Raw genomic sequence first — 57,274 nt, forward strand, 5'->3', positions numbered from 1 at the left:
CCGGTTCCACAACGGAAATGAGGGCATCTCCCGTGTCAACCGAAGTGCCTGAGTTATTGAGTATAAGCTCGGCTTTTGAGCTGTTGATGATTTTCAGAATCCGGTCTGCCGGAATCGATACGTCAACTGGAATGTACGGATGGCCGGCTTTCACGCAAGCCAGGAAAGAAACCGCCATGACCGGTTTCATATGTCCGTAGACAATGATCGGAGAAGCCTCTGTTAATGCTTCGCTTTGAATCCGCGCGGCAAGGCGCTCAGATTGTGACCAAAGCTCTCCGTATGTCAGCTTTTCTTCTTCATTCACAAAAGCAAGGGTATCGGGTTGTGTTTGCGCGTATTTTTTAATAGTTTCTATCAGTTTCATTGTTTTTTTCTCCATTAAAAGTCATTATAAATATATGAACCTGTATTTGCTGTGTGGAATCCGTAAATTAAAAACAGCAGTACGAGAATAAGAAAGTAATAGGAAGTGTTGAGCAGCCACTTCATTGTTGTTTTTTCATACAACATTTTTAGCTTATTTAACATTGATCTTTTCCTTTCCGTTATTGAATTGCCTTAACAACAGTATAAGACGAAAATGTTGTATAAAAGTTTCATTTGTGGGAGAGTTTTATTTCTGAGCGTTGTCAGCTCAGAGCCTATCCTATTATAAACATTTTTTGTTATTGTGGAAATAACTTCTTTTTAAATCACAAAAAAACAGGCTCATATGAAAAGCGGAGCGCTTTTCGATATGAACCTGCAGTTTGTCGGAAGTGCGTGAAGGAATTAATACTTTACAAAAGCGGAACCCACAATGATCAGCAAAATAAATAATACAACGATCAAAGCGAAGCTATTAGAGTATGACATATTCTCACCTCCGAAAAGTGGTAATACAGAATATGAATGTTTTATGACTTTTGAAAGGGAAATAAATTTATAAAAGTGGAAAATGATCAACCAGACCACTTTTTGATCTTGCGATTTAAGTCGAAACTTTACCGTGGATGTGCCCGTCTACTAACTGAAAAAACGATATGATGTCATAAGGAGAAAAATATAATGGATATGGCGATAGATAAGATGATAGGACTGCCTGAAGCCCAGATAGAAGATTTAAGAAACCTGATGGAGGACTGGAAGAACGAACTCCTTGTCTATAAATTTGCCTTGGATCAAATGGATACGAAATTTTCGATTATCAGCCAGGAATATAATTTAATCCATGGCCATAACCCGATTGAGCATACGAAATCAAGGGTAAAAAGCTTTGAAAGCCTGATCAACAAGCTTGTGCGGAAGGGCTGCGATATTACCACAAAGGCCGCTAAGGAGCACATCAATGATATCGCAGGTCTCAGAATCGTCTGCTCGTTTTTATCCGATATTTACAATATGGTTGAAGTGCTGAAGGAACACGAAGACATCAAGATTTTAAACATGAAAGACTACATTAAAAATCCGAAGCCGAACGGATACAGGAGCCTCCATCTGATTGTAGAAGTGCCTGTTTACTTGACCAACCGCGTCGAGCACGCCAAGGTGGAGATTCAAATCAGGACGATCGCGATGGATTTCTGGGCGAGCCTCGAACATAAAATCTACTACAAATTGAACAATGAAGTGCCGAACCAGCTCACGGATGAGCTGAAAGAAGCGGCTGACATCGCGAACTATCTGGATGAAAAGATGCTTCATATTCGAACAAAAGCGGATCAATAAAAAGCAGCCGGGCATTTTTTAGCCCGGCTGCTATTTTTTTCTGCCGCTTGACCCGAAGTTGTCAATCCTTGAATATCAACCTCATATGTAATATCGGATTCGGTGAAAATCTCATCCCATTTCCCTTCCGCTTTTCGATTCCAGAATTTCAAGACGTCCGTCCGGTATTCACCCTGCAGTTTGCCGAGCGCGCTCTTCATCCACACTTTCACCTGATCTCCGGCAAGACGCTCGACTTCTTTCCGCTTTTTGTTTTGGAAATCATGGCCCGGCGATGCCTTCGCGCTCTTCTTTTGTGAACTTTTCACTATGCCAGCTTCGTCAAATATGTTTTTCAACTAAAAGAAAAGAGGAAGAACGCTCCTTTGTATCAAAGGTTATGACTGTCATGAATCGAAAAAAGAAAACAAGAAAATGATAAGAGCACGAGGAGGTCTAAAAATGAAATCGGATATTGAAAAACTTGCGGAATGCGGTTTGCAAAACGGAGCGGCAGCGATGATGAACCGGGAGTCGCAACGGCTTGATGCTGCTTTATACGGGACCGTCGGCAATGCTTTCGACCGTGATGCGGGTGCGGAAGGTAAAGCGGACGGAGCTGGCGAAAGGCTGCTTTACCCTAAGTAAATGGCCGGATTGAAAAAGAACCGCGCCCTGTTTTTAACAGCCGTTGCATCAGGGACGATGCTGAATCCGCTCAATTCTTCAATGATTTCTTTGGCGCTGCACAGCATCCAGCATGAGTTTCATCTTTCATTTGCAACCGTATCGTGGCTGATTTCATCTTTTTATTTAGCCAGTGCGGTCGCGCAGCCTGTCACGGGAAAAATCGGCGATTTAATCGGTCGGAAAAAGATGTTTTTGTCAGGGCTTGTTCTCGTTGCCGTATCGGCAATCGGCGCTCCTCTCGCACCGGCTTTTTCCGTCTTGCTGATCATGCGTTTGTTTCAATCGATTGGGAGCGGCGCCATTTATCCTTCGGGAGTGGGCCTGATCAGAAGCCACATTCATGAAAAGCGGGCGTCAGCACTAAGTGTGCTGTCCATTTTTTCTTCGGCTATGACCGCTTTTGGACCGACTGTGGGGGGATTTTTAATCGTTCTCGGGGGATGGCCCGCCATTTTCCTTGTGAACTTTCCATTTATTTTGTTCAGCTTTTTGCTGGGGATGTACATGTTTCCGAAAGATGAGAAAAAAGCCGGCTTAAATGTCCGCGCCGTCATCAAGCGGCTTGATCTGACCGGGATTCTTCTGTTTGCGGGCGGAATCGTTCTCCTGCTGGCATTCCTGCTCTCATTGAGCACGGGCGAGCCCCGTTTTGCCGAGGGGATGTTCGGGCTTGTCTTGCTTTTGATGTTTGTTTGGTGGGAGCTGAGAGTGAGCAGCCCGTTTATTGATATCAGACTGTTGATCGCGCGCAGGACGCTAACTTCGGTCTATGCTCAATTTATTATGCTGAACATCTTTAACTACTGTTTGTTTTTTGGACTTCCGAGTTATTTTCAGGATGAAATGCACCTTTCCGTTCAAGCGAGCGGTCTTTTGATGCTGTTCATGTCCGGGACGAGCGTATTGATTTCACCTTTCGTCGGGAGATGGATTGACCGTTCAGGTGAAACGCAGCCTGTTTTCATTGGTTCTTGCATAATGGCGGCCGGCGCCATCCTGCTTACATTGTTTTTTGTCGATGCACCGATGTTGTGGAAAGGCATTATCCTCTCTTTGCTGGGGGTCAGCTACGGACTCGGCAATGTCGCCCTGCAGGCTGCCATGTTTACGGCAAGTCCGCCGGACATCGTCGGGACCACTTCGGGGCTCTTCCAAACATGCCGCTATCTTGGCTCGATCTTTTCGTCCGTCATTCTGGGTCTGTTGTTTGGAGAAGAAATAACCGCGGGTCATTTTCAGGATCTGGGGGTGGTCATGATTGTGGTTGCCATCGGCAGCGTTTTGATGAGCTTCCGGTTTATTAAGCTGATGAAGGATTGAAAAGAAGCGGTATAAAAAAAGGAGCAGATCGAATTGATCTGCTCCTTTTTAATATTATTGGGCGACTGAGCTGTAAGACGGTTTTCTGTTTTCTTTTTTGCTCAGGTTATACACGGCTGTTCCCGAGATTTGACCGGCTGTTTTCAGCCTGTCTTTGCTGATGTGTTCAATCGTGTCGTAAGGAGTGTGGTACCAAGGCTCCAATGCACCTGTTCCCGGCTCTCTCCAAATGAAGTTGGCCGAGTCGATGCCGGCTTCATGGAATGGGACATGGTCGGATGAACCGCCTTGATGTAAAAATAATACGTCTTTCCCAAGGCTTAAAGAAGCGGCTTTACTTAGCTCCCAGACGAGGTTTGCCGAACCGTCGGGTGTATTGATGTACAGCTGTGAAGCATTTTCCCAGCTTGTCGCCACCATATCTAAGTTAAAGTTGGCAACGCTCTGTTTGACTTCCCGCTCTGACAAGGTGCTGACATAATGGCGCGATCCGAGGAGACCGATTTCTTCGGCACCGAATGTAATAAAGCGAATTTCTTTGTCGGCTGGAACCGTCTTCATGATCCGGGCCAGTTCAAGGACGACTGAAGTGCCGGAGGCATTGTCATTGGCTCCGGGAGCATAAGGGACGCTGTCATAATGCGAAGTCACATACACGATGTCCGGATTTTTGACACCTTTTGCTTTGCGGACGCCGATCACGTTTTGCGATGTTTGATTTTTATGAGCCTTCAGCTTCAAGATCGCTTCTTGTTCAGAAAGCAGCTTTTCTCCGTCTTCCTTTTTGACGCCGACTACCGGAACATCGACTTTATTACCGCTGAGATTCGGAGTCAGAGGGACGAGACCGTCGACGTTATTATAAATGATCACTCCGCTTGCGCCTGCGTCAGCAGCGTTTTTTGCTTTTTCATAGAATGTCAGCTCGCCTCTTAAAATGACGGCGATTTTGCCTCTCGCTTCCTCGGTGAAGTCGCCGGGCAGGCCGAGGCCGGCATCATAGAGAGGAGCTGCCAGGCCTTCTGCTGCTGTCGGGGCGGAACCGGCGGCAGGCCGCGAAGGCACGTTATTTCCCTGAACGGTAAGCGTTCCTTCCAGCCGATCAGGTATGCTGAAGGTTTGTGTGGTCACTTTCAGATTTGATTTTTTCATCTGTGAGGCGATGAAAGCGGCGCTCTTTTTTTCTTCCGCCGTGCCTGTCACACGCGGTCCGATTGTTTCGCTTAAATGGTAAATCGTTTGATAGGCGCGATTTTCGTTGAATTTTTTGCTGAATTTTTCGACATCTTTTGCGATGGCTGTTTCCTGAGGCGCCGCTTGAACAGCATTTCCCGTTCCATCGGCGAACACGCCGCCTGCTATTACGGATAGCGCCAATCCGATCATCATCATTTTTCTCTTCATACATAAACCTCCTTGATGGTCTTGTTTTCCTGAGAAGAGATATTCGCAGCTGAGCGGGTGAATCCTGCATGCATCTGATAAATGATTCGATAGACCAGTAATTTGAAGTTTGATAAAAAAGTTTTTTTGTTTAATAGGATGGTTGACGTGAGCATTCTTTCTGTTTAGAATACGTCCGAATTATCAGGATCCTGATTTTGAATCACATATGTGAATGTTGGAGGGTGTCATGTCAGTAAAATCCGCGGTACGTGTTGTACGTATATTTGAATTGCTGTCAAATCATCCGGATGGATTAACCGTAAAGGAGATCAGCAAAGAATTGTCGCTGCCGCAGAGCAGTACATTCAATTTGGCCGCTACACTTTTGGATGAAGGATACCTTCAGCAGGATGCTATCAAGCGTTACAGGCTGGGGGCAAAACTGATCCAAGTTGGAACCGCTGCCATGGAGTCGATCGACATTTCGTCGCAAGGTGTTCCGTTTTTAAAACAGCTGATGGACGGCGTTCAGGAGACGGTGTTTATGGCCGTTCTATCCGATGATCAGCTCGTCTACATCGCAAAAATCGATAACAACAGGTCAATCAGAACAACCGCACAGCCCGGTTCGCGCAAGCCGCTATATTGCACCGGGCTTGGCAAGGTATTTTTGGCATTCATGCCGGAGGACAAAAGGGAAGGGCTGCTCGACCGCATGGAATTTATCCGGTTTACCGGGCATACCATCACCGCCAGAGATGAGCTGGAAAAGCAGCTGCAGACATTTTTGGAACAGGGATATGCCGTTGACAATGAAGAAAATGAAGAAGGTTTGTTTTGTCTGGCGGCTCCTGTCTATGGTCCGGATGGCGTAATGAATGCGGCGATCAGCACCGCCGGGCCAAAGGAGCGCATGCTCGCAAGAAAGGCGCTTATCGTTGAGCAGCTGCTTCACACAGCCGGAAAAATTACAGAAAGCATTGGCGGATTTAAAAAGCCGCTTTAGCAAAGGGGGAAAGTTCTGATGGATGTTATTAGCATAGGAGAGACAATGGCGCTGTTCACTCCGAATGAAGACGGCCCTCTCAGATACGCAAGAAACTATCAGGTGAGAATAGCGGGCGCAGAAACCAACACGCTGATCGGACTTTCGAAGCTCGGGAAAAAAGCCGGCTGGATTACCCGGCTTGGAAAAGACGAGTTCGGGGCGATGATTCTTTCTGCTGTCAGAGGAGAAGGAGTCGATGTCAGCCAAGTGAAGCTCGATGACACGGCGCCGACCGGTTTGTTTTTTAAAGAAAGGAAAAGCGCGGCCAAAGTCAATGTCTTCTATTACAGGACGCTTTCAGCGGCGAGTTTTTTGAAAAAAAGCGATATTGATGAGCCATACATTGAGAAAGCGGGGTTTTTATACATTACGGGAATTACCCCGGCTTTAAGTGAAAGCGCTTCAGATGCAGTGTTTTATGCAGTGGAGCTCGCCAAAAAGCACAATAAATGCGTTGTATTTGATCCGAATTTTCGAAAAAAGCTCTGGGACGGAGAGCGGGCGCGGCAGACGATGTTTGATTTGATCAAACAGTCTGATATCGTGCTTCCCGGCTTGAGCGAAGGGCGTTTTTTGTTCGGCACCGCTGATGAGAAAAAAATAGCGGAAGCCATCCGCGGGCACGGGGCTGAAACCGCCATCGTCAAGCTTGGTGCAAAAGGCGCCTATTATTCCAGCGGGAATGAAAACGGCTATGCGGAAGGCTATCAGATTCAGACTGCAGCGGACCCCGTGGGTGCCGGAGACGGCTTTGCAGCCGGTGTATTATCGGGTTTGATTGATCATATTCCGCTTTCTGAAGCTGTCAAACGCGGCTGTGCCGTCGGCGCCATGGTAGCTGCGGTAAACGGTGATATTGAAGGGCTGCCTGACAGCGATTCACTGTTTGCGTTTATGGAACAATCTGATGAAGAAGATGTCAGCCGATAAAAAACCGTAAAGAAAGGGTGGCAGAAATGCATGTATTGTCACAAATCAAAGAACAAAAAGTGATTGCGATCATCCGCGGATACAATCCGGAGGAGGCAGTGAGCATTGCCGGCGCCTTAAAAGCGGGCGGCATCAGGCTTGTGGAAATTACGCTTAATTCCCCTCAAGCGATCAAAGCGATTGAAGCGGTTTCAGAAGATGTTGGAGACGAAATGCTTATCGGAGCGGGAACCGTTCTTGATCCCGAATCTGCGAGAGCGGCGCTTTTAGCCGGCGCGCGGTTTATCCTGTCGCCAACTGTTCATGAAGAGACGATCAAGCTGACAAAGCGATATGGAGCGATCAGCATTCCGGGCGCCTTTACCCCGACGGAAATATTGACGGCGTATGAAAGCGGTGGAGACATCATCAAAGTATTTCCCGGAACGATGGGGCCTGGCTATATCAAAGATATCCACGGACCGCTTCCGCATATTCCGCTGCTTCCGACGGGAGGGGTAGGGTTGGAAAACCTTCACGAGTTTTTACAGGCCGGTGCGGTCGGTGCTGGAATCGGCGGTTCACTTGTGAGGGCTCATCAAGATGTGAATGACGCGTTTTTAGAAGAGCTGTCCAAAAAAGCAAAGCAATTTGTTGAAGCAGCAAAACAGTAAAAGGGGAGATCAGAGATGAAAATAACGGGATTCGAGTGTTTCCAAATTCCACCGCGCTGGCTTTTCTTAAAAATCGAAACGGATGAAGGCATTACAGGGTGGGGAGAGCCGGTAATCGAGGGAAAGGCGGCGACAGTTAAGGCGGCTGTCGGCGAGTTAATGGAATATTTAATCGGCAAAGACCCGATGAACATTGAAGACCACTGGAATGTCATGTACAGAGGCGGATTTTATCGGGGCGGACCCATTCTGATGAGCGCGATTGCAGGAATCGATCAAGCGCTTTGGGACATTAAGGGCAAGTTTTACAATGCGCCCGTGCATCAGCTGCTCGGAGGGAAGAGCAGGGAATCGATCAAGGTCTATTCCTGGATTGGCGGAGACAGGCCTCAAGACGTCGGCCTCGCTGCCAAGGAGGTGGTTGACCAAGGCTTTACAGCCGTCAAAATGAACGGCACGGAAGAGCTGCAATACATTGATTCACATGAAAAAATCGATCAGGTGATTGAAAGAATATCAGCCGTCAGAGAAGCTGTCGGCCCGTACATTGGAATCGGCATCGACTTTCACGGCAGGGTGCACAAGCCGATGGCGAAGATTTTGGCAAAAGAGCTTGAACCGTTTCGCCCGATGTTTATAGAAGAGCCTGTTCTGCCGGAAAACAACGAGGCGCTACGCGATATCGCCAGCCTCGTCTCAATTCCGATTGCGACCGGAGAACGAATGTTTTCAAAGTGGCAGTTTAAAGATCTGCTGACTGACGGCTATGTCGATATTATTCAGCCTGACTTGTCACACGCCGGCGGAATTACCGAATGCAAAAAGATCCTGTCGATGGCGGAAGCATTTGATGTCGCCGCCGCTCCTCACTGTCCGCTGGGCCCGATCGCTCTGGCGGCCTGCCTTCAGGTTGATGCAACGTGCCACAATGCATTTATACAGGAACAAAGCTTAGGAATCCATTACAACAAAGGCACGGATTTGCTTGATTATATAGTGGATCAAAAGGTGTTTTTCTATGAAGACGGCTATGTCCGGATTCCGGATGGCCCGGGCCTTGGGGTGGACATCAATGAAGATCATGTCCGGAAAATGGCTGATATCGGGCATAACTGGCGCAATCCGGTATGGCGGCACAAGGACGGAAGCATAGCTGAATGGTAAAAATGATACCGTTTTCAAAAGATGTCCGTCATTACAAACAAATAAAAGGAGAGGGCCTGTCATGAAACAAGCTGCTGTAAAAGAGAAGCCGACAAAGGTTAGAGTGCGGGTACTGCTGTTTATTTTTGTATGTGTCGTGATCAATTATATGGATCGAAGCAATATCTCAGTCGCAGCTTCTGCAATTGGAGACGATTTAAACTTGTCTGCCGTTCAACTAGGTTTGATTTTTTCCGCTTTCGGCTGGGCATACTGCGCCCTGCAAATACCGGGAGGCGGGCTTGTCGACCGGTTTGGCCCGAGGCTTGTCTACGGTTTTACCTTGGTTACTTGGTCGCTCGCAACATTGCTTCAGGGGTTTGTCCGCGGCTTCGGTTCTCTATTCGGGTTGCGTCTTGCGACGGGGGCGTTTGAAGCGCCGGCTTTTCCGACCAATAACCGGGTGGTGACTTCATGGTTCCCTGAACAGGAAAGGGCTTCAGCCATTGCATTTTATACGTCGGGGCAATTTGCCGGCCTTGCGTTTTTGACGCCGGCGCTCAGCGCCATCCAGCATGTCGTCGGCTGGCGCGGCCTGTTCATCGTAACTGGGGTGATCGGCATCATCTGGGGCCTTATCTGGTATACTTTTTACCGAGATCCCGACCGTCATCCAAAGGTAAACAAGGCTGAACTTGATCATATAGAAAAAGGCGGGGGGATCGTCCGCCGCGGCCGGACTTCCGAAAAGGAAAAATCGGCATTTAATTGGAAGCATTTTAAACAAGTGACCGCTCATCGCAAGCTGTGGGGTATATATATTGGACAGTTCGCCGTTAATTCGACTTTATGGTTTTTTCTGACATGGTTTCCGACATACCTTGTAAAATATAGAGGCCTTGATTTTCTCCAATCCGGTTTTCTCGCCTCGCTTCCGTTTCTTGCGGCGTTCATCGGTGTTCTGTTGTCCGGCTTCCTGTCCGACTTTCTGATCAAAAGGGGCGTATCGGCCGGGGTTGCCCGCAAAACACCGATTATTACCGGATTGATCCTGTCTATTTCCATTATCGGTGCCAATTATGTCGATCAGACATCACTGATCATTTTATTTATGACGCTTGCCTTTTTTGGAAACGGTCTGGCCTCCATTACATGGGTGCTTGTATCGTCTTTAGCGCCTAAGCATTTGATCGGACTGACCGGCGGAGTATTTAATTTTGTCGGCAGCCTCGCCTCCGTTATCGTTCCGATTGTCATCGGCTTTCTCGCAAACGGGGGAAGCTTTGCGCCCGCCCTCGTCTTTATCGGCACCCTTGCCCTTCTGGGAGCCCTTTCCTACATCTTTCTTGTCGGAAAGGTTGAACGGATTCAGGTCAATGATAATGTAAAAGAAAACGATTCTATTTCTATGTGACACCCGGCTGCCGGACATTCGGCGGCCTTTTTGAATAATAGATCATGGTTTGTCACAAAATAACGCTAAAATATTTTTGACGACAGGGTGTTCAGGATGAAGACATATTTTCAAAAAGATTATCAACTCGGCTCGTTTCAATTTTTTTCAACATCTCATATACTGACTTTGCTGGTGCTTGCAGCGCTCGGTGTTTGTTTGTTCGTCTTTCGCAAGACGCTGCAAAAACCGCGGTGGAACCGGATGCTTCGCTATGCGTTTGTGGCGGTTTTATTGATTTCTGAAATCAGCTACCACTCCTGGTTTATCTATGTAAATTCCTGGACGCCGCGTTATTGTTTGCCGCTTCACCTCAGCGACCTTTCGGTTTATCTTGTCATCATTCTGTTATTGACGAAAAATCTCACCTTGTTTAAATTTCTTTATTTTGCCGGTTTGGGGAGCGCTTTGCAAGCGATTCTGACGCCTGACTTGGGAAGGTACGGCTTTCCTCATTTCCGCTTTTTTGAATTTTTCATTTCCCACGGAATCGTCGTACTGGCCTGCCTTCTGATGATTGCAGCCGAGAAGTATAAGCCGACCGTGCGCTCTCTCTGGGTCACGTTTCTTCTCGTCAATATTTATGGGGCATTCATCTTTTTAATCAACCGTTTGCTGAAGTCGAACTATATGTACATGATGAAAAAGCCGGGCGGCGGAGCTTCGCTGTTAGACGTGCTCGGGCCGTGGCCATGGTATCTTTTATCAGCGGAAGCGGTCACGATCGTCTTCTTCTATCTTCTCTATCTGCCGTTTTGGATCGCCAGGAAGGTGAAAGAAAAAAAGGATCTTGCATGATTCCTGTATTTCTGAATAGGTTCGGCCGTATTCCATTGGCCAAGAGACTTTAAAAAATCAAAATGAGTGATTACGCCATGAGTGTCTCCTTTTTAACTAATCATTCACACCGTGATCAGGAATATGAAGAAAAAAGCAGATCTCGTAAAAGATCTGCTTTCTATTACATACTGATTTGTTTCTTTTGTTCATAATCTATTTCTGGCTGTATTTCCTTCGTGAGTTGATGCCCTTCTATGTCCACATTCGGAATAATCTTGTCCAGCCATTTTGGCAAGTACCAGGCTGCATTCCCCATCAGTTTCATGACACTTGGAATCAGTGTCATTCGTACAATAAAGGCATCAAAGAGCACACCAAAGGAAAGAGCCAACCCGTTGGCTTTAATAGAAGCTTCTCCAGCAAAGATAAATCCTGCAAAAACGAAGATCATGATCAGGCCGGCTGCGGTGACAACAGGACCGCTGTGTTTTAATCCGGCTTGAATCGCTTGTACTGGATTCTTTGTTTTCACATATTCTTCACGCATTCTGCTGACAAGGAATACTTGATAATCCATGGCTAATCCAAACAGAATTCCAATAGATAAAATCGGCAAGAACGCGAGTATCGGCCCTTTTTCTGGTATTTTGAAAAAGTCGACGAGATTCCCGTCTTGTAAAACAAATACACAGATCCCAAGAGTGGCAGTCATTGTCAATACGAAACCAGCAACAGCAACAAGAGGCACAAGCAGCGAACGGAATACGATTGTCAGCAATACAAACGCAAAACCTACAATGAGCACAGCAAACACCGGTATCGCATCATTCAGGCGATCTGAAATGTCAATATTCACGGCAGTCGATCCAGTAACGAGCAAATCTACCCCGTTTTTATCTGATAAGCTGCGTACTTCCTTTACCAAATCCTTCGTTGCCACATCATTTGGACCTGTTTCAGGAACGACCGTAATGATAGCAAAGTTCCCTTCTTTATTAGGCATTGCAGGAGTGACACTCGCTACATGGTCTAGTTCCTTTATTTCTTTCACTGCATCTGTGAAGGCTTCCGCCTTATTTTCTGTCACACTTGTAGCATCCGCTACGATTGTTAATTGACCATTAAATCCTTCTCCAAAACCGTCGGCAAGCAAGTCATATGCCCGGCGTTCCGGATTATCCTTCGCTTTCATCCCTGCATCAGGCAAGCCCAGTTCCAAATGCATAGATGGAATACTAATGACGAGCAAAATGAGAATGCTGCATACACTTAGCATGATAGGGTTTTTTGTGACAAAGCGTCCCCAGACATTTGTTTCAGCGCTTTGTTTATCTTTTTTCTTGTTTGATTTCGGAACCATCCGTTTCCCCGCTATCGATAAGACGGCAGGAACAAGCGTGATTGAGGCGAGAACAGCTAACAATACACTAAGCCCTGCTGTCAGCCCCATTGCAGACATAAAAGGAATGTTAACAACCGTCAATCCGCAAAGTGCGACAATAACAGTAAGTCCGGCAAAAACGACTGCACTCCCAGCTGTTCCGGTAGCTCTGGCAATTGATTCATTCTTTTGTATGCCTTCGCCTAGAAACTGGCGGTGCTTCGTAAAAATAAATAAAGCATAATCAATCCCAACAGCAAGGCCAATCATTCCGGCTAATGAAAGACTGACGGAAGCAATATCGAAAACTTGTGTTCCAATCAAAACAAGTCCAATACTAACACCTAATCCAATCAGTGCAGTTAAAATCGGTAAGCCTGCTATTAATAAAGAGCCGAATGTAATGGCCAAAACGACAAAGGCCAAGACAATGCCGACAATTTCAGAGATACCGCCTATCTCCATCTCGGCTCCCGGTACATCACCGCTCAGCTCAGCTTGCAGTCCCTCATAATCAGCCATTTTCAAACTGTCTTTTAAGTGTTTGATAGAGTAATCCTTTATATCATCTGCTGATGATTTATACTTGATATCAGCATAGGCAACTGTGCCGTCTTTCGCGATTGTTCCTGTCACAAAAGGACTTGCAATCGAGTCAACAGAACCATCTTTATCGATTTCCTTTAACGTATTTTCTATTGCTTTTTTGGCTGACTCTGCAGTAAGTTTCTCTCCATCTTCAGCACCGAAAATCACCCGTATGCTCCCTTTATCAGGGCCGTGAGGAAATTCTTTTTGAATGACATCCATCGCTTTTTCCGAAGGTGTGTCAGGTATGGACATATCCTCAGAAAAACTTGGTTTTAACGTAATGGCAAGCCCTATCGAAGCAACTAACACAACGATCCACGCGCATATAACTTTTATGCGATGGCGAGCAACCCATCCTCCTAATTTATATAACATTTTTGACATGATAATCTCCTTTCAACACATTGCTTGATCATATTCCTCCTCATTGTAGTGGACAATGAAATAAAAAAAACGTACATTCGGGTATGTACGTTTGGGCAAATTTCAAATTTGATGTTATTTGTCTAATGTCAGAATGCCTCTTTGCATGGCAATCGTTACGGCTTCAGTTCTTGAATTCGCGCCTAATTTATTGTAAATGGACGTTAACCTGGACTTTACTGTTCTCTCAGAGACGCCCAAATCAAAGGCGATCGCTTTGCTTTTAAGACCTTTAGCAATTGCTTTTAGAACAATGACTTCCTTTTCTGTCAGCTGCGTATCACTGCTCTGTTTTTTCATCCGCTCCAATTGGATTTCTTGCAGACGTTTTAAGATTTCAGGCTGCAACAGCACGTTTCCTCTTATTGCTGCATCCATTGTATGAAAAAGGGTTTCTGAACTCGTATCCTTCAATAGATATCCTTTCGCCCCTAATTCAATTCCTTCGATCATTAAGTGATCTTCATTATAAGTAGTCAAAATAATGATAGGGATGTCATGTTTTTCTTTTATTTGTTTAATGGCTTCTAACCCGCTCATCTCCGGCATATACAAATCCATGAGAATGATATCCGGTTTTAATTCATCTGCAAGACGGACTGCCGCTTTGCCATTTTCGGCCTCTCCTATGATGGTGTAATGATCATTCGTTTCAATTAAAAGCTTCAGACCTTCCCTCACGACAAGATGGTCATCAACGATTAAAACCTTATTCATCTTGCATCTCTCCCTGAATTGGTACTGTGATCTCAATTTGTGTTCCTTTTGATTTTGTACTCTTTATATTAAATTGGCCTTTCATGGCTCTGACGCGTTCTTCTATGCCGAGAAGCCCGTAATGTCCTCTCTTTTTCTTGCTCTTTTCAACATCAAATCCTTTGCCATTGTCCTTGACAGTTAAATGGAGCCTCCCCTTATCATCATCCCAAATGGATACCGATATCGTTTCTGCTTCAGCGTGCTTTGCTGCATTCGTTATGCATTCTCCAATGATGTAATAACAGTTTTCAGCTGTACGAACGTCTAATATCTGATGTAATCGGTAGTCTAAAAAACCACCCATGCCTGTCGACTCTTGAAAATGATCCATTAGTGAGGTAATTCTTTCTTTTAGAAAACCGATTTCCTCTGATTTGCTGCGCAGATCGTCAATCGCTGAACGCGCGTCGGCCAATGTACCTCTCACTCTTTTCATTGATTGTTGAATGATTTCTATTGCTCTCTCTGTGTTGCCTTTGGCGAGATGAACATGAATAGCATCGAGCTGCATATTTAAACTGACCAGCCCTTGAGCAAGCGTATCGTGTAAGTCCCGGGCCATACGCTGCCTTTCGTTTTGCAGCGTCAGCTGTTCGACCTGCTGATGAGCCAGCTCCAGCCGTTCAAGAGTCAGCTGAGCTTTTATCTTTTCATCGACTTGGGCAAATAATGTAGCGGCATAAGTAATAATCACGATCATAATAGGTACGGCAATGACAAGAAAATGCAAATAATCACCTTTGTGAATCTGATGTGTTGCATTGATTGACAGCAGAAGCAGTAAATACAGTATGAGGAAAGTCCTTCTTCTGTCTGCTATTCCTGCAATCTGTCCAATCAAAAATGCATAAAGGCCGATGATGACCAGCACTAAGAAGCCAGTCATGATATTAGCCAGTGTAAAAGTGATCAAACCTTGCAGCACAAAATATAGAATGACCCTTTTCTTAACCCAGCGATATGAATGCCAATGCAGCAAAGCAAAAATGGCGGTCAATACTGTAAACACGTTAAGCAATAAAATGGACCAGCTCCCAATAATAAATTGCAGCACGACAGAGGCTACATAGATCATGAGAATAAAAGCCAGGCCCGGCACTCTGAGCGCAAGCATATTTAATGCCCGTCTATCATGTGAGTAATGCTTTTCTTTAAAAGGATTCAAACCTCATCCACTTCCTTTAACAGTTTAACCGAACAGAGATTCATGAAATTTATTGAAAGTGAACATACATTTATCCAATCATTTTATAGGAAGAGAAAGAACACAACAATACCGAGGTGCAGTGAACCATTAGATGTTCCCAAACATATGATCATTGCCCAAACGTACATAAGCGTTCTGCCTTTATGTACGTTTTATCTTTTCAAATTTACATTTAAAATCATGAGGAACTCACTATTTATTAAAGGAATGATCAACATTGAAATCGATTGATCTCACAATTTTATCATTAAAAAGAAAAGGAATCAGAACTGAGAAAGTGTCAAAAAATCAGTGCCCTGATCGATTAAGCAATACGAACGAAAAAACAGACAAACATAGAAACAAAAATAGTCAATCCAAGAACATGTGTAAAGAAAAAGGGGAATGAATATGTATTGGTTTTTAGGTGCTTTATTATATTTTCTCATCGGTACTTGTATATTCATTGGAGTCATTAGAGACATTCACTCAGGCTCATGGATGCTCCTTACATTAGCAGCTCCAATCATCATTATTGGCTACCCTTACTTTTATTCAAAGAAGCTTTTTGCCAAAAGATAGTGAAATAGACGCCATACAATCAGAGGATCTTGCATGATCCTTTTTTTTCAGCCTATCGACGGTGTTTATCTTTTAAAAAAAGGGAATAGAACAAAAAAAGAAAAGGAGATGGAAGACATATGAAAAGCGACCGAACCATGCATATTATTTCATGTACAGACAATAACTACGCACAGCATTTAAGCGTGATGTTCGCATCATTGCTGACGAATATGGATCAGACGCGCGATGTGAAACTGTATGTCATCGACGGAGGGATTGAACCGGAAAATAAAAAGCGTCTGGAAGAGACGACCCTTCAATTCGGAGCCCCCATTACATTTCTGAATGTAGAAAAAAGCCAGTATGACCGTGCGGTCGAAAGCAGCCATATTACAAAAGCGGCATACTATCGGATTTCCATCCCCGATCTGATTGATGACGAATCCGTCAAACGAATGATCTATGTCGATTGCGACGCCTTAGTGTTAGAGGATATATCGAAGTTGTGGGACAAGGACATTTCACCTTATTTCGCAGCGGCAGTAGAAGATGCAGGCCAGCATGAACGGCTAAAAAAGATGAACATCAGCGACGAAGCAAAATATTTTAACTCAGGTATTATGATCATCGATATGGAAGCCTGGAGAAAAAACAACATTTCGAAAAAAGTCATCGACTTCATCAATAACAACGATGAAGACATGTTTGTGTTTCATGACCAAGACGCGTTGAATGCGATTCTTTATGATCAGTGGCTCGAACTTCATCCGAGGTGGAACGCCCAAACACACATTATTTTAAAAGAAAAAACGCCGGCTTCCCTCATCGATCAAAAGCGCTATATGGAAACAAGGGCAAACCCGGCAATCGTTCATTTCTGCGGCGGAAACAAGCCTTGGAATTCAAACACCTCACACCCGTACGCCCGTCAATATTTTAAGTATTTGCAGTCCACAGCCTTTAACCAGCCGGCCAAATTGTCTAAAAACCATGTCAGCTAACATGCCAATCTCATTTTAAATCGCAGGATGAATCGATATAATGACAACAAACCCTGACGTATCCCCATATTCGCTTGTTTCCTTTTGGAAACAAGCATTTTTCTTGGCTGCAAAAATTTTTGACGAATGGAGGAGCGCTTTTGGTTAAAGTGCTGTTGACACTTAACGGACTGTTTTACCGCGCAGCGCCGCTGTTGAAGGAAAGGGTCGAACGGCTCGGCGCCGAATTTGCATTTTTGGATTCCAATCGGTTGACGAGACAGGATTTACTGACTCATATCAAGGATGTTCATATTTATATCGCCGGCGTTGAAAAAGTGGACCGGGAGCTGATCGACGCCGCCCCGGAACTAAGATATATCATGAAATTCGGTGCGGGAATCAACAATATTGATGTAGAATATGCAAGCGAAAAAGGAATCCTCGTCACGAATGCACCCGGCCAAAACGCCTCGGCAGTCGCCGATTTGGCATTCGGCCTTCTGCTGTCTGGCGCCCGTTCGATCCCGCAGTCAAACGCCGCAGTCAAAGCCGGTTTGTGGCAATCCGAGATGGGCTATGAGCTCGATGGAAAAACGCTGGGGCTTATCGGTTTTGGGGAAATTGGCAAAAAGGTTGCAAGACGGGCTTCCGGGTTTCATATGAACGTTTTGGCGTACGGCACATACAAAGACTACAATGCAGCCAAACGGCTGAATGTACGGTTTGCAGAGCTTGACGATATCCTGGCAAAATCTGACTTTGTATGTATCAGCACGTCATTAAGACCTGCCACCTATCATTTGATCAATCAAGAAAAGCTGGCAAAAATGAAGAAAACCGCGTACCTGGTCAACATTGCCCGCGGAGAAGTGGTAGACGAAAGCGCGCTCATTCAAGCGCTTGAACAAAAACAGATCAGAGGTGCAGCATTGGACGTCTTTGAAATCGAACCGCCGGCCGCCCGGATCACTAGTCTCGGCAATGTCATATGCACGGCGCATATCGGCGGCGCTACGTATGAGAGCATCAGGCGCATCGAAGAGGTGACATATCAAAACATCAAAAGGTTTATCGAAAACCAGCCGCCGGCTTTCCGCGTTTCTTAAAGACTGGAAACGGCGAAAAGCCGCATCCGGTTATATTCTTTGAAAAAACTCGATTATTTCTCCTTCGGGCCCAAAAAGAAAAAAATAGTGGAAGCCGTTTGGCAATACGGTGATCTCGTCTTCCATCAGCTTGATGCCGGCGCTTTTTACGCGGGCGAATTCAGCCTCGATATCATCGGTTGAGACGGCAAAATGATGTACTTTTCCTTCCTGAGGAAGACTGTCGTTATATCCCTCGATCAATTCAAGCTCTGTCTCGTCTCTGTTCTCAAAGCCTAAAAAAGCCAGCTTCATGATGCCGTTTGTATGGGTCATTCTGCCTTTCAGCGTCATTCCGATCACATTCTGGTAGAATGCGATCGAAGCATCAATGTCTTTCACCATCAGTCCTACGTGGTCAATTCGCGCCATTACGCCATTCCTCCTTTTGTTTCTCCATCATTTTAGAAAGGTCGGAATCATCTGTCAATTATATCGATTACATGATGAATAAGAATATTGATCAGGCGTTATGGTAGGATAGAGAAGACTTTAAAATAAGGACTGAAATCAAATGCATACATTAAAAATAAAACATCCATTCGCTGCAAAAATGAAAAAGGGCTATCCCTTAATTGAAAAAGAAGCTGTTTCTTCGCAAGAAAACGGCATAAAAGAAGGTTCGCTGATCAGGGTTGCCGATGAAAACGGCACGTTTTTGGGAAAGGGCTACTATGGCGAGCAAAACAAAGGGATCGGCTGGATTCTGACCCGAAACGAAGAGGAATCAATTGATCAATCATTCTTTTTAAGCAGGCTGGCGAACGCCTTTCAGGCCAGAAAATCGCTTTTTCAAGACCCGGATACGACCGCTTTTCGTTTGTTTAACGGGGAAGGCGACGGAATCGGCGGCTTTACGATTGATTATTATGACGGCTACTATTTGTTCCAATGGTACAGCAAAGGGATTTATACGTTTAAGGAAGCGATTATGGAAGCCCTCGATGAATTGACAGACTATAAAGCCGTATATGAGAAAAAACGGTTTAATACGGCCGGGCAGTATGTAGAAGATGACGACTTTGTCAGAGGAGAGAGAGGGGAATTTCCGATCATTGTGAAAGAGAACGGCATACATTTTGCCGTTTACCTCAATGACGGTGCGATGACAGGCGTTTTTCTCGATCAGCGCCATGTCCGCAAGGCGGTTAGGGACCGGTATGCGGAAGGAAAAACCGTGCTCAACACCTTCTCATATACAGGTGCATTTTCTGTGGCGGCGGCGCTTGGAGGCGCTGAAAAAACGACGAGCGTTGATGTTGCAAACCGCAGTTTAAGCAGGACGATCGAACAATTCAGCGTGAACGGGCTGGATTATGAAGCTCATGATATTAAAGTCATGGACGTTTTTAAATATTTTCAATACGCGGCCAAAAAAGAACTCGCCTTTGACCTCGTCATCCTTGATCCGCCTTCATTTGCGAGAACAAAAAAGCATACATTCAGCGCGGCAAAGGATTATAAAAATCTGTTGAAAGACGCGATTCGAATCACTAAAGATCAAGGTGTGATCGTCGCTTCGACGAACAGCAGCGCTTTTGGGATGAAAAAATTCAAAGGTTTTATCGAAGCGGCATGCAAAGAAACGGGGACGCGCTTTACAGTGCTTGAGGAGCATTCGCTGCCCGAAGATTTTAAAACGGTGAAAAGCTATCCTGAAGGCGATTATTTAAAAGTTGTCTTTTTGCGGATCCGCCGCCGTTAATGTTAAGGGCGGGGAAAAATTTTGCGATAAAAACAATACCTGTCGATCAATTATTCATGTATATTGATATTACGCGAAAAACTCAGGCAGGGGGAAGTTATGGATTACGGAATTTTAATATCGATAGGTATTTATATGGCAGGAATGCTTTTTATCGGATATTTTGCATATCGAAGAACTTCAAATTTGACCGACTACATGCTTGGCGGAAGAAATCTGGGCCCCGCCGTCACCGCGTTAAGCGCAGGTGCTTCCGATATGAGCGGCTGGCTATTAATGGGGCTGCCTGGTGCGATGTTTCTGAACGGATTGAGCAGCGGCTGGATCGTTGTCGGTCTGACAATCGGCGCGTATTTGAACTGGGTGTATGTTGCGCCGAGGCTGAGAACGTATACGGAAACGGCCGGCAACAGCATTACCATACCCGATTATTTCGAAAACCGTTTTAAAGACGGTTCAAGGCTGTTACGGGTGACGTCGGCTTTCGTTATTTTAGTATTTTTCACTTTTTATACATCATCCGGAATGGTGGCGGGCGGAGAGCTGTTCAGAACAGCATTCCACCTTGATTATCGGATCGGCATCTGGCTGACGGCCGGGGTTGTCATTCTTTATACGCTCTTCGGGGGCTTTCTGGCTGTCAGCTGGACCGATTTTGTTCAAGGGACGATCATGTTTATTGCGCTCATCTTAATGCCGATCGTCGTATTTGTCCAATTGGGGGGAATTGCGCCGGCGTTTTCGGAAGTGAACGCGGTCAACCCGGACCTCCTCCGTCCGTTTCAAGGAACAACCGCAATCGGTATTGTTTCTTTACTGGCGTGGGGGCTCGGCTACTTTGGACAGCCTCATATTATTGTCAGGTTTATGGCGATTTCAAGCGTGAAAGAGTTGAAGAGTGCCAGAAGAATCGGCATGGGCTGGATGATCTTTTCGATTTGCGGCGCGATGCTGACAGGACTCGTCGGCATCGCCTATTTCAGCGCAATTCATCTTTCGTTAAAGAATGCCGAGACGATATTCATTAAGTTGGCAGACCTTTTGTTCCCATCGATGATTACGGGATTTTTGCTGGCTTCCATTTTAGCAGCTGTCATGAGCACGATTTCTTCACAGCTTCTTGTAACCTCAAGCGCGCTGACAGAGGATTTTTATAAAGCGTTTGTCCGGAAAGGGGCTTCTGACAAAGAACTTGTTCTTGTCGGAAGGCTGTCTGTCCTCGCGATTTCACTGATCGCCCTCATGATGGCGCTTCACCCGAATGAAACGATATTGAATCTTGTCGGCTATGCGTGGGCAGGTTTCGGAGCAGCATTTGGTCCTGTCGTTCTGCTGAGTCTGTATTGGAAACGAATGACGAAGTGGGGCGCGCTTTCAGGGATGCTGTCCGGGGCGCTGACTGTTATTGTGTGGGAGCAAGTAAAAGCTTTTGACCCGGTTTATGAAATCATTCCCGGATTTATTGTTTGTACAGTCGTGATCATCGTTGTCAGCCTGATGACAAAGAAACCGTCCGTAGAGATTGAAAAGGAATTTGAGACGGCGGTTGAACAGCTGAAAGGTTGAGAATAGGGTGATGGTCTTTGTCAAAGTATTATGGACAATCACTTTTCTTACAGGGGCTTTCGCAGGATTTCTGTGGACATTTTCCAAAGAAAAAAGCGATGAATTTTTCTCGGAAATGACGGCGGATGGATCGGGAATCTTCACACTTTTCGGTTTGATTGGTTTGCTGTTCGCCAAGCTGTTAAAAGCAATTTCTCCAAAACTGCCGCATGACTGGGCTCTCAGGTGTATTTCTTTTATTCTGGCCCTTATATTATTGATAATGTCCATATTCATATGGCTGCTCGATGTCTAAATGAAAAAAACCAAATTGGCGGAAAAAAACTTCCCCAATTTGGTTTTTTTATTTTTCGGCTATGACACTGCAATAAGGGAAATGAGAAACGGCGCTGCGCAAAGCGTGATGATCGCAGCCAGGATCATCGATACGCTTGAAATCGTTCCGGACACGGAGCTGAGCTCAAATGCTTTTGATGTACCTGCGCCGTGGGCGCTTGTGCCAAGCAGCACGCCCCTTGCGATTTCATTATCAATCCGGAAGTAGCGAATGACCATCGGTCCGATCACTGACCCGGACAGGGCGGTCAATATAACAAAAACAGCGGTCACCGCGGGCATTCCGCCGATCATTTCAGAAACGCTCATTGCAATTGGCGTTGTGACCGATCTGGGAACGAGGCTCTCAATCAGGTCTTCATTCAGCTTGAAAAGTTTTGCGATAAACGCTGTTGACAGGATCGCGATACAGCAGCCTACAGTCACGTTGATAACGATCTCAACCGCGTATTTTTTCAAGACTGGAAAGTATTTGTACAACGGAATCGCAAAAGCCACGGTTGCCGGCTGGAGCATGTCTGTCAACAAGCGACCGCCCGCATTGTACGCTTCAAAGGGCACATTGATGAAAAGCAGCAGGCCGACAAGTATCACCGGCGTGACCAATAAAGGTGACGCATACACCTTTGGATGGCGTGAATACACCGCTTTTGCGCCCAGATAAATTAACACTGTTGCGATCAGGCTTAAGCATCCGATGAGCATGTTTTTTTCCTTTCCTTTCTTTTGGCAATCAATTGAGTCAGCATTCCGGTCGACACCATGACGACGAATGTACTGATGAGGACAACGAGTATAATGCTAGTGCCGAATTCAGCCAGAATATCTCCGTAGTTCATAATCCCGACGGCTGAAGGGACAAAGAACAAAAGCAGCTCCGCGAGAAGCCACAAGGCGCCGATTTCAATCCATTCCAGCTTAATGATTTTGAAATGAAGAAGCGCAAAAATGACGATAATCCCGAGAATGCTGCCGGGAATGTTTATATGAAGAACCTCGGCAATCAGATTCATGAAACGCGCGAATAAAAACAAAAGAGCGACCTGACCTAATCCTTTAATGAATGTTTTCATGTCATTATCCCCCTTTCTAAACATGAGTGTACATGAGTTTTAAGTATAGGTAAAATACATATACAGAATAGATATTATTCATTTTGTCTATAGTTAAAAGCGCAAATCAGGTCAAAAGAAACAGTTTCCTGACTAAAATTAGAAATTGTCGTCCGGAATCATTTGGCGATTTTTTGTGACCATTAAACTGCCGTATTCCCGTGTCTTTAGACTTGTCCGCGATGAAAGCGGTGTACAGATGATTCAAAAAGACGGGTTATATGTCCTTAAAATGCGCTGTGAGGAAGATGATGAACTGTGTATATATCCCTAAAAACAGTATTTACAGCCTATTCAACATCCGTGATTTTCGACTTAAACTATAAATATTGGAAATGAGAGCAAGTCCAGTCAAAGATGTGAATCTATGAAAAACCAATCAAATCATAATTTGACAAGGAAACAATCCATGCGAATCATACTGCAATTTCAGAGGTGACAATAATGGACTACTCAGACACGCTGCAAAAAATACACGGTGTCCTCTCCCATAAGGCGGCAGAGCTGGAAGAACAAATTGCAAGGCTGGAGCGGGCAAAGCGCGATGTAGAGCGGGAACAAAACCTCGGAATCGAAGAAATCAGGCAGATTTTGCGTCCGAACCTTGATGAGTCGTGGACCGGAAGCAGGGCAGCCGATTTTGACGAAGCACGTGATGAAGCGCACACGGCAATGTACAGAATTTTCACCGATGAATATGATCGGTATATTCATAAAATTGATTTAAAGATATTTGCTTTAGATTCTGAAAAAGGGGCTGTTCAAGCTGCAAGCTGGTCAGCCGACCGGGCGGACTTTCTGATGGAAAAAGGAGAGGAGGCCGTCGACGCTCTGCACAGCACAATCAACGGTTTAAAAGGGTGGTTGAAATGAGCAAAACGATTAAACTTAACCATGCAGCGGTTATGAAGCAGCTGGAGCAAGTAAGCAGCACGCTTCAAGCCGTGTCTTTAAAAAGCCCGTCAGCCGGAGCGCTCGGGCGGAACAACCTTGATTTTACGAAAAAGTGGCTTGAACGCGAAGCCGAAATTTGCAATATGGTCGAACAGTATAAAGAGGCTGTTCGTAAAAACATTGAGGACACCCGCTCCAATGTGGACACGCTGAAGGAACAGGATGAAGCGATTGCCCGAAGATAGGCGCTGCCGGCTGTATGCCGGCGGCGTTTTTTTATGTTGATGTAGAAGGGTGCTCCACGGGGGTGCAGAAAACAATGAAATTGGTTTAGAATATGAATACAAGCAGGAACTCTGAAAGGGTGTCAAACAAATGGACATACGCCACTTAACCTATTTCTTGGAGGTAGCCCGTCTGAAAAGCTTCACAAAAGCCGCTCAGTCATTATACATATCTCAGCCGACAATTTCCAAAATGATTAAAAATCTTGAAGAAGAGCTCGGGATTGAGCTGTTTTACCGGCGGGGGCGTCAGATCGAGCTGACTGATGCGGGGCAAAGCATGTATGTGCAGGCCCAGGAAATCACCAAGTCGTTTCAAAATTTAACTTCAGAGCTGAATGACTTGATGGACGTCAAAAAAGGGCACGTGCGGATCGGTTTGCCGCCGATGATCGGCTCCGGCTTTTTTCCGAAAGTGATAGGGGATTTCAGAGACAAATATCCGAACGTCACCTTTCAGCTTGTTGAGCACGGCTCTGTGAAAGTGCAGGAAGGAGTGGAAGACGGATCGCTTGATATCGGCGTTGTCGTCTTGCCTGCAAAAGAGGAGATTTTTCACTCCTTTACAATCGTAAAAGAAGACTTGATGCTGATCGTCCACCCGTCTCATCGTTTTGCCGATGCGGATGAGATCGAGCTTCGGCAGTTAAGCGAAGAACCGTTTATCTTTTTCCGGGAAGACTTTGTTCTTCACGAACGGATCATTACGGCTTGCTTGAAGGCTGGATTTCAGCCGAATGTCATTTATGAAACCTCGCAATGGGATTTCATCAGCGAAATGGTTTCCGCTAACCTTGGAATCGGGCTTTTGCCCGAAAGAATCTGCCGCGATCTTGACCCGGAAAGAGTGAGAATCATTCCGCTGGTGAGGCCGGCCATTCCTTGGCATGTCGCCGTCATTTGGAGAAAAGACCGCTATCTGTCGTTCGCGGCGAGGGCGTGGATTGATCATACAAAATCGTATATATGGAGCGAAAATTCAAAAACAGAAGGGAATGCAGCCGAATGAATCTAGAAGATGCCGCAAGAGGAATTCAGAAAGTCAGAAAGCAAAAACCGCTCGTACACAATATGACAAACAATGTCGTCACCAATTTTACGGCGAACGGTTTACTGGCTCTCGGCGCATCGCCGGTGATGGCGTATGCGAGGGAAGAAGCCGCCGACATGGCAAAGATCGCCGGAGCCCTTGTGCTGAACATCGGCACGCTCAGCCGGGAATCTGTTGAATCGATGATCATTGCAGGAAAGTCCGCCAATGAACACGGTGTGCCGGTTATTTTTGACCCAGTCGGTGCTGGGGCGACGCCGTTTCGAACAGAATCGGCTCAAGCGATTATGCGCGAAGTGAAGGTTTCCGCCGTCAGAGGCAATGCCGCGGAAATTGCCAACACGCTTGGAGAGGACTGGCTGATCAAAGGCGTGGATGCAGGCGAAGGGAGCGGCGACAGAACAGAGCTCGCCAAAAAAGCCGCGAAATTATGGGATACAGCCGTCATCATAACCGGAGCTGAAGATGTCATAACGGATGGAACAAAAACGTATACCGTAGGCAACGGACATCAACTGTTAACGAAAGTGACGGGGACAGGCTGTCTGTTTACCTCTGTCATCGGTGCGTTTTGCGCCGTTGAAAAAGACGTTTGCCATGCCGCTGTATCTGCAGCCGCTTTTTATGGAACGGCGGCCGAGTTGGCCGCGGAGAAAACGGAAAACCTGGGGCCCGGAAGCTTTCAAATCGAGTTTTTGAATCAGCTTGCCGCTGTTGAAGCGATGGATATAAAAGAACGCGGCAGGATCAGAGAGGTGGAATAAGATGACGCGAGTCTCAAAAGAAACGATAAAAGATCTGTTGTCAGTCTATTTTATTATGGGTTCAAACAATACTGCAGGCGATCCTTTAACTGTCATTGAACAAGCCTTAAAAGGCGGTGCGACACTTTTTCAATTCCGCGAAAAAGGCGAGGGCGCGTTAAAAGCAGGAGATCAAAAGGCGTTTGCTCGACAGGTGCAGGCTCTTTGCAAACAGTTCAATGTTCCGTTTATCATCAACGATGATGTAGAACTCGCGCTTGCGCTTGACGCCGATGGGGTGCATATCGGGCAGGATGATGATAAGGCCGCCGACGTCAGAGCGAGAATCGGGGACAAAATCCTCGGTGTTTCCGCGCATACACTTGAAGAAGTCGTAAAGGCGGAAAAGGATGGAGCGGATTATATCGGTGCAGGACCGGTTTACCCGACTGAAACAAAGCGGGATACAAAAGCTGTGCAGGGTGTCTCGCTCATTCAAGAGCTCCGCAGGCAGGGGATTGGCATACCTGTGGTCGGAATCGGCGGGATCACGGCCGAAAACTGCGCCCCCGTCATCGAGGCCGGCGCTGACGGCATCAGTGTCATCAGCGCCATCAGCAAAGCTGCCGATCCAAAGGCGGCCGCCGAGGCGTTCAGCAAGAAAGTGCAAGCTGCTAAACAAAGCGCGCATTCCTAAATGGAATATGCGCTTTTTGATATAAAAATTAAAATCTCTCGTTCATAAACCGTTCCAGAAAATGCCCGATCACCAGGGAGGACATGCCGAGCGATGAGGCAGTGCGGCCAAGCGAGGAGATTTTCAAATGATAATTAGACAAGGCTTCTGCAGCACTTCTTGAGGCAATCGTTTTTTTAATTGCATCGACGATGATCGGATAGGATTCTACAATGGTATTCCGCAAGATAATCGTATCGGGATTCAACGTCTTCAAGATGTTGAGAAGTCCGATGCCGATATGAAAACCGAATCTTTCAAACGTCTCCATCATCCCCGGATCACTGCGGTCTGCAAGTTCTTTAACGGTTTCGTAAAGCGGGGCTTCGGAATTCGCTCCATAGTGAGAGAAGACGGCTTTTTCCGAAGCGTAAAGCTCCCAGCAGCCTCTATTCCCGCACCGGCACAATGGGCCGTCAAAGTGAATGGACATGTGCCCGGCTTCTCCGGAAAAACCTTGCACACCTCTAAACAGTTTTCCATTCATTAAAATCCCTAAACCAATCCCGGTATTAATGCTGACAAACACGGCATGCTCCAGCTGTCCGGCTTCTCCGTATTTCTTCTCGCCAACGGCGCCGGCGTTTGCTTCGTTTTCAATTAAAATGGGAACGCCGAACCTTTCTTCCAGTTTTTCCTTTAACGGAATCAAATGGATTGGCTTATTTGGCGTAAACACCACCTGCCGTTCGTTGTCTACCAAGCCGGGTACGCAAACGCCGATTCCGGTCAATCCGTATGGGGAAGGCGGTATTTTGTCAACGGCTAGCCCTGTCAATTCGATTAATGCCTCTTCTGTCGCCTGAATGTCTTCTTCATCCAGCGTCCGTTCGAATTGTTCAATCAAATGCCCTTCAAGATCGGTTAACACAACAATCAGATAATTGGTTCCGATATCTATACCGACCGCATAGCCGGCTTTTCGATTGAATTTCAGCATCACGGGCCTCCTGCCGCCGCTTGACTCGCCGGGGCCGGTTTCATAAATGATGTCCTTTTGAAGCAAGGAAGATACTTGGGAGGAAACGGTCGCTTTATTTAATCCCGTTATTTCCGAAAGTTTTGCTCTTGAAATGGGTGCGTTCTCAATAATCTGATCAAGAATCAGAGCTTTGTTCATTTTTTTTACAAGGGCTTGATCCGCTGTATTCAATGTCAATCACTCCATTGTTTTGAAGCTGTGAATTTATTATAGTATAACAAATTTAGAAAACTCAATTTTTTCCTTCATTTCCATTGAAAGCGGTTGATTCATCTTGTAAAATAAATACAAGGAAGTTAGTTTAATGGTTAAACAAACTTATTTTTTAACGTTTGCTTTGCAAGGAAAAGTGAAGGGGGAGATCGGAATGTTTTTTAGAAATGTCGGAGTGATTGAGTATGAAGGAGCCGATTCGGAAAATCCTTACGCATTTAAATATTACAACCCTGATGAATACGTCGGCGGCAAAACGATGAAGGAACATCTTCGCTTCGCTGTTGCGTATTGGCATACCTTTGATGCGGACGGGAAAGACCCTTTCGGTGACGGGACGATGTTCCGGCCGTGGAACCGGATGACACATCCTTTGGATAAAGCAAAAGCCCGGGCGGAAGCGGCTTTTGAATTCTTTGAAAAGCTCGGCGTGCCCTATTTCTGCTTTCATGACGTTGATATCGTTGATGAAGGAGCAACGTTGCGTGAGACATTTACGTATTTGGATCAAATGTCGTCTTTTCTTAAAGAAATGATGGAGACTAGCCGTGTTCAGCTGCTTTGGAATACAGCCAATATGTTTACCCATCCGAGGTATGTCCACGGGGCCGCAACTTCCTGCAATGCGGATGTCTATGCCTATGCGGCCGCAAAAGTGAAAAAAGGACTGGATATCGCCAAGGAGCTTGGAGCGGAAAACTATGTGTTCTGGGGCGGAAGAGAAGGTTATGAAACATTGCTGAATACAAATATGAAGCTTGAACTCGAAAACTTGGCTTCATTTTATAGAATGGCGGTTGAGTATGCGCGCGAAATCGGTTTTGACGGCCAATTTTTGATCGAGCCGAAGCCGAAGGAGCCGACGAAGCACCAATACGATTTTGATGCGGCCACAACGATCGCTTTTTTAGAAACTTACGGTTTAAAAGACCATTTTAAACTCAATCTTGAGGCGAACCATGCGACCTTGGCCGGGCATACATTTGAGCATGAACTACGGGTGGCTGCCTTGCACGACGTGCTGGGTTCCATTGACGCCAATCAGGGCGATTTGCTCCTGGGCTGGGATACTGATGAGTTCCCGACCGATCTGTATTCTGCAGTACTTGCGATGTATGAAATTTTGAAAGCAGGCGGGTTTAAAACCGGTGGTATTAACTTCGATGCTAAAGTAAGGCGCCCGTCTTTTGCGGATGAAGACTTATTTCACGCTCATATCGCAGGAATGGATACGTATGCAGTCGGCTTGAAAGTCGCCTCCCGTCTGCTTGAAGACAAAGCCCTCGACCAGATCATTGAAGAGCGTTATGAAAGCTATACGAAAGGGATCGGGCTTGAGATCAAAGAAGGCCGCACCGATCTGAATAAGCTTGCCGCATACGCTCTTGAACACGACCAAATTGAAAATCAGTCAGGCCGCCAGGAACGACTGAAAGCGACCGTTAACCGTTACTTATTGAACGCTTTGCGCGAAGCGCCGGCAGAAAAGGAGACACGCTAGTGGAATACGTGATCGGGGTCGACCTCGGCACCAGCGCGGTTAAAATCATCCTTGTCAATCAGCGGGGAGAGCTGTGCGGCGAGGTCTCCAAACCATTTTCCATCATTCAGCCCCATTCCGGTTATTCTGAACAGGATCCCGCAGAATGGGCGGTAAAAACGAAGGAAGCCATTAAGGAATTAGTTATGCATTTCCCGGGAAAAGCATCTCAGATTAAAGGGATCAGCTTTTCCGGACAGATGCATGGATTGGTACTTTTAAACGGCAAAGGAGAGGTTTTGCGAAACGCGATCCTGTGGAACGATACACGGACAACCGAACAATGCCGTCTGATTAACGAGAAAGTCGGAAAGGAGCGCCTGCTCGAGATCGCGAAAAACCCGGCGCTCGAAGGCTTTACCCTTCCGAAGCTTTTATGGGTGAAAGAACATGAAAAAAAGTTGTTTGAAAAGGCGGCCGTTTTTTTGCTGCCGAAAGACTACGTCAGGTACACGATGACGGGGCGTCTGCACAGCGAATATTCAGATGCGGCCGGAACGCTCCTGCTCGATGTGAAACATCAGACATGGAGCGGGGAAATCTGCAGCAAGCTCGGCATCCCGGAGTCCTTATGTCCGGATCTGATTGAGCCGGGCGCCTGTGTCGGCGGCGTCAGTCCGGAATTCGCGGCCGAAACCGGTCTGGCTCCTGAAGTCAAGGTGTTTGCCGGCGGCGCTGATAATGCATGCGGCGCGGTCGGCGCCGGTATTTTAAGAGAAGGAACGGCCCTTTGCAGCATAGGCACCTCAGGGGTTGTTCTCACATATGAATCAAACCGAGATCAAGCGTTTGATGGCAATATTCATTTTCTGAACCACGCCGCCCCCAATGCGTTTTATTCAATGGGAGTGACGCTTTCCGCAGGACGCAGCTTCAGCTGGTTTAAAGATGTATTTGCCGGGCAAACGTCATTTGACGAATTAATTAGCGATATTGACCATTCCCGTCCCGGTGCCCGGGGGCTGCTGTTTACCCCTTACTTGTCAGGGGAGAGAACCCCTCATGCCGACGCAGATATTCGCGCCAGCTTCATCGGGATGGACAGCGCACATACACGGGCGGACTTCGTCAGAGCCGTCATTGAAGGCATCACATTCTCCCTACACGAGAGCATTGAACAATTCCGTGCCGCGGGAAAGGATATCAGCCGCGTGATTTCAATCGGCGGAGGCGCCAAAAGCGATCAATGGCTGCAAATCCAGGCGGATATCTTCAACGCCGACATCATCAGACTCACAAGCGAACAGGGGCCGGCATATGGAGCAGCCATGATCGCGGCCGTCGGGTGCGGCTGGTTTCCGTCGCTTGAAGCTTGTGCAGACCGATTCGTTCTCATCAAAGAAACCTTTTCACCCCGCCGTGAATACAGCAGACAATACAAAGCTCTGTTTCAAATTTACAGAGATGTCTACCGGCACACGAAAGCGCTGAACGAGCGGCTGGCGAGCTTTCGGGAATAAAAAAACTTATGAGCCGGCCGGCTCATAAGTTTTTTTCGGGTGTGCATCCAGTTTAAGATTGATCCATGTGAATGCCTGTATGTGCTTTGACCTGAATTTCTGCAAATGCTTCTTGATCAGGGGTTTTTGAAGACAGAATCGTCCCGAGATAAGCGCCTAGAAAGCCGAGCGGAATGGAGATGATACCCGGGTTGGAAAGCGGGATCAGCGGTTCTCCAACAAAGATAGCGTTTCCGGCCGGGTCCCAGACACTCGGGCTGATGGAGACGAGAATCAGCGCGCTTAAAAGACCGGTCAGACTGCCGGCCAAAGCGCCGGCCGCATTAAATCTTTTCCAGAAGACGGTGAAGATAATGAGCGGCAGATTGGCGCTTGCCGCCACGGCAAATGCAAGCGAGACAAGAAACGCGACATTCAGCGATTGGGCGAAGACAGCAAGCAGAATCGAAAGGACGGATACGCCGATGGAAGCCCATCTTGCAGCGATCATTTGCTCTTTTTCCGTAGCCGCGCCTTTTCTGATAATCTGGCTGTATATATCATGCGCAAAAGCGGATGCCGCCGACAGCACAAGGCCTGTGACCACCGCCAAAATCGTTGCGAACGCGATGGCTGAGACGAAGGCGAACAGAAAATCTCCGCCGAGCGCCTGAGCAAGCAGCGGTGCAGCCATGTTCCCCGCTTTATCGGCAGCTAAAATGTTTTCAAAACCGACAAACGCGGCAGCACCAAAACCGAGAAAGACCGTCATAATATAAAATATACCGATAATCCATGTAGCCGAGATTACCGATTTCCTTGCCGTTTTGGCATCTTTTACTGTATAAAACCGGATGAGAATGTGAGGCAGGCCGGCTGTCCCGAGGACGAGTGCCAAATTGAGTGAAAGTGTTTCAAGAGGAACTTTATACTTATTGCCGGGGTTCAAAAAATCAGCCCCAAGCGGAGTAGCTGTTTTCATTTGTTCAAACATGTTCGTCAGGCTGAAGCCGAATTTTGAAAAAACGATGATTGAGATAATGAGCGTCCCTGCCATCAAGAGAACGGCCTTGATGATCTGGACCCAGCTGGTTGCGATCATTCCTCCGAATACGACGTATATGGTCATCAAAACCCCGACAATGCACACGGCCAGCGTATAATCGATGCCGAGCAGAAGCTTGATCAGCGCACCGGCGCCGACTAACTGTGCAATCATATAAAAGGTGGAGATCGTGATCGTGTTTAATGCGGCGACACCGCGAATTTTCTTTTGTTTAAAACGAGAGGCAATCATGTCCGCCATTGTAAATTTGCCGAGGTTTCGGAGCGGCTCTGCCACAATGTAAAGCACGACTAAATAAGCGACGAGGAAGCCGATGCTGTAGAAAAAACCGTCAAACCCGTTCAAAGCGATCATCCCGGCAATGCCGAGGAAAGAAGCCGCTGACATGTAATCTCCCGCAATAGCCAGTCCGTTTTGAATGCCGGTAAGCCCTCCTCCCGCCGTGTAAAACTCATTGGCCGTTTTTGTCTGTTTGGCCGCGAAATACGTAATGACAAGCGTGAGAGCAACAATGGCAAGAAACAGAATAAAGGCTGTGGCACTCATGAATCAACGCCTCCAATCTTCTTTTTGAAATCGCTTGCAATTTGATCGAATTGACCGGCTTTTTTTGTATACATAATGCACAGCGTCCATGTCATAACAAACTGAGCTATCGCAAAAACCCATGCCCATGTGATGGCTCCGACTGCCGGCTGATTCAAAAATGTGAAGTATGATGTCATAACCGGCAGCAGGAAATAAAAGAGCAGAAAGAAAATCGTCATCGGTACAATAAAAGCCCGTTTCCGTGATAACAACCGCTGGAACTCCGGAGATGCCGCAGCTTTGCTGTAATCTATTTTGCCTTCTCTCATTTGTTCTTTGCCCCTCCTTGTGTTTGTCTGAAAAGATACAACAAAGGTATGTAACACGCTCCGGATTTATTCTTCAATTTTCACACAGCGTTTTATTTATATAAGATGAAAGACCTGATCATCTCGAATAAATGTTTTTTCCATAAAAGAAACCGTTTGTTCACCTTTTTCTTCTCATTTGTCATGCCTTCCGCCTCGTTTCCGCCTCTGTCAGCTTCCTTCTCAGTTCATTTGCAGACGCAATCGCTTCCCGGTCTGTTATCACGCCGCCGGGCTTGTTTCCTTTGCCGAGCAAATAGCCGTCGAATGTCATGTTCATAAAATCAAATATGTAGTGAAACTGTTGAATGAGCGGCAGCCCTTTCAAGCGGGGATCATCGTCTCCGACAGCTGCCACGTAGACCGTTTTTTTCGCCATTTGCTGTTTAAATGCAGATCTTCCATGCTCTATCAATGTCTGTGACCAGCGGTCAATAAAATTTTTCATCAGACCCGACATGCCGTACCAATAGATCGGAGTGGCAAAAACCAGGATATCCTTCTCCAGCACCCGGCTGATCAGGTCTCTGTAGTCATCATCAGGGTAAAAAGGGGCTGTATTGCTGTGCCTGTAGTCCGATACGGGCTGAATGTGATAGTTTCGCAGAAATATCTTATCGGCATCAAGTCCGTCTACTAATCGATTCATCAGTTCTTCCGTATTTCCATTTTCACGGGAGCTTCCGCAGATTGCTGCTATCCCCATATTCTTCATCCTCCTTTGGAATCGGTCATGAATTCAGTTTAAGATAACAACAATCATCAGTAAAATTGATATTTTAGATATTTACCATCGGAAAAATCGATTATATAGGCAAACTTAACAGAAAAGAGAGAATGGAAAGGAAGCATGAGGATATTATCAGAAGGATCAAGACGAAAAGCTCCGCCCCCCTTCGGGAGAAAGGCAATCGAAACCGATGCAGAAGAAAGTGAATGGGACTGCTGGCGTCAGCGTTGGTTAGCAATGGCTCTAAAACGCCTTATTCAATCCGGTCTGGTACCCCTTAAGAGAGTGAAGCTGGAAAAATGAAACGACCTATGTACAGGGCAAAGGTAAGGCTGCTCCTTAAAACGCGCGTTTCTATGGAGCAGACAGAATCTATACACAGGCAGCAGGCCTGCTGCTCAAATACGTCATTATCAATTAAAACACTCGTTAAAACAGCCGGTTGGATCATCTTGATAGATCAAGATTCAACAGAACCGCCTGTTTTTTTGGATAACTGATGCTTCTAAACGCTTACTGCTTTATCGGTTTTTCAGCATCGCTTTGGACGGGCTGACTGTGAAGAAATTCTTTCACATCTTCAATTTGCAGCCCAAGTTTTTTCGCCTCCTTCATCAAAATCACCCAATCTTTGTCCAACTTGTGTTTCGTTTGAGTATTCATAGCTTCCTCCAATATGATAAGACGTTGTTCACCTCAAAGAAAAAAACGGTTTTTCCTTGAGATGCAATAAAAGTTATAAAACAACAGCCATGTGAAAACAATGACAAATTTCATAAAAAATTCACAAAGTCATCTTTGATAAACCTACCTATTCCCTAAATAACTGACTAAAAAAACCAAAAAATCTTAGATTCTTACTTATAATAATAAACAATCAATTACTGACTGGATAGTATTCAATTAAAAATGATCATTTTTCCCTATTAAGAATTTCTCAATTGCAGCCGAATATCCTTTGAATATTCTAAAAATAAGAAAGAGATTTTTGGCAGATTATTACGAAAAAGTATTGGAAAATCAATGGTTTCAAGGAATGATTTAGAATAAAGACATGGTGGGTAGGGAGGGTCCTTTCGGCTTAGTTGCTGTATGGGTTAAAGAAGGGTAATACGAAAATACTATTATCGACCAGTATTAAGTGGAAAAAAAGAACATTGGTTTCAAATGCAGAGAAAAAAGTATAGCTTTTGCCTCAAAATCGCTTTAATTCACCAGGATGAAACCATTGTAATGGATAAAAACCCGAACTATTCCTTGTAAGGCATTTAATGGAACAGAAACCTTTCCACTTGTTTTGCCCCTAGTTTTTATTTGAAGAAATGATGAAAATACGAGCTGGAAAATGCTGAAGGTGGTAAAATGAAAAAGCGAATATATCATCTTAGGATTAAAAAAGAGATTCACAGGCGTTTTATAGACTTAAAATGGAAGAATAACGCCGCTGAAAGGAGAGAAATGAATTGGCAATATTAGTATGCGGAGGGGCGGGCTATATTGGAAGCCATGCTGTAGCGGAACTGTTAAGCCGCAATGAAGAAGTCGTGATTATTGATAACCTGCAAACTGGACATCAAGAGGCGGCTTTAAAGGGAGCTTCTTTCTATAATGGAGATCTGCGCGATGAAGCATTCCTAAGAAAAGTATTTCAGGAAAACGAGATTGAGGCTGTCATGCATTTCGCGGCCGATTCTTTGGTTGGAGAAAGCGTAACAGATCCTCTCAAATATTATGACAACAATGTTTACGGAGCCGTTTGCCTGTTAAAGGTCATGAAAGAGTTCGATGTAAAGCAAATTGTCTTCTCATCAACGGCTGCAACATACGGAGAACCGGATCGTGTGCCGATTATGGAAACAGATCCGACGGATCCGACAAACCCGTATGGGGAAACGAAGCTCGCGATTGAAAAAATGCTGAAGTGGTCTGAAAAAGCATATGGAATCCGTCATGTCGTCCTTCGCTACTTTAATGTTGCCGGTGCGCATGTAGACGGATTGGTCGGCGAAGATCATCAGCCTGAGACGCACCTGATCCCGATCATTCTTCAAGTCGCGCTTGGCAAACGCGACAAGATTATGATTTTCGGCGACGACTATCCGACTGCAGATGGTACGTGCATCAGAGACTACATCCATGTAATGGATCTGGTCGACGCGCATATTCTCGCTGTCGAAAGGCTTCGAAAGGGCGGAGAAAGCACTGTATACAATCTCGGAAACGGCACGGGCTTTTCGGTCAAAGAAGTCGTTGAAACAGCCCGGAAAGTGACATGCTGCCCGATACCGGCGGAGGTTGCAGAGCGGCGTGCTGGAGACCCGGCACAGCTGATCGCCTCTTCTGAAAAAGCAGTGAAAGAACTGGGATGGCAGCCGAAATACGCCGAGCTGGAAACGATCATTGACAGCGCGTGGAAGTGGTTTAAAGCACATCCGAACGGCTATCAAAGCTAGAATGCGGTGACGCCTATTAAATAGGATGAAAAAGAGCTTTCAGTTACAGAAGGAAGCTCTTTTTTGATGTTTTGAAGTTTAAAGCGTGCTGTCAACAGGGAAAAGGAATGGAGGAAGATAATGATTCACTATGAAAAAATTTAACAATGTTAAATTAATGATTGACCAAAGTTTTTTATTGTGGTAAACCTAAATTTGACAGATTTTTTGTTTCGGAGGGATTTGTCAGCTCTTGCTATGTGTGTAAAAAGAACTAAAAAATTACCAGTCTATTTCCTTCGTTATTCATAATATCATGAACAAATTTTGACGATTTTGTGACATTTGGGTGAAAAAAAGGTGAACAATCGAAAAAAATAAGGCTAATTGGTGAAGATTTTGATAGCATAGCAAGGTAGAAGAAAAAAGTTTTTCAGAATCCTTTTATCTTAGATATTCTGACCAAATTTTAGACATCATTTAAGGAAGGATGGTGATCCTCTTGTTCAGAGCATTTAAACCACTGATTATGCTGACTCTACTTTCCTCCATTTTTTTATTGGGCGGCTGCAGTCAAATCGCGGTATTGGATCCTAAAGGACCGGTTGCTTCGCAGCAAAGAGATCTTATTCTATTATCGATTGGATTTATGCTGTTTATCGTAGCGGTCGTATTTGTCCTTTTTACTGTGATGATTGTGAAATACCGTGAGCGTAAAGACAGAAAGTCTCCTTACAGCCCGGAAGTAGAAGGCAATACATTTTTAGAAATCGTCTGGACAGTGGTTCCGATTTTAATTGTTATTGCGCTGTCAGTGCCGACAGTTCAAACAATTTATTCTCTAGAAGAGGCTCCAAAAGCATCAAAGGACAAGGAACCTTTGGTCGTATATGCGACATCTGTCGATTGGAAATGGGTATTCAGCTACCCGGAACAGGATATCGAAACGGTCAACTATTTGAATATCCCGACAGACAGACCGATCTTGTTTAAAATCTCATCTGCCGATTCTATGGCGTCACTGTGGATTCCGCAGCTTGGCGGGCAAAAATATGCCATGTCCGGAATGGAAATGGAGCAATATTTGCAGGCAGACCATGAGGGTACTTATAAAGGCCGAAATGCAAACTTCACAGGTGAAGGTTTTGCAGAACAACAGTTTAATGTCAAAGCGGTATCTGAAAGCAAGTTTAACGACTGGGTGAAGAAAACGCAGAAAGAAGCTCCTAAGCTGACGAAAAACCAGTACGATGAACTGATGCTTCCTCAGCATGCGGACGAAATGACGTTCTCATCGACACACCTGAAGTATGTTAACCACGGAAATGATGCGGAATACGCCATTAAAGCGCGCGAAAGATTGGGCTATAAACCATTGTCTCCGCACTCAAAATCAGATCCGTTTGAAAACGTGAAGACAAACAAAGATCAAAAACAATCTGAAGACCAAGATTCTCACTAGGAAAGGAGGAAGCTTGCATGAATTTGAAATGGGACGAATTCATAATTACAGGTGACCCATTAATTCTTGGAGCACAGATTTCCATTTTGCTTACATCCATTGCAATCGTATTTGTGCTGACATACTTCAAAAAATGGAAATGGCTTTGGAGAGAATGGATTACCACCGTCGATCATAAACGTTTAGGAATCATGTACCTCATTGCCGCAGTCATTATGTTCTTCCGCGGCGGCGTCGACGGGTTAATGATGCGTGCCCAGCTCACGCTTCCTAATAACAGCTTTTTAGATTCAAACCACTATAATGAAGTGTTTACGACACACGGTACGATCATGATCATTTTCATGGCGATGCCGTTTCTTATTGGATTAATGAACGTCGTCGTACCGCTCCAAATCGGTGCGCGCGATGTTGCATTCCCGTATTTGAACAACTTGAGCTTCTGGACCTTCATGGTCGGAGCGATGCTGTTTAATATTTCATTCGTCATCGGCGGATCGCCGAATGCAGGATGGACGGCTTACATGCCGCTTGCAGGCAATGAGCTGAGTCCTGGGCCTGGGCAGAACTATTACTTGCTCGGACTTCAGATCGCGGGTATCGGTACGCTTCTCACCGGGATTAACTTTATGGTGACCATCCTGAAAATGCGTACAAAAGGCATGACCCTATGGCGGATGCCGATGTTCACTTGGACAACGCTGATCACTTGTGTGATTATCATTTTCGCATTCCCTGTCTTGACAGTGGCTTTGGCGCTGATGACATTTGACCGCTTGTTCGGAACAGCCTTTTTCACCTTGGCGAACGGCGGTATGCCGATGCTGTGGGCGAACTTGTTCTGGATTTGGGGACATCCTGAGGTTTACATCGTTATTTTGCCTGCTTTCGGTATTTTTTCAGAAATCATTGCGACATTCGCAAGAAAGCAGCTGTTCGGCTACAAAGCAATGGTTTATTCAATTGTTGCCATTTCGGTTCTCAGCTTCGTCGTTTGGCTGCACCACTTTTTCACAATGGGCAACAGTGCGGCGGTCAACTCGTTCTTCTCGATTACGACGATGGCGATATCGGTGCCGACCGGAGTTAAAATCTTTAACTGGCTGTTGACGCTGCATCGAGGCAGAATCAAAATCACAACGCCGATGCTGTGGTCGCTTGCATTTATTCCGAACTTCGTCATCGGCGGTGTTACGGGCGTTATGCTTGCGATGGCAGCTGCGGATTATCAATATCACAACACATACTTCCTCGTATCGCACTTCCACTATGTGCTGATCGCGGGTACTGTGTTTGCATGTTTCGCCGGATTGATCTTCTGGTATCCGAAAATGTTCGGTCACAAACTGAACGAACGCATCGGAAAATGGTTCTTCTGGCTGTTCATGACGGGCTTTAACATCTGTTTCTTCCCGATGTATTTCCTTGGATTGCAAGGAATGCCTCGCCGTATTTACACATACGGAGCAGAAGACGGCTGGACTGCATTGAACATGATTGCGACATTCGGCGCATTGCTGATGGCCGCAGGATTCATCGTTCTCTGCTACAACATTTTCTACAGCTTCCGTCATTCAAAACGCGAAGAATCAGGAGATGCTTGGGGAATGGGTCGTACGCTTGAGTGGGCTACATCTTCTGCGATCCCGCCGCACTATAACTTTGCGGTTCTGCCTGAGGTTACATCACCTGACGCATTTGCGCAAATGAAGGAAGACAATGTCGAGATTCATCCTGAAAGCAAGTTTAAAAAGATTCATATGCCGAGCAATTCAGGCCGTCCGTTTCTTATGTCATTATGCTTCGGATTTGCTGGATTCGGGCTTGTCTTTGAATGGTTCTGGATGGGAATCGTCGGTCTGATCGGTGTATTCCTCTGTATGATTCTTCGTTCATTTGAATATGACGACGGCTACTATGTAAGTGTTGAGGAAATAAAAGAGACTGAACGAAAGAATGCCAAGTAAAGGAGGCGGGATTGATGGAACATGCAGAACACAGCAATTCTAACGCTCCTATGGAATACCGTTCTGAAATCGGAAGGTTGAATATCCTTGGCTTTTGGATTTTTCTTGGAGCGGAGATTGCTTTATTCTCTACGTTATTTGCGACCTATGCTGTTCTTCATAACAGAACAGCGGGGGGCGTACTGCCGGCAGAACTGTTCGACGCAAAGCTCGTTTTAATCATGACGTTCCTGCTGTTAACGAGCAGTTTCACATGCGGCATCGCAGTGCATGAGATGCGCCGCGGCAGTTTGAAAGGCGTGATGATCTGGATGATCATTACCCTGTTGCTCGGTGCTGGGTTTGTCAGCTATGAGCTTTATGAGTTCAATCATTATGTACACGAAGGTGCCACTTTATCGACAAGTGCTTACTGGTCATCTTTCTTTGTTCTATTGGGAACACACGGACTGCACGTATCGATCGGTATCTTCTGGATTATCGGCATTTTGCTTCAGACGAAAAAGCGCGGCCTAACCCCGCAAACGTCTGCTAAGCTGTTTATCTCAAGTTTGTATTGGCACTTCTTAGACGTGGTATGGATTTTCATCTTTACCGGCGTCTATTTGATAGGGTTGGTGAATGTATAATGGCAGCAAAACAATCGGCTGAACACAGCCACTTTCCTTGGAAGCATATTGTCGGGTTCGTGTTGTCCATTGTGCTGACCTTATTGGCCTTGTGGGTGATCTATACGGACTTAAGCATGGCTGCAAAGCTGTGGATTATTTTCGGTTTTGCGATCATCCAAGCTGGACTTCAGCTCTTAATGTTTATGCATATGACTGAAAGTGACAGCGGCAAAATCCAAGTCGGGAATACGCTGTTTGCCGCATTTATTGCGGTTGCGATTATTGCCGGTTCTGTCTGGATCTTCGCTGCTCACAACTATCACGGAGACAACCCTGAGGGCGGTACTCCAGGTGCAAAACATTCTGAGCACAGCGGACATTAATTGATTGGCAAAAGAGTGCGGATTTCAACGATCCGCACTCTTTTTTGGTTGCTGAACGGAAAAAGAGAGAGCCACAGGCTCTCTCTTTCTCATACACTCTTAACCGCGTTTTACGCCGCGGCCGAATTTGCCGTCGCCCGGCTTGCTCTTTTTAGAAAGAGTAACAGTCAGGAATGTACCATAGTTTTTAACTTGGGCAGTTTCCAATTTGCGCATCTGTGTCACCTCCTTATTACTTCCAGTTGATTACATATTCATGCTATCATAGAATAAAGTGGTAAAAACCACAAAAAGGCACTAAAACCCGACATCATCCTTCAATTCTATTCATAGGGTTTTTATTGCGGTATTTGTTCGGAGGAAACTGATTTAAGGAGAGTGTTACTGATGATACGCGTGTTGTTAGTAGACGACTACAGGGTTCTGACATCCGGAATGAAGGAAATCTTAAAAAAATATAATATGGATGTCATCGTTTGCCACGAAGGAAATGAAGCTCTCGACCTCTTAAAAAATCAAGAGGTACATATAGACGTTTTTCTTTATGATTTAAAAATGCCGGGGATGAACGGGTTGGAACTGTCTCTTAAAACGCTGGAAACCGCACCTCAATCCAAAATTATCATTATGTTTTCGGGAGATGAAATTCACTCATATTTTAATAAGCTGATTGAGGCCGGAGTTAAAGGGTTTATCGATAAATCGTATACAGACAGCATGATTGCTTCGAGTATTTTATTGTGTTTAAAAGGGGCTGTGTTATTTCCCGACGGCTTGCTGCAAAAACTGAGGCTCGACTCCGATCTCGCGGTGGACGAGCATTTAACAGACACAGAACTGGATATTTTGCAGAAGGTGGCCAGCGGTAAAACAAATAAAGAGATCGCAGCAGACCTACAAATGTCGACACGCAACGTAGAGTATCACTTGAGCAAAATCTATAAAAAGCTCAAAGTAACGTCACGGTACTGCGCAGTAAAAAAAGGAACGATGCTTAATTTGATCAAGCAGAAAGTTTAGACAAAGTATATATTTGCTTTTCCCTGCAAAAGAGAGTCGATAGGCTCTCTTTTTCTTTTTCCTCCGAATAAATCCCGTAATAATGGCCCATTGATGCCATTGGCTATTCATGTCGGTTTTCGGTAGTTTTTTGCGGTTTTTTTGATATTGTCCTGTGATAATCTGATTCATGTGGTCAGTTGGTAAATTCAGGGGTATCGTCGCATTGCAGGCTCTTTTTAAAACGCTCCAAAGCTGAAATGATAACGGCATTCGCCAAGGGCGTGGAAAGAACATCATGCATAAAGTGCTGAAAGAGAGCTTGCCGGCTCTCTTCTCCTTTATTTTTCTGAAATCATGCATACCGGGGAGGTCTAATCTTTGAAAATTATTCGAAATCAAGAGACAGCGACAACCGTGTTGGAAAATGAATGCATCGTCCTAAACCTGGACAATGGGCAGTATTTCGGATTGGAAGGGGCTTTAAAAGAGCTGTGGATCGAAATTGAAAATGAGCGAAAGGATAAAAAAGATATTCTGATCAAGTGGCAATCGGCGTTCGATCAGACAGAGGAAGAACTGTCAGCGATATTAAATGAGGCGATACAGGAACTGACACATCATAAGCTGATTGAAATAGAGGATAAAAGCTGATGAAAAAAAGAGCGCTTGTCAAAAATCACGAATATTTTACAACCGTTCATGCTTTTGTACGTATGATGCTGTTAAATCATGATTTTGAAGAAGCTTATGAAAAAATTGCGATCCATCTGTTTCCGCTGTATGCAAGCGCACAGCAAAGAGGTGCAGGGCTGCTTGATATAGACGAACTGCACCAGAACGGCGAATATTTATATTCGCTTGATGAAGACGACCATTTGGTTACTTCATGCGTTTCTATTGCATTAACGATTCAATCTATATTATTCAGCAATGGGTTTGATGCTGATCTCATGATCGGGGTCAAGAAAATTGATGACAAGCTGTTTTCTCATGCGTGGGTTCAAATGGAAAACGGCAAATCGATCGATCCGAATCATAAAAATAAGGATTTAAAAGTTTTACAGACGTATAAGATGAGCGCTTACGCTGAAAGGTGGGTGTTATCTCTAGTATGAAAGTATGGTTTGGAATGCAGGGAGACAACACCGTTGCATGGCATGAGTGGGTTTCCGCCGTCAAGAAATGGGGACGTGCGGAACGGATTCACAGCTACAGCCGCGGGATCGCCAACATGGCTGAAGCGCATATCCGATACGATGAAGCTTTTAGACCTACAACTCAAATAAATCTTTTGCATCCCGTCATCTTAGACGGCTGGATCAGCGGCGGTCTTAACGCAAAATCGGATGGCACCCGAAAGATTGAACAATATGACAAGCTGTACGCGTCTTTAAAGCAGGATCAAGCTGCCATGCTGTCTCACTCGCATGGCGAATTTACGATGATGTGGTGGGATGACAGTCTACATAGCCTTGTTTTGGCGACTGATATATACGCAACCCGTCCTGTTTACTATTGGGTCAGTCCGAAAGGAGAATGGTTTGCAGCGAATGACTTGCGCATCCTTTTGCTTGTTCATGACATTCCTTTTGCGATCGATCAAAATGTGTGCAGAATGTTTCCTACTTCAGGCTTTGCTGTAGGAGAAAACGGCTTTGAAGATCGGACGTTTTTTAAAGGAATACGCAAAGTGCCTGCGGCGTCCTACGCTTTTCTTGGCCGGGATCATGCTGTTCACGCGCACAGCTATTGGGGACTTTCACAGCTGTTAAACGGGAAAGATCTTGCTGGAGACGCAGTTCCGCGGTTTCGGGAGCTTTTTCAGGAAGTGACAGCAGATCGTTTAAAAGATGAAAAGCATATTGTCGAATTAAGCGGCGGACTAGATTCAGCTGCCGTAACCGCCGCCGCAATTGCAGGCGGACGGAAGGAACAGCTGCTGGCCGTCAATATATCATTTGCCGAACCTGACATGATATTAAGCCATGACAAGGACCTTGTAAAAAATATGATGCGCGATATGGATATTCCCGGCCTGATCATTCTCGGAGACGCCACAGCCAAAATTCCAAACGCGGAAATCGGGCGTGATCCGCTTTGGTTTGTAGACGGTCCTGATCCGAGAGCCAATTCACTGGTTAATGAGACTTTTACAGTGATCGCTGAGGAGTATGGTGCTTCGTCTGTCCTGACGGGTGAGGGCGGGGATTTCATTTTTAGCGGAGAAGTGTCAGTGATCGATTCTCTGCTTCGGCAGAGACGGTTTTCTGAAATCTACAAATTGCTTCGCGAATGGTCAGGCGGCAGCATGAAAGAGATGCTGAAGCTGGGATTTCAATACGGAATCGCCCCTTTCATGCCTTATATCGGAGAAAAGCTCTATTACGACCTGCTGTGGTCAGATACGGAATATGAGCTGCCTGAATATTTTACTGAAGAACACCGAAAGAGAGAACACCAGATCAATAAGGAGGATCATCTTCGCTATCGAAAAAGCCGGGAGCTCTCGGTGTGGGGTAAGAGGTTCCATTATGACTTTTTGTGGCCGAGAGCGAGGTACATGGATGCTGTTGGTGTGACATTGCCTACGTACCATCCGTTTTTGGATCGGAGGCTGATCGAATTTTCATTTTCCGTACCGCCTGAACAGCATTTTGATGTTTTAAAAGGGCTTGAAGAACATTATGCAGGCTCTAAAATGCTTCTTCGCAAATCTTTCACCGATATCCTGCCTGCCTATGTTTATAACAGATCAACGAAAACAACATATGCCCATATGGCCAGGAAAAGCTTTATGAATGACCGCAGACACGTTCTTCAGCTATTTGAACCGGGAGAGCACGTCTTTGTTGAAGAGCTCGGCATCATTAAGCGCGATATATGGTGGAAACACTTGCTGGCTATGGCTATTCGCTCTGAAGATCCAAATAATGATCTGGGCATGGGCTATCAGTACATGAGATCTGTCATTGACTTGGAAATATGGCTCAGGGAAGCATCCAAGGGGAAGGAGCACCTTCTCGATCGGAGCCGTCCGGGAAAATCAAGGGTCATGGCTGATATCGAAACCGTCAATACGCCGGAGAAAGCCAAAATATACTCGTATCAATGACCACAATAGGTATAGAAAATGAAGGTGAAGCATGTGTGGAAGATGAAGCATATTCAAGAGCCGCTGCAAACGGCGGGCCTGCTTGGGAAAATGGTCTGGAAATCCGGTCCGCGGCTGATGATTTGCATGGTTATCTTCATGCTGATCGAAGCCGGAGCACCTTTAATCCAATTGTACGCTTCAAAGCAAATGATCGACGGCATTGTCGAGCAGGAAGCGGTCATCTATGCGGAAATATGGGCTGTCATTTATGCGGGAAGCCTGGTCATGATCAGTGTCGTTAAATCATTGGAAAAATGGGTGAAGGCCATGCTTTCTGAGAGGTCGATGATCACAGTCAACAGTTTGTTAATCGACGCTTTTGACCGCATTCCGGGGATGCGTTTTTTTGAGGATCCAAAGTACAGGGACCGGCTCGAAACACTGCGGGATCGCTCGACATGGCTTCCTTCCCAATTCATTAATATCAGTTCGAACTTGGTGACAGCCGTTATGTCTTTGGCGGGCGTTGTTTTGATTATTGCCTACCTGTCGCCCGTTCTTGCTGTCATCCTCATTTTATCTACCGCTCCATTCGCTTTTGTCCATAATCATTACAATGAAATGGAGTGGGAATATCACAAGGATTACGCCCCTGTCAGAAGGAGGGCCGCATATGCTCGCCACATTCTGCTCGGGAGACGATCCGCCAAAGAAGTACGCCTGTTTGGCTTGGGATCTTTCTTTCTTGATTTATATCAATCTGCTTTTAAAGGCTTATATTCTGTGCTGCGGAATATTCAAGTCAGAAGCGCGCGCTGGTCGGTTTTAACGGGTTTCTTATCGGGGGCGGGAACGGGTTTGGGGTACTTTTGGATCCTGTCCCAATCCCATTCAAACAGTTTTTCTGTGGGGGATATATCGTTGTACTTGGGGGCCGTGTTCCAATTATCAACGGCTCTCCGGGATATCGCCAAGGAAGGTGCAGATACGTTGGATATATGGAGAATGGGAAGAGACTTTTTTCTTTTTATGAACGCCGAAAAGGATATCAGGCTTCCTTCCAATGGCGAATCTCTCGGGGACGCAGGACCGCTGGCAGTCGAATTCAAAAATGTCACCTTCCGCTATCCTTTCAGAGAAGCGGCTGCCGGCTCCCTGGAAAATGAAGCTGATGTGAATGAGGAAGATTTGGATATGCTCGATGAGCTTGAAGATGAAGAAATGCGGGAACACGACGAGCAGCCTGAACCGAATGACATGCACACAGGCGATGTTCTAAATCGAATCAGCTTTTCAGTATCACCGGGAGAAAGAATTGCCATTGTAGGGGCGAATGGATCGGGGAAAACAACGCTCATCAAACTGCTCTGCCGTTTTTATGAATATGATGAGGGTGAGATTAAAGTGAACGGCAAAGACATCCGCAAGATCGATCTTCAAGAGCTGAGAAACAAGATGGCGGTCGTGTTTCAGGAATTTGGTAAGTACGAATTGTCACTCCGGTACAATATCGCGGTAGGCCGAACGGAAGCTTTAGGTGATGAAGAAAAACTTCGCGACGCCGCCCGGTCCGCTAAGCTGGAACCAATCATCGAAGAGTTGCCTGAAGGGCTGGAAACAATGATCGGCCCTGAATGGGGGGGCACCGATTTTTCGGGAGGCCAATGGCAGCGGATTGCTTTAGCCAGATCGTTTATGAAAGATGCCGGACTTGTCATCTTGGACGAGCCGGCCGCATCTTTGGATATTCGGGCTGAGTATGATATTTTCCGGCAATTTCACAGCTTCACAGAGGGAAAAACGGTGATCATGATTTCCCATCGGTTCAGTACGGTAAAAATGGCTGACCGCATACTGGTTTTGAAAAACGGAAGAATTGCGGAAGAGGGAAGCCATCAGGAACTTATGGACAAGAACGGGGAATACAGCAGAATGTTCCGCATGCAGGCCAAATCGTTTCAGGGGAAGGATGAGGTATATTGCTGAAGTTTTGTTCCTTTTTCAAAAAGCTGCCTCAAACCGCTTCCATCATCTTTTATGGTTTATCGTTGTTTTGGCGCTGCGACCCTTTTAAGTCGGCTGTTCTATTTTTTATTACACTGCTGAATGCAATGCTCGGACCGCTCCTAGTCTGGCTGAGTGCAGAGGTGATCGATGAGATTGCACGGGCGCCGTTTGAGCTGTCTTCTTGGAATGCGCTTGTTTGGGCGGCCTTTGCATACATTGCTTTTACGCTGATCGTAGATGCCCTTCAGCCTGTGGCTGAAATGCAGAAAAGGCTCCTTACCGCCAAGCTCGAAGCTTATCTTGATGAAATGCTCATGAAAAAGGCAATTTCCATTCCTGATATCGCGGCTTTTGAAGACGCATCTTTTCATACCAATACACAAATCATCCGCTATAATGAATATTTTGTCACGATGTGGGTTTCCATCGTGTCTCAAACCTTCGGCGGAATGGTGATGATTGCAGCCAGCAGTTTACTGATCGGCATGTCTGCACCGTGGGTGCCGCTGCTGTTTCTCATATTGGCCGTTCCTAAACTGTACTGGGAGGCGAAATTAAACAACGCGACCTTTGAAGGACGGAAAGAGGTTCAGGAACTGAGACGGCGCGCGGAATATTATGCAGGTGTCCCTCTCATGTCTGAAACAGCCGGAGAGGTCAAGATATACAATCTTGTTCATTTTTTTAAGTCTTTTTATAAAAACACCTCGATGGAGCTCCTCCATACGCTGTCCAACGATCAAAAAAAACTGGCGCTGTATCAGCTGTTCTGGTCGGTATTACAATCTTTGGCCGCAGGTGCCGTTCTGATTTACATCGTTCACCAGGCTTTTTATGGTCGGTTGTCCATCGGGGATGTGATGCTGTTTATCGGAGCCGCGGTTCAGTTCAACGAAGGAATCAATGAAATGTTCGCTGCGTTTGCGATCGGTGCAAGAGAAACGAGGCACCTCGGAAATGTTCATTCTTTTTTAAACAGCAAAAATGGCATGGAAAATGGGGAAACCGCGCCAGCTGCTCAAAAGGAAAAAGGATTTACATGTGATCAAGTGGAATTTTCTTATGATGGAACCAAAACGGTTCTTGATATTCATAAGCTCGATATTCCATTGAATAAGACGACCGTTCTCGTGGGAGAAAATGGATCAGGCAAAAGCACACTCGTTAAATTGCTCCTGCGTTATTTTGATCCTAATCAAGGCACGATCTCTTATAATGGTTTACCACTTTATAAGTATGATATTGAACATTACCGGTCAAATGCCGCGGCTGTGTTTCAGGATTTTTTACGGTACGAAATGACATTGAAATACAATATCGGCTTGGGCGACATTTCTTCTTGCACCGACTTGGCTAAAATAAAAAGTGCTTCGGCCTTCGGCGGAGTGGATCAGTTTTTACATAAGCTTGAAGACGGTTATGAAACAGAGCTTGGCAGACTGTTCGGCGGCAGGAATTTGTCGGGGGGAGAATGGCAGCGGATCGCCATATCCCGCGCATTTATGCGTGATGAGTCTGCCGACATTTTGATATTCGATGAACCCTCCTCTGCGCTGGATGTGTTTATTGAGGAAGAGATATTTGATAAGCTGCAAAAGCTGACGCAAGGCAAAACAGTCATTATTGTCTCGCACCGGTTAAGCACGGCCCGTTTTGCCGATCACATCGTATTTTTAGAAAAAGGAAGGGTAGCGGAGGCCGGCACCCATCAAGAATTGATGAAAAATCAGGCCCAGTATGCAGAGCTGTATCGCCTGCAGGCTGAAAAATACGCGCAGTAAAGGAGAAAACAATGAGCAATATAGAAGAACTACGTCTGTTTCGAAAAGAAAATATTGAATGGCTGCAGACTTGGTTTGAGGATGCAGAAGTGAAAAGGCGGCTGGAAGGGATGATGCCGCTTGACGAGTGGTTCAATTTTGCAGACGGGAATGAAAACTACCGGGTATGGGCGGCTTTAGAGGACGGCAAGCCTGTCGGCGTTGTCATGGTTGAAGTTGAGGAGGACTTGACCGGGAACATTGCCCTTGTAGTCGATCCGTTTTTGCGCGGAGAGGGATATGGAAAAGCGCTCATCAAAAGGACGATGGCATTGCCGGAAATGAGCCGGATCAACAAATGGTTTGCCGGAATTGAAGAGGATAACGAGAGGTGCTTAGCGTGCTTCCGATCCGTTGGATATTCATTAGAACATGAACAGCCGGACGAGGACGGCTACTACTCTCTTATTTATTTCCCGGAATCTTAAATAAGGAGCATAAGAAGATGAACTTGATCAAATGGATTGTGGTTTCCGTTATTTCAGTCGCCTTTTTTCAGCCGGCATCAGCCGCTCTATTAAAAGAAAAAGACGACTACACTATTCTTGTATATATGATTGGTTCTGACATGGAAAGCGATTTTCATATGGCAAGCGATGACATTCAGGAAATGATGGATGCGGGTTCATCTTCAAACGTCAATGTCGTTCTTCAGACAGGAGGAGCAAAAAAATGGGCGAACCCGTCGATCAGTCACAAGGTGAATCAGAGGTGGAAAGTTGAACATCAGAAGCTGGCGCCCCTCGAAAATATCGGGAAGACAAATATGGACAGTCCCGGCTCCGTCACAGATTTTATCACATGGGGAGTCAAAACATACCCGGCTAAAAAATATGTATTGATCTTCTGGGGGCATGGGCTTGGCTCCGTTGACGGCTACGGGGGAGACGAAAACTTCGGCAATAAAAAAATGAAAATAAGCGAGCTCCAGTCGGGAATCAAAAAGGCCTATGAACATACGAAGCAAAAGTTTGATTTAATCGGTTTTGACAACTGTAAAATGGCCGGGATTGAAACGGCATATGCCTTGAGGGATTATGGAAAGTACATGCTGGCTTCAGTCGACTATACGAATCAAAACGGCTGGGATTACAAATATGCGCTGCAGTCTGTTCAAGACGACCCTTCAATCGATCCGAAAGAGCTTGGCAGGGAAATCGCGGCAGGCTACATACAGCAGTCAAAAGAAAACGGTGAAACAGAAGACCTGCAGCAGTCTTTAATTCAATTAAACCGCGTCAAAGACGCTGTCGATGCCCTCGACAGGTTGAGCTTAAGCATGAACCGGGCATTGAAAGAGCCGGATGGAAAGCGCCTGCTTCACTACGCACGTCTCGCTGCCGAAGATTATGCAGATGAATCGGATATGGTTGATTTGGCCGATCTGTCAAGCTTGATCGGCCAGCAGATCGGAGCTGAGAAAGAAGCGAAAGAGGTCGTAAAATCCGTCAAAAAGGCTGTCATCATGAACATCAAGTCTCCTGAGCACCCGAGAGGAAGCGGCATGTCCGTTTATTATCCGGCCAGAGACAACCAAAAGCGGTTTGCGGAAAAATCAAAAATATACAACCTGCTTGATTTCAGCGGCCGGTATCAAACATTCATCAAAGATTACTCCCATTCAGCATTTAACTTTGATCTATAATGGTGTCTCTTACAGCAAAAAAAGCGCCGGCGGAACAACCGGCACTTTTTTATCGGCTCATGTGCTTTCGAATCAATGGAAGTCCGTAAATGATGAAAGCGGCGACATGGGCGATGACAACGTTGAGAATAAAGAGTACGATCATGAGAGAGTGTCCTGTAGGAGAAAGGCTGCTGGTCATGTAGAAAAAGAAGAAGACCCACATTAAAATGATTGGCGGAATAGAAGAAATTGCGACCTTTTTGTTGTCCAGCCATAAAAATAAAGGAGTGGCGCTTGCGATCAGCAAGTAAGCGAAAAACATATCCATGCGTTTTCAGCCCCTTTCAATAATGATAACGCTGCCAAAAAAGCGGAATGAAACAACAATTGTGTCTAATTGGAGAATAATTTGTGAACATTCTGTTACATTTATTATACCACGTTCTTCGAAAAATGATACATACTGGAAAGCATTTTCCGCTCCAACTATCGGCTCAATTTTCGCGGCGATTCAATAGGACATAAAGGATGAAGGAGAGAAAATGCGTGGAGGAAATTGATCCTGCAAAAGTTAGTCAAGACCGCGCGTTCCCTATACGAAACCGGCAGGATTCCGGAAACGAAGAGAAAGTGACAGGCTGGACCGCACGATAAGGCCGCAGCCCCCTTGGATCAACGACTTTTTCTAAACAAAAAAGGCTCTCGGCATTTGGCGCCGAGAGCCTCTTATTTGTCTAAAAAATAAAGTGGGCGCACAGTACGATGACAGGCAGCGTAATCAGCGTCCGAACGAGAAAAATCAAGACGAGGTCAAGGAATGTCACCGGAATTTTGGAACCGAGCAAAAGACCGCCGACTTCCGACATGTAGATTAATTGTGTAACCGATAAACAGGCGATGATGAACCTGGTCATTTCACTTTCAATCCCGCTTCCGAGCACAGACGGAAGGAACATGTCGGCGAACCCGACGACAAGCGTTTGTGAGGCCTCGGCGGCTTCAGGAACCTGGAGCAGTTCGAGAAGGGGAATGAACGGCAGCCCGAGCCATTTGAAAACAGGTGTATATTCAGCGACAATCAGTGCGGCTGTGCCGAGCGCCATGACGACGGGAGCGACGCCCATCCACATATCGAGCACGTTTTTGGCTCCGTCCTGCAAAAAATCTTTGACGCTTGTATTTTGTTTTGCTTTTGCGACAGCCCGGCTGAGTCCCCATTGGAATGGAGTGTATCCTTCGGGAATCTCCTCTTGATCCTGATCCGCTTGGTCTGTAATATAAGTATCAGCCTTTCTTGATAAAGGCGGAATCCGCGGGCTGATCACCGCGGCTACGGCACCCGCCAGCAATATCGTCAAATAAAACGGAACGAACATATGGGCAAGGTCAACCTGTGAAATAATCACGAGGCAAAACGTGATGGAGACGACTGAGAAAGTCGTGCCGATGACGGCGGCCTCACGCTTCGTGTAGAACCCTTCTTCATACTGTTTGCTTGTCAGGAGCACGCCGATCGTGCCGTCGCCGAGCCATGAGGCCATACAATCGATCGATGACCGTCCCGGCAGCTTAAAGACAGGCCTCATCAGCTTTTTCATCAAAGCGCCGCACAGCTCAAGCAAGCCGAAGTTCAACAGAAATGGCAGAAACAGGCCTGCAAATAAAAAGACGGAGAAAAGAACGGGCAGCAAGCTGAATAATAATGTTCCGCCCGTACTGTCGGCATATACCGCTTCAGGGCCGATCTTAAAGTATGCCATCACTGCGAAAATCATGCCGAACAGGCGGACGATATACCAAAATAAAGATACATTCAGCAAGTTATAGAAAAACTCGCTTTTTTTAATGAAAGCCGGATGAAAGGTTTTGGTGATAAAGGTTAAGATAAATGTTGCGGTTACGATGACCGTCATGATTAACGGCAATTGCTGCTGAAGCAGCTTCTGCAATGCATTTGAAAAGACAGCAATTGGAATCGTTAAATTTCCTTCGATTTTAACGGGAATCATAAACAGAATAATTCCGATAAGCGAAGGGACCAAAAATTTTATGAGATCAAGCCGTTTACGCTTTTGAAGTGCTTTATCCAAATGAAAAACTCCTTATGAATTGGTGATTCTGTATCGCTTCTGCCGGAGGCAAAAGTTTAATTTTATGCAACATTACTCATTTTAATACAAATCAATCAAAAATCAATGAATTTATCACATTCGACAATAGTTGGAAAAATCCTTTAAAATAGAATAGGAATTTGTTCGCAATAAAATCGAAACATTTTATTCTTTTGTACGTCATATCATTTGTGAGGAAGCGGATGCCGTCTTCCTGGATTATTTCATCGTGTCATATTATAAGGGCGGGATTTCGAATGAGTCAGAAAAAGAATATTACAAATCCCTTTTATCAGGGGGATTTGATTTTTGTCTATATTGTCTTTTTTATCATAAGCGTTGTGGCTGTGTACGCCGCTCAGCAGTTTAATCAATATAATGAACCCTTTGCGATGAAACAGTCCCTTTACTATTTGCTGGGGGCCTTTATCATCATCGTGTTTCTTTATTTTGATTTGGAGCAGCTTGAAAAGCTCAGCTTTTATTTTTATCTGCTCGGGATTTTGATGCTGATCGTGTTAAAGTTCAGTCCGGCATATATCGGATCATACAGGTTTGCGCCGGTTATCAACGGTGCCAAAAGCTGGTTTATGCTTCCCGGGTTTACGCTGCAGCCGTCGGAATTCATGAAAATCGGGCTGATCATGTATTTGGCTTCCTTCATGTCGAAAAACGGGCCTGTCGGCAAGCGTACGTTGAAAGAAGACTGCATCTTTCTGCTGAAAATCGCCGGTATTATCATTGTTCCGTTCGGCTTGATTTTAGAACAGGATACGGGTACAGCCGGAATCGTCGCGTTTGTCATTCTTGTGATGGTATTCCTGTCGGGCGTGAACTGGAAATTGATTTCTCTCATCTTCGGAACGGGTCTTACAGTCATTGTTTTGATTTTGTTTGTCATTATCAAATTTCCCGATGTCGCGGGAGCACTCGGGGTTGAACAATACCAAATCAACCGCGTCATGACCTGGGTCAATCCGAGCGAACAGAATGCCGACGATAAAATGCAGGTCGAAAGGGCGCAGCTGGCGATCGGTTCGGGGAAAGTATTTGGAAATGGTGTAAGCGATCTTCAAGTCTATGTACCTGAGGCGCAAACAGACTTTATTTTTGCCGTCATCGGCGAGAGCTTCGGGTTTGTCGGATGCACGTTTGTTGTCATTATGTTTTTCTTCTTAATTTACCGGCTTGTCGTGCTCATCGACCGAATACATCCGTTCAGCAGGTTTGCTTCATTTTTCTGTGCGGGCTTTACCGCTTTAATTGTCATTCATACCTTTCAAAATATCGGAATGAATATCGGCATTATGCCAGTCACCGGCGTCCCGCTGCTTTTGGTCAGCTATGGAGGAAGCTCAGTCGTAGCAACCTTGATCGGCTTCGCGGTTGTCTACAATTCAAGCTGCCAGTTAACAAAGTATCAAAGCTATATGTTCAAATAACAGCCTGATGCATGCAGGCTGTTATTTTATTCACCCTTTTTCGCAATGTGAACGGTTGTTCATGTTATAATGAAAGTTAGTGCTTTTGATGAAGAAATAAGGCGGGGTACAATGGGTCAGAAGAAAAATACGACAAGTCCCTATTATCAGGGAGATTTGATTTTTATATTAGCTATGTTCTTTTTAATCAGTGTGATCGCTGTTTACGCTGCAGAGCCGTCTTTTTCACTGAAGGGCTATCCGGCAAAGCAATTGTTCTTTTATCTGCTCGGCATTTCGGTGATCGTCGGCTTTCTCTATTTTGATCTGGAGCAGCTTGAAAAATTCAGCATATACATATATCTATTCGGCATCTTGTCATTGATCGTGTTAAAGTTCAGTCCAACGTCGATCGCACCGATTATCAAAGGAGCGAAAAGCTGGTTTCAATTTGGTTCGGTCACGCTGCAGCCGTCGGAATTTATGAAAATCGGCCTGATTATGATGCTGGCTTCGGTGATTTCCAAAGCAAGTCCGAAAGGCTCGCGCTCGATGCAGGAGGATGTTCACCTTTTGCTGAAAATCGCAGGGGTATCTGCGGTTCCGGTCGGTTTGATTTTAATGCAGGACGCCGGTACGGCCGGTATCTGCATGTTCTTTGTCGCCGTTATGGTGTTTTTATCAGGTGTGAACTGGAAGCTGATTTCGATTGTGGCGGGGTCAGGAATCACCCTCGTACTGCTCGTTCTGTTTTTGGTGATCAATTTTCCGGAGTTTTCGAAGGATATGCTGCACATCCAGCAATATCAGATCAACCGGGTGATGACATGGGTCGATTCGAGCCAGCAGGACGCGAACGATACGTATCAGACCGAAAAGGCCGTTACGGCGATCGGCTCTGGAGAAATCTTCGGAACGGGTATGAACAATTTGAAAGTCTACGTTCCTGAAGGCCAAACCGATTTCATCTTTGCCGTCATCGGGGAAAGTTTCGGTTTTATTGGCTGTACTTTTGTCGTCATCCTGTTTTTCCTTTTCATTTACCGGCTTGTCGTGCTGATCGATAAGATACATCCTTATAATAAGTTTGCGTCATTTTTCTGTGTTGGGTATACGGCGCTGATCGTCATCCATACATTCCAAAATATCGGAATGAACGTCGGACTGATGCCGGTTACGGGCGTTCCCCTTCTGTTCATCAGCTACGGAGGGAGCTCTGTGTTGTCTGCTTTGATCGGCTATGCGATCGTTTATAACGCCAGCTGCCAGCTGACAAAATATAAAGGGTATATGTTTAAGTAAAAAAGACAGCCGAATCAGGCTGTCTTTAATCTTGGTTTAAAAATGCGAGAGCTGCCGACACAAGAATTTTCGCCGCGTTCAGCATGCCTTTTTCATCGATATCAAACAGCGGGTGATGGTGCGGGTAAACGGCTCCAGTCTGCGGATTGCCCGCGCCGGTAAAAAAGAATGATCCAGGGACATGTTCTAGATAATAAGAGAAATCTTCGCCGATCATATTCGGTTCGAGTTCGATGACGGCTTCAGGGCCGACGATTCGATTGGCACATTGGCGGACGATGTCCGTTTCTTTTTCATGGTTGACGACAGGCGGGTAGCCTTTTTCATAATCGAGTGAAAATGAAGCGCCGTTGCTGTCGCAGACGCCCTTGATGACGCGTTCCATCTCGGCGATGATCGTCTCTTGGACATGCTTTGAAAAGGTGCGGACCGTTCCTTCAATGACCGCTTCTTCGGCGATGACGTTAAACGCCTGGCCTGAATGAAACGTTCCGATCGACAAGACGGCTGCTTCCGTCGGATCGATTCTGCGGCTGACGATTTGCTGGAGATGGTTGACGACTGAGGCTCCTGTTATTAAAGCATCTGTCGTTAAGTGAGGCGCGCCTCCGTGTCCGCCCCGCCCGGATATCGTGACTTTAAATTTATCAGCGGCTGCCATCATCGGGCCTGATGTAACACCGACTTGACCGACGGGCATCGGAGCCCAGATGTGGGTGCCGAAAATGGCATCCACGCCTTCGAGACAGCCGGCTTCAATCATCGGTTTGGCGCCGCCTGGTGTGACCTCTTCACCGAATTGATGGATCAGCACGACATTTCCTTTCAAGTCTTTTTGATGCTTTGCCAGGGCTTTTGCGGCTGTGAGGAGAGCCGACGTGTGAGCATCGTGTCCGCAAGCGTGCATGACGCCGGGGACAGTTGACCGGTACGGAACATTTTTTTGATCCTGTAATGGCAGAGCGTCGAAATCGGCTCTCAAGGCGACCGTCTTGCCGGGGCGGCCGCCTTTAATATGACCGATGACCCCTTGGCCGCCGACATTTGTTCTCACGTCAATCCCGAGGTTTTCCAAGTAATTTGCAATGGTGCGCGGTGTATTGACCTCGCGGTGGGAAAGCTCCGGATATTGGTGAAAATGTCTCCTGAGTTCGATCATTTCCGGATATAATGCATCTAATTCTTCAATTACGGACTTCACCGTCATCTCCCTTTCCGCTTCAAAAATTGTAAGACGATTCTATCATTTTACCATATGAAATTGAATCCATCTGCAGTCCGCCAAACCGTTTTGCTTTAGGGAAAAGCAGATATTGGATATGATAAAGGTTGAGGAGGTAAAAGGATGAATAAAACGATTGAAACTATTTTAAATCACCGTTCGATCAGGTCTTTTACAGATCAGCTCCTGACCGAAGAAGAGGTTCGCCTGCTTGTGGAGAGCGCTCAAAGCGCATCGACGTCCAGCTATATTCAAGCTTATTCAATCATCGGTGTCACCGACCCGGACAAGAAGCGCAAGCTTGCGGAATTGGCCGGAAATCAGCCATATGTTGAAAAAAAACGGCCATCTGTTTGTATTTTGCGCAGACCTTTACCGGCATGACAAAATGGCCCGGGAAAAGGGTGTAGATATCACAGCTTCTCTTGAAGGGACGGAGACCTTTATGGTCAGCGTCATCGATGCAGCTCTTGCCGCTCAAAATATGTCAATAGCGGCCGAATCAATGGGCCTCGGCATCTGCTATATCGGCGGGATTCGCAATAACTTGAACGAAGTCTCCGGGCTTCTGGAAATACCTGAATACGTTCTGCCGCTGTTCGGGCTTGTCGTCGGCCATCCGGCCAACCTGTCGGATAAAAAGCCGCGTCTGCCGTTTGATCACATTTATCATGAAAATGCCTATCAAGCGGACGATGCCGAGTTTAAAAAACATATGTCCGCATATGACGAAACGATTTCAAACTATTATCAAAAGCGGACAGACGGCAAACGGTCTGACAAATGGACAGACCAGATCACCGGCAGCCTCAAAAAGCCGCCGCGTGCGTATATGAATGAATTCGTTAAAGGAAAAGGTTTGAACAAAAGGTAAGGAACGTCCCCTCCGACTCGGAGGGGACTTATCTTGTCAGCATGTATTGAAGAAAAAGATAAAACATCAGCCAAAAGGGAAGACTGAAAAGGATTCCGAATAAACAGCCTTTTGCAAAGCGTTCTTCTACGACTGGCGGGTGCGTTTTTTGCTTCGTCTCATTCATCAGTATTAGGAGCTCCTTTAGGTTTATCCATGATACTATTATTTCTTTTTGCGCAGGAAAAGTAAACGAAGACTTGGGGTGAAAAAGATGTTGTCATTAAGCATACTTGATCAGACTCCCGTTTCTGAAGGAAGCACACCTGAACAGGCTTTACAGCATACGGTGGAGCTCGCGCAAGCGGCGGAGCGCCTCGGATACAAGAGATTTTGGGTTTCCGAGCACCATTTTTCAAGAAACTTGGCAGGATCAAGTCCGGAGGTTCTGATCGGTTATCTTGCGGCTAAAACAGAGAAGATCCGTATAGGATCCGGCGGCGTCATGCTTCCCCATTACAGCGCCTACAAGGTGGCAGAAAA

General features: G+C 45.8%; 60 protein-coding genes and 1 pseudogene (2 of these 61 running past the window's edge). 40 read left to right on the forward strand and 21 right to left on the reverse strand.

Annotated features, from left to right (window positions below; all coding sequences use genetic code 11):
* The 3 genes from dltA to M1E03_RS01375 form a co-directional block, all read right to left on the reverse strand.
* Positions 1-367: the 5' end (the start) of a D-alanine--poly(phosphoribitol) ligase subunit DltA gene (gene dltA, locus M1E03_RS01365; RefSeq protein ID WP_023856958.1), read on the reverse strand. 1,142 nt of this gene lie to the left of the window's left edge; the window shows 367 of its 1,509 coding nt (coding positions 1-367); the start codon lies at positions 365-367; its stop codon lies beyond the left edge, outside the window.
* Positions 368-381: 14 nt separating this feature from the next.
* Positions 382-531 carry a teichoic acid D-Ala incorporation-associated protein DltX gene (locus tag M1E03_RS01370; protein WP_023856959.1) on the reverse strand — a complete coding sequence of 50 codons (150 nt, stop codon included), beginning with the start codon at positions 529-531 and terminating at the stop codon, positions 382-384.
* A gap of 243 nt (positions 532-774) precedes the next feature.
* Positions 775-858, reverse strand: coding sequence for a YjcZ family sporulation protein (locus M1E03_RS01375; protein ID WP_016885663.1), 84 nt, complete (start codon positions 856-858; stop codon positions 775-777).
* Positions 859-1,071: 213 nt separating this feature from the next.
* On the opposite strand from M1E03_RS01375, the gene M1E03_RS01380 reads away from it, so the two are divergent.
* Positions 1,072-1,710: a GTP pyrophosphokinase gene (locus tag M1E03_RS01380; RefSeq protein ID WP_031305127.1), complete on the forward strand. Its 639-nt coding sequence runs from the start codon at positions 1,072-1,074 to the stop codon at positions 1,708-1,710.
* Here M1E03_RS01380 and M1E03_RS01385 read toward each other — a convergent pair.
* Positions 1,704-2,018, reverse strand: coding sequence for a Ger(x)C family spore germination C-terminal domain-containing protein (locus M1E03_RS01385; protein ID WP_161513289.1), 315 nt, complete (start codon positions 2,016-2,018; stop codon positions 1,704-1,706). The genes M1E03_RS01380 and M1E03_RS01385 overlap by 7 nt on opposite strands.
* Positions 2,019-2,151: 133 nt before the next feature.
* Between M1E03_RS01385 and M1E03_RS01390 the strand changes: the two genes are divergently transcribed.
* On the forward strand, positions 2,152-2,337 hold the full coding sequence (locus M1E03_RS01390) for a hypothetical protein (RefSeq protein WP_023856963.1): 186 nt from the start codon (positions 2,152-2,154) through the stop codon (positions 2,335-2,337).
* Positions 2,338-3,699 (forward strand): MFS transporter, encoded by a 1,362-nt coding sequence (locus M1E03_RS01395; RefSeq protein WP_023856964.1) that lies wholly within the window; start codon positions 2,338-2,340, stop codon positions 3,697-3,699.
* 54 nt (positions 3,700-3,753) lie between these two features.
* On the opposite strand, the gene M1E03_RS01400 is transcribed toward M1E03_RS01395, so the two are convergent.
* Positions 3,754-5,103, reverse strand: a complete 1,350-nt coding sequence (locus tag M1E03_RS01400) for a M28 family peptidase (RefSeq protein ID WP_026580293.1) — start codon at positions 5,101-5,103, stop codon at positions 3,754-3,756.
* Positions 5,104-5,332: 229 nt separating this feature from the next.
* Between M1E03_RS01400 and M1E03_RS01405 the strand changes: the two genes are divergently transcribed.
* The 6 genes from M1E03_RS01405 to M1E03_RS01430 all read left to right on the forward strand — a co-directional run bounded on the left by M1E03_RS01405 (position 5,333) and on the right by M1E03_RS01430 (position 11,110).
* Positions 5,333-6,091, forward strand: a complete 759-nt coding sequence (locus M1E03_RS01405; protein ID WP_035337962.1) for an IclR family transcriptional regulator — start codon at positions 5,333-5,335, stop codon at positions 6,089-6,091.
* An 18-nt stretch (positions 6,092-6,109) separates the two neighbouring features.
* The gene (locus M1E03_RS01410) at positions 6,110-7,063 is read left to right on the forward strand and encodes a sugar kinase (RefSeq protein WP_026580292.1); all 954 of its coding nucleotides are present in this window, start codon (positions 6,110-6,112) and stop codon (positions 7,061-7,063) included.
* Positions 7,064-7,089: 26 nt separating this feature from the next.
* Positions 7,090-7,716, forward strand: a complete 627-nt coding sequence (locus M1E03_RS01415; protein WP_023856968.1) for a bifunctional 4-hydroxy-2-oxoglutarate aldolase/2-dehydro-3-deoxy-phosphogluconate aldolase — start codon at positions 7,090-7,092, stop codon at positions 7,714-7,716.
* A gap of 15 nt (positions 7,717-7,731) precedes the next feature.
* Complete coding sequence (gene dgoD, locus M1E03_RS01420) at positions 7,732-8,880, forward strand: galactonate dehydratase (RefSeq protein ID WP_023856969.1); 1,149 nt, start codon at positions 7,732-7,734, stop codon at positions 8,878-8,880.
* Positions 8,881-8,941: 61 nt separating this feature from the next.
* A complete protein-coding gene (locus tag M1E03_RS01425) occupies positions 8,942-10,273 on the forward strand; it encodes an MFS transporter (RefSeq protein WP_023856970.1) in 1,332 nt (443 codons plus the stop codon).
* Positions 10,274-10,369: 96 nt separating this feature from the next.
* Positions 10,370-11,110 (forward strand): YwaF family protein, encoded by a 741-nt coding sequence (locus M1E03_RS01430; RefSeq protein WP_023856971.1) that lies wholly within the window; start codon positions 10,370-10,372, stop codon positions 11,108-11,110.
* A 163-nt stretch (positions 11,111-11,273) separates the two neighbouring features.
* On the opposite strand, the gene M1E03_RS01435 is transcribed toward M1E03_RS01430, so the two are convergent.
* The 3 genes from M1E03_RS01435 to M1E03_RS01445 all read right to left on the reverse strand — a co-directional run bounded on the left by M1E03_RS01435 (position 11,274) and on the right by M1E03_RS01445 (position 15,360).
* The gene (locus tag M1E03_RS01435; protein WP_103749431.1) at positions 11,274-13,448 is read right to left on the reverse strand and encodes an MMPL family transporter; all 2,175 of its coding nucleotides are present in this window, start codon (positions 13,446-13,448) and stop codon (positions 11,274-11,276) included.
* A gap of 114 nt (positions 13,449-13,562) precedes the next feature.
* On the reverse strand, positions 13,563-14,204 hold the full coding sequence (ydfI, locus tag M1E03_RS01440; protein WP_035337953.1) for a two-component system response regulator YdfI: 642 nt from the start codon (positions 14,202-14,204) through the stop codon (positions 13,563-13,565).
* Positions 14,197-15,360, reverse strand: coding sequence for a sensor histidine kinase (locus M1E03_RS01445; protein ID WP_101561546.1), 1,164 nt, complete (start codon positions 15,358-15,360; stop codon positions 14,197-14,199). The genes ydfI and M1E03_RS01445 overlap by 8 nt, the downstream gene beginning before the upstream one ends.
* Positions 15,361-15,670: 310 nt before the next feature.
* Between M1E03_RS01445 and M1E03_RS01450 the strand changes: the two genes are divergently transcribed.
* The 4 genes from M1E03_RS01450 (at position 15,671) to M1E03_RS01465 (ending at position 18,085) form a co-directional block, all read left to right on the forward strand.
* Positions 15,671-15,841 carry a hypothetical protein gene (locus tag M1E03_RS01450; protein WP_023856975.1) on the forward strand — a complete coding sequence of 57 codons (171 nt, stop codon included), beginning with the start codon at positions 15,671-15,673 and terminating at the stop codon, positions 15,839-15,841.
* Positions 15,838-16,014: a hypothetical protein gene (locus M1E03_RS01455; protein WP_095291354.1), complete on the forward strand. Its 177-nt coding sequence runs from the start codon at positions 15,838-15,840 to the stop codon at positions 16,012-16,014. Before M1E03_RS01450 ends, M1E03_RS01455 begins: the two co-directional genes overlap by 4 nt.
* Before the next feature lie 119 nt (positions 16,015-16,133).
* Complete coding sequence (locus tag M1E03_RS01460; protein ID WP_216919271.1) at positions 16,134-16,997, forward strand: glycosyltransferase family 8 protein; 864 nt, start codon at positions 16,134-16,136, stop codon at positions 16,995-16,997.
* A gap of 149 nt (positions 16,998-17,146) precedes the next feature.
* Positions 17,147-18,085 (forward strand): phosphoglycerate dehydrogenase, encoded by a 939-nt coding sequence (locus M1E03_RS01465; protein WP_458110786.1) that lies wholly within the window; start codon positions 17,147-17,149, stop codon positions 18,083-18,085.
* Positions 18,086-18,115: 30 nt separating this feature from the next.
* Here M1E03_RS01465 and M1E03_RS01470 read toward each other — a convergent pair whose 3' ends face one another.
* Positions 18,116-18,496: a VOC family protein gene (locus tag M1E03_RS01470; protein ID WP_458110633.1), complete on the reverse strand. Its 381-nt coding sequence runs from the start codon at positions 18,494-18,496 to the stop codon at positions 18,116-18,118.
* A gap of 142 nt (positions 18,497-18,638) precedes the next feature.
* Between M1E03_RS01470 and M1E03_RS01475 the strand changes: the two genes are divergently transcribed.
* From M1E03_RS01475 to M1E03_RS01485, 3 genes are all read left to right on the forward strand, one after another.
* On the forward strand, positions 18,639-19,829 hold the full coding sequence (locus M1E03_RS01475; protein WP_023856980.1) for a class I SAM-dependent rRNA methyltransferase: 1,191 nt from the start codon (positions 18,639-18,641) through the stop codon (positions 19,827-19,829).
* A gap of 99 nt (positions 19,830-19,928) precedes the next feature.
* Complete coding sequence (gene putP / locus M1E03_RS01480; protein ID WP_458110634.1) at positions 19,929-21,395, forward strand: sodium/proline symporter PutP; 1,467 nt, start codon at positions 19,929-19,931, stop codon at positions 21,393-21,395.
* 10 nt (positions 21,396-21,405) lie between these two features.
* Positions 21,406-21,690: a hypothetical protein gene (locus M1E03_RS01485; protein ID WP_048350642.1), complete on the forward strand. Its 285-nt coding sequence runs from the start codon at positions 21,406-21,408 to the stop codon at positions 21,688-21,690.
* A 59-nt stretch (positions 21,691-21,749) separates the two neighbouring features.
* On the opposite strand, the gene M1E03_RS01490 is transcribed toward M1E03_RS01485, so the two are convergent.
* Complete coding sequence (locus M1E03_RS01490; protein WP_035337942.1) at positions 21,750-22,436, reverse strand: CidB/LrgB family autolysis modulator; 687 nt, start codon at positions 22,434-22,436, stop codon at positions 21,750-21,752.
* Complete coding sequence (locus tag M1E03_RS01495) at positions 22,418-22,804, reverse strand: CidA/LrgA family holin-like protein (RefSeq protein WP_020453376.1); 387 nt, start codon at positions 22,802-22,804, stop codon at positions 22,418-22,420. Before M1E03_RS01495 ends, M1E03_RS01490 begins: the two co-directional genes overlap by 19 nt.
* Before the next feature lie 483 nt (positions 22,805-23,287).
* Here M1E03_RS01495 and M1E03_RS01500 point away from each other — a divergent pair, with 483 nt between their 5' ends.
* From M1E03_RS01500 to thiE, 5 genes are all read left to right on the forward strand, one after another.
* Positions 23,288-23,716 (forward strand): YwqH-like family protein, encoded by a 429-nt coding sequence (locus M1E03_RS01500; RefSeq protein ID WP_020453375.1) that lies wholly within the window; start codon positions 23,288-23,290, stop codon positions 23,714-23,716.
* Positions 23,713-23,982, forward strand: a complete 270-nt coding sequence (locus tag M1E03_RS01505; RefSeq protein WP_020453374.1) for a YwqI/YxiC family protein — start codon at positions 23,713-23,715, stop codon at positions 23,980-23,982. The genes M1E03_RS01500 and M1E03_RS01505 overlap by 4 nt, the downstream gene beginning before the upstream one ends.
* 130 nt (positions 23,983-24,112) lie before the next feature.
* Positions 24,113-25,030 (forward strand): cidABC operon transcriptional activator CidR, encoded by a 918-nt coding sequence (gene cidR, locus M1E03_RS01510; RefSeq protein WP_023856984.1) that lies wholly within the window; start codon positions 24,113-24,115, stop codon positions 25,028-25,030.
* Positions 25,027-25,836, forward strand: coding sequence for a hydroxyethylthiazole kinase (thiM, locus tag M1E03_RS01515; RefSeq protein WP_059230886.1), 810 nt, complete (start codon positions 25,027-25,029; stop codon positions 25,834-25,836). The genes cidR and thiM overlap by 4 nt, the downstream gene beginning before the upstream one ends.
* Before the next feature lies 1 nt (position 25,837).
* Positions 25,838-26,512, forward strand: coding sequence for a thiamine phosphate synthase (gene thiE, locus M1E03_RS01520; RefSeq protein WP_026580283.1), 675 nt, complete (start codon positions 25,838-25,840; stop codon positions 26,510-26,512).
* A 28-nt stretch (positions 26,513-26,540) separates the two neighbouring features.
* Here thiE and M1E03_RS01525 read toward each other — a convergent pair whose 3' ends face one another.
* Complete coding sequence (locus M1E03_RS01525; RefSeq protein ID WP_023856987.1) at positions 26,541-27,704, reverse strand: ROK family transcriptional regulator; 1,164 nt, start codon at positions 27,702-27,704, stop codon at positions 26,541-26,543.
* Between the two features lie 196 nt (positions 27,705-27,900).
* Between M1E03_RS01525 and xylA the strand changes: the two genes are divergently transcribed.
* Positions 27,901-29,247, forward strand: a complete 1,347-nt coding sequence (gene xylA, locus M1E03_RS01530; protein ID WP_023856988.1) for a xylose isomerase — start codon at positions 27,901-27,903, stop codon at positions 29,245-29,247.
* Positions 29,247-30,746: a xylulokinase gene (xylB, locus tag M1E03_RS01535; RefSeq protein ID WP_103749430.1), complete on the forward strand. Its 1,500-nt coding sequence runs from the start codon at positions 29,247-29,249 to the stop codon at positions 30,744-30,746. The genes xylA and xylB overlap by 1 nt, the downstream gene beginning before the upstream one ends.
* 52 nt (positions 30,747-30,798) lie before the next feature.
* On the opposite strand, the gene M1E03_RS01540 is transcribed toward xylB, so the two are convergent.
* The 4 genes from M1E03_RS01540 to M1E03_RS01555 form a co-directional block, all read right to left on the reverse strand.
* Entirely contained in the window at positions 30,799-32,337 is a 1,539-nt protein-coding gene (locus tag M1E03_RS01540; RefSeq protein ID WP_025810602.1) for a solute symporter family protein, read from the reverse strand.
* Positions 32,334-32,648, reverse strand: a complete 315-nt coding sequence (locus M1E03_RS01545) for a DUF485 domain-containing protein (protein WP_023856991.1) — start codon at positions 32,646-32,648, stop codon at positions 32,334-32,336. The genes M1E03_RS01540 and M1E03_RS01545 overlap by 4 nt, the downstream gene beginning before the upstream one ends.
* A 181-nt stretch (positions 32,649-32,829) precedes the next feature.
* The gene (locus tag M1E03_RS01550) at positions 32,830-33,393 is read right to left on the reverse strand and encodes a flavodoxin family protein (protein WP_025810603.1); all 564 of its coding nucleotides are present in this window, start codon (positions 33,391-33,393) and stop codon (positions 32,830-32,832) included.
* A 537-nt stretch (positions 33,394-33,930) separates the two neighbouring features.
* Positions 33,931-34,080 (reverse strand): anti-repressor SinI family protein, encoded by a 150-nt coding sequence (locus tag M1E03_RS01555; RefSeq protein ID WP_023856995.1) that lies wholly within the window; start codon positions 34,078-34,080, stop codon positions 33,931-33,933.
* An 800-nt stretch (positions 34,081-34,880) separates the two neighbouring features.
* Here M1E03_RS01555 and galE point away from each other — a divergent pair.
* The 5 genes from galE (at position 34,881) to qoxD (ending at position 40,272) form a co-directional block, all read left to right on the forward strand.
* Positions 34,881-35,870 (forward strand): UDP-glucose 4-epimerase GalE, encoded by a 990-nt coding sequence (gene galE / locus M1E03_RS01560; protein ID WP_103749429.1) that lies wholly within the window; start codon positions 34,881-34,883, stop codon positions 35,868-35,870.
* Between the two features lie 472 nt (positions 35,871-36,342).
* Entirely contained in the window at positions 36,343-37,311 is a 969-nt protein-coding gene (qoxA, locus tag M1E03_RS01565) for a cytochrome aa3 quinol oxidase subunit II (RefSeq protein ID WP_095291511.1), read from the forward strand.
* Between the two features lie 17 nt (positions 37,312-37,328).
* Positions 37,329-39,278: a cytochrome aa3 quinol oxidase subunit I gene (gene qoxB, locus M1E03_RS01570; RefSeq protein WP_025810604.1), complete on the forward strand. Its 1,950-nt coding sequence runs from the start codon at positions 37,329-37,331 to the stop codon at positions 39,276-39,278.
* A gap of 14 nt (positions 39,279-39,292) precedes the next feature.
* Entirely contained in the window at positions 39,293-39,907 is a 615-nt protein-coding gene (qoxC, locus tag M1E03_RS01575; RefSeq protein WP_023856999.1) for a cytochrome aa3 quinol oxidase subunit III, read from the forward strand.
* Positions 39,907-40,272: a cytochrome aa3 quinol oxidase subunit IV gene (gene qoxD / locus M1E03_RS01580; RefSeq protein WP_023857000.1), complete on the forward strand. Its 366-nt coding sequence runs from the start codon at positions 39,907-39,909 to the stop codon at positions 40,270-40,272. The genes qoxC and qoxD overlap by 1 nt, the downstream gene beginning before the upstream one ends.
* A gap of 99 nt (positions 40,273-40,371) precedes the next feature.
* On the opposite strand, the gene M1E03_RS01585 is transcribed toward qoxD, so the two are convergent.
* Positions 40,372-40,488 (reverse strand): lariocidin family lasso peptide, encoded by a 117-nt coding sequence (locus tag M1E03_RS01585; RefSeq protein WP_423734433.1) that lies wholly within the window; start codon positions 40,486-40,488, stop codon positions 40,372-40,374.
* 171 nt (positions 40,489-40,659) lie between these two features.
* On the opposite strand from M1E03_RS01585, the gene M1E03_RS01590 reads away from it, so the two are divergent.
* The 8 genes from M1E03_RS01590 (at position 40,660) to M1E03_RS01625 (ending at position 49,840) form a co-directional block, all read left to right on the forward strand.
* Positions 40,660-41,292, forward strand: coding sequence for a response regulator transcription factor (locus M1E03_RS01590; RefSeq protein ID WP_026580278.1), 633 nt, complete (start codon positions 40,660-40,662; stop codon positions 41,290-41,292).
* Between the two features lie 360 nt (positions 41,293-41,652).
* Positions 41,653-41,925, forward strand: a complete 273-nt coding sequence (locus M1E03_RS01595) for a hypothetical protein (RefSeq protein ID WP_026580277.1) — start codon at positions 41,653-41,655, stop codon at positions 41,923-41,925.
* Positions 41,925-42,389 carry a lasso peptide biosynthesis B2 protein gene (locus tag M1E03_RS01600; RefSeq protein ID WP_023857003.1) on the forward strand — a complete coding sequence of 155 codons (465 nt, stop codon included), beginning with the start codon at positions 41,925-41,927 and terminating at the stop codon, positions 42,387-42,389. Before M1E03_RS01595 ends, M1E03_RS01600 begins: the two co-directional genes overlap by 1 nt.
* Complete coding sequence (locus M1E03_RS01605; protein WP_103749428.1) at positions 42,386-44,386, forward strand: asparagine synthase-related protein; 2,001 nt, start codon at positions 42,386-42,388, stop codon at positions 44,384-44,386. Before M1E03_RS01600 ends, M1E03_RS01605 begins: the two co-directional genes overlap by 4 nt.
* Positions 44,387-44,428: 42 nt before the next feature.
* On the forward strand, positions 44,429-46,354 hold the full coding sequence (locus M1E03_RS01610; RefSeq protein WP_224066768.1) for an ABC transporter ATP-binding protein: 1,926 nt from the start codon (positions 44,429-44,431) through the stop codon (positions 46,352-46,354).
* Complete coding sequence (locus M1E03_RS01615) at positions 46,348-48,156, forward strand: ABC transporter ATP-binding protein (protein ID WP_458110635.1); 1,809 nt, start codon at positions 46,348-46,350, stop codon at positions 48,154-48,156. Before M1E03_RS01610 ends, M1E03_RS01615 begins: the two co-directional genes overlap by 7 nt.
* 11 nt (positions 48,157-48,167) lie before the next feature.
* A complete protein-coding gene (locus tag M1E03_RS01620; protein WP_043054499.1) occupies positions 48,168-48,623 on the forward strand; it encodes a GNAT family N-acetyltransferase in 456 nt (151 codons plus the stop codon).
* 17 nt (positions 48,624-48,640) lie between these two features.
* Positions 48,641-49,840 (forward strand): clostripain-related cysteine peptidase, encoded by a 1,200-nt coding sequence (locus M1E03_RS01625; protein ID WP_059230861.1) that lies wholly within the window; start codon positions 48,641-48,643, stop codon positions 49,838-49,840.
* Positions 49,841-49,889: 49 nt separating this feature from the next.
* Here M1E03_RS01625 and ywcE read toward each other — a convergent pair whose 3' ends face one another.
* Together ywcE and M1E03_RS01635 are read right to left on the reverse strand one after the other, a co-directional pair.
* A complete protein-coding gene (ywcE, locus tag M1E03_RS01630) occupies positions 49,890-50,150 on the reverse strand; it encodes a spore morphogenesis/germination protein YwcE (RefSeq protein ID WP_020453353.1) in 261 nt (86 codons plus the stop codon).
* A gap of 406 nt (positions 50,151-50,556) precedes the next feature.
* Positions 50,557-51,912 carry a YjiH family protein gene (locus M1E03_RS01635; RefSeq protein ID WP_103749426.1) on the reverse strand — a complete coding sequence of 452 codons (1,356 nt, stop codon included), beginning with the start codon at positions 51,910-51,912 and terminating at the stop codon, positions 50,557-50,559.
* A gap of 278 nt (positions 51,913-52,190) precedes the next feature.
* On the opposite strand from M1E03_RS01635, the gene M1E03_RS01640 reads away from it, so the two are divergent.
* Entirely contained in the window at positions 52,191-53,375 is a 1,185-nt protein-coding gene (locus M1E03_RS01640; RefSeq protein ID WP_023857011.1) for an FtsW/RodA/SpoVE family cell cycle protein, read from the forward strand.
* 111 nt (positions 53,376-53,486) lie between these two features.
* Positions 53,487-54,656: an FtsW/RodA/SpoVE family cell cycle protein gene (locus M1E03_RS01645; protein ID WP_328031239.1), complete on the forward strand. Its 1,170-nt coding sequence runs from the start codon at positions 53,487-53,489 to the stop codon at positions 54,654-54,656.
* 25 nt (positions 54,657-54,681) lie between these two features.
* Here M1E03_RS01645 and M1E03_RS01650 read toward each other — a convergent pair whose 3' ends face one another.
* Positions 54,682-55,857, reverse strand: a complete 1,176-nt coding sequence (locus tag M1E03_RS01650; protein ID WP_035339285.1) for an amidohydrolase — start codon at positions 55,855-55,857, stop codon at positions 54,682-54,684.
* Between the two features lie 144 nt (positions 55,858-56,001).
* Between M1E03_RS01650 and nfsA the strand changes: the two are divergent.
* A pseudogene (nfsA, locus tag M1E03_RS01655) lies at positions 56,002-56,752 on the forward strand (oxygen-insensitive NADPH nitroreductase).
* A 28-nt stretch (positions 56,753-56,780) separates the two neighbouring features.
* Here the strand turns inward: nfsA and M1E03_RS01660 are convergent.
* Positions 56,781-56,918, reverse strand: coding sequence for a hypothetical protein (locus M1E03_RS01660; protein ID WP_023857015.1), 138 nt, complete (start codon positions 56,916-56,918; stop codon positions 56,781-56,783).
* Between the two features lie 87 nt (positions 56,919-57,005).
* Here M1E03_RS01660 and M1E03_RS01665 point away from each other — a divergent pair, with 87 nt between their 5' ends.
* Positions 57,006-57,274 carry the 5' end (the start) of an LLM class flavin-dependent oxidoreductase gene (locus tag M1E03_RS01665; RefSeq protein ID WP_105979506.1) on the forward strand. It continues 739 nt past the right edge of the window, so only the first 269 of its 1,008 coding nucleotides appear in the window; its start codon is at positions 57,006-57,008; the stop codon falls past the right edge of the window.

Source organism: Bacillus sp. PK6-013, from assembly GCF_054161445.1.

Excerpts from the sequence above, each read along its gene's own strand:
- M1E03_RS01380 (WP_031305127.1), top strand. The coding sequence starts at position 1,072 with ATGATAGGACTGCCTGAAGCCCAGATAGAAGATTTAAGAAACCTGATG.
- M1E03_RS01645 (WP_328031239.1), top strand. The coding sequence starts at position 53,487 with ATGGGTCAGAAGAAAAATACGACAAGTCCCTATTATCAGGGAGATTTG.
- ywcE (WP_020453353.1), bottom strand. The coding sequence starts at position 50,150 with ATGGATATGTTTTTCGCTTACTTGCTGATCGCAAGCGCCACTCCTTTA.
- M1E03_RS01370 (WP_023856959.1), bottom strand. The coding sequence starts at position 531 with ATGTTAAATAAGCTAAAAATGTTGTATGAAAAAACAACAATGAAGTGG.
- M1E03_RS01490 (WP_035337942.1), bottom strand. The coding sequence starts at position 22,436 with ATGCTCATCGGATGCTTAAGCCTGATCGCAACAGTGTTAATTTATCTG.
- M1E03_RS01435 (WP_103749431.1), bottom strand. The coding sequence starts at position 13,448 with ATGTCAAAAATGTTATATAAATTAGGAGGATGGGTTGCTCGCCATCGC.
- M1E03_RS01405 (WP_035337962.1), top strand. The coding sequence starts at position 5,333 with ATGTCAGTAAAATCCGCGGTACGTGTTGTACGTATATTTGAATTGCTG.
- M1E03_RS01475 (WP_023856980.1), top strand. The coding sequence starts at position 18,639 with ATGCATACATTAAAAATAAAACATCCATTCGCTGCAAAAATGAAAAAG.
- M1E03_RS01590 (WP_026580278.1), top strand. The coding sequence starts at position 40,660 with ATGATACGCGTGTTGTTAGTAGACGACTACAGGGTTCTGACATCCGGA.
- M1E03_RS01555 (WP_023856995.1), bottom strand. The coding sequence starts at position 34,080 with ATGAATACTCAAACGAAACACAAGTTGGACAAAGATTGGGTGATTTTG.
- cidR (WP_023856984.1), top strand. The coding sequence starts at position 24,113 with ATGGACATACGCCACTTAACCTATTTCTTGGAGGTAGCCCGTCTGAAA.
- M1E03_RS01640 (WP_023857011.1), top strand. The coding sequence starts at position 52,191 with ATGAGTCAGAAAAAGAATATTACAAATCCCTTTTATCAGGGGGATTTG.
- M1E03_RS01605 (WP_103749428.1), top strand. The coding sequence starts at position 42,386 with ATGAAAGTATGGTTTGGAATGCAGGGAGACAACACCGTTGCATGGCAT.
- M1E03_RS01400 (WP_026580293.1), bottom strand. The coding sequence starts at position 5,103 with ATGAAGAGAAAAATGATGATGATCGGATTGGCGCTATCCGTAATAGCA.
- thiE (WP_026580283.1), top strand. The coding sequence starts at position 25,838 with ATGACGCGAGTCTCAAAAGAAACGATAAAAGATCTGTTGTCAGTCTAT.
- M1E03_RS01500 (WP_020453375.1), top strand. The coding sequence starts at position 23,288 with ATGGACTACTCAGACACGCTGCAAAAAATACACGGTGTCCTCTCCCAT.
- M1E03_RS01415 (WP_023856968.1), top strand. The coding sequence starts at position 7,090 with ATGCATGTATTGTCACAAATCAAAGAACAAAAAGTGATTGCGATCATC.
- M1E03_RS01660 (WP_023857015.1), bottom strand. The coding sequence starts at position 56,918 with ATGAATGAGACGAAGCAAAAAACGCACCCGCCAGTCGTAGAAGAACGC.
- M1E03_RS01425 (WP_023856970.1), top strand. The coding sequence starts at position 8,942 with ATGAAACAAGCTGCTGTAAAAGAGAAGCCGACAAAGGTTAGAGTGCGG.
- M1E03_RS01600 (WP_023857003.1), top strand. The coding sequence starts at position 41,925 with ATGAAAAAAAGAGCGCTTGTCAAAAATCACGAATATTTTACAACCGTT.
- thiM (WP_059230886.1), top strand. The coding sequence starts at position 25,027 with ATGAATCTAGAAGATGCCGCAAGAGGAATTCAGAAAGTCAGAAAGCAA.
- M1E03_RS01410 (WP_026580292.1), top strand. The coding sequence starts at position 6,110 with ATGGATGTTATTAGCATAGGAGAGACAATGGCGCTGTTCACTCCGAAT.
- M1E03_RS01505 (WP_020453374.1), top strand. The coding sequence starts at position 23,713 with ATGAGCAAAACGATTAAACTTAACCATGCAGCGGTTATGAAGCAGCTG.
- M1E03_RS01375 (WP_016885663.1), bottom strand. The coding sequence starts at position 858 with ATGTCATACTCTAATAGCTTCGCTTTGATCGTTGTATTATTTATTTTG.
- M1E03_RS01395 (WP_023856964.1), top strand. The coding sequence starts at position 2,338 with ATGGCCGGATTGAAAAAGAACCGCGCCCTGTTTTTAACAGCCGTTGCA.
- M1E03_RS01430 (WP_023856971.1), top strand. The coding sequence starts at position 10,370 with ATGAAGACATATTTTCAAAAAGATTATCAACTCGGCTCGTTTCAATTT.
- putP (WP_458110634.1), top strand. The coding sequence starts at position 19,929 with ATGGATTACGGAATTTTAATATCGATAGGTATTTATATGGCAGGAATG.
- dgoD (WP_023856969.1), top strand. The coding sequence starts at position 7,732 with ATGAAAATAACGGGATTCGAGTGTTTCCAAATTCCACCGCGCTGGCTT.
- qoxC (WP_023856999.1), top strand. The coding sequence starts at position 39,293 with ATGGAACATGCAGAACACAGCAATTCTAACGCTCCTATGGAATACCGT.
- M1E03_RS01585 (WP_423734433.1), bottom strand. The coding sequence starts at position 40,488 with ATGCGCAAATTGGAAACTGCCCAAGTTAAAAACTATGGTACATTCCTG.
- M1E03_RS01550 (WP_025810603.1), bottom strand. The coding sequence starts at position 33,393 with ATGGGGATAGCAGCAATCTGCGGAAGCTCCCGTGAAAATGGAAATACG.
- M1E03_RS01545 (WP_023856991.1), bottom strand. The coding sequence starts at position 32,648 with ATGAGAGAAGGCAAAATAGATTACAGCAAAGCTGCGGCATCTCCGGAG.
- M1E03_RS01460 (WP_216919271.1), top strand. The coding sequence starts at position 16,134 with ATGAAAAGCGACCGAACCATGCATATTATTTCATGTACAGACAATAAC.
- M1E03_RS01390 (WP_023856963.1), top strand. The coding sequence starts at position 2,152 with ATGAAATCGGATATTGAAAAACTTGCGGAATGCGGTTTGCAAAACGGA.
- qoxD (WP_023857000.1), top strand. The coding sequence starts at position 39,907 with ATGGCAGCAAAACAATCGGCTGAACACAGCCACTTTCCTTGGAAGCAT.
- xylA (WP_023856988.1), top strand. The coding sequence starts at position 27,901 with ATGTTTTTTAGAAATGTCGGAGTGATTGAGTATGAAGGAGCCGATTCG.
- M1E03_RS01625 (WP_059230861.1), top strand. The coding sequence starts at position 48,641 with ATGAACTTGATCAAATGGATTGTGGTTTCCGTTATTTCAGTCGCCTTT.
- ydfI (WP_035337953.1), bottom strand. The coding sequence starts at position 14,204 with ATGAATAAGGTTTTAATCGTTGATGACCATCTTGTCGTGAGGGAAGGT.
- M1E03_RS01495 (WP_020453376.1), bottom strand. The coding sequence starts at position 22,804 with ATGAAAACATTCATTAAAGGATTAGGTCAGGTCGCTCTTTTGTTTTTA.
- M1E03_RS01470 (WP_458110633.1), bottom strand. The coding sequence starts at position 18,496 with ATGGCGCGAATTGACCACGTAGGACTGATGGTGAAAGACATTGATGCT.
- M1E03_RS01610 (WP_224066768.1), top strand. The coding sequence starts at position 44,429 with ATGAAGCATATTCAAGAGCCGCTGCAAACGGCGGGCCTGCTTGGGAAA.
- M1E03_RS01445 (WP_101561546.1), bottom strand. The coding sequence starts at position 15,360 with ATGCTTGCGCTCAGAGTGCCGGGCCTGGCTTTTATTCTCATGATCTAT.
- M1E03_RS01620 (WP_043054499.1), top strand. The coding sequence starts at position 48,168 with ATGAGCAATATAGAAGAACTACGTCTGTTTCGAAAAGAAAATATTGAA.
- M1E03_RS01485 (WP_048350642.1), top strand. The coding sequence starts at position 21,406 with ATGGTCTTTGTCAAAGTATTATGGACAATCACTTTTCTTACAGGGGCT.
- qoxB (WP_025810604.1), top strand. The coding sequence starts at position 37,329 with ATGAATTTGAAATGGGACGAATTCATAATTACAGGTGACCCATTAATT.
- M1E03_RS01455 (WP_095291354.1), top strand. The coding sequence starts at position 15,838 with ATGAATATGTATTGGTTTTTAGGTGCTTTATTATATTTTCTCATCGGT.
- M1E03_RS01540 (WP_025810602.1), bottom strand. The coding sequence starts at position 32,337 with ATGAGTGCCACAGCCTTTATTCTGTTTCTTGCCATTGTTGCTCTCACG.